This is a genomic window from Marinihelvus fidelis, assembly GCF_008725655.1.
Taxonomy (GTDB): Bacteria; Pseudomonadota; Gammaproteobacteria; order Xanthomonadales; family SZUA-36; genus Marinihelvus; species Marinihelvus fidelis.
This window is the reverse complement of sequence record NZ_VYXP01000013.1, coordinates 1-54082: the sequence shown is the minus strand read 5'-3', so window position 1 is coordinate 54082 and position 54082 is coordinate 1. Positions and strand designations below refer to the sequence as shown.

Sequence of the window (54082 nt, the reverse complement as noted above, 5' to 3'; positions counted from 1 at the left end):
CAGCCGCCGAAGATGGAAAAGGCCATCGCGTTGTCCAACCTGCAGGGCATGACCCGCGAGGGCACCCTGTTCGACAAGACGCTGCCGGAGTTGCTGGCGTCGTCGGGCCTGGTTAATGAACAGGCCGCGGCGATCACCGCCGACTGCGCGGCCGCGGTCGAGTCCATTAAGGGTTTCGCCAACTGGCTGGAGACCACCGTGGTGCCGCGCGAGGACGGCGAGTGGCGCCTGGGCAAGGAACTGTACGACCGCAAGTACGACCTGCAGCTGGACTACCCGCTGAACCCCGATGAACTGCTGGCCGCCGCCGAGGCATGGATGGCCGAGCGCAGCGCCGAGCTGGTCAGCGTCGGCCGCAAAATCCACGACGACTACCTGGCCGATGAGCTCAAAGCCGGCACCGTGCAGCCGGCTGCCGATACCGACGACCAGCAGGTGGTGCGCAACATCTTCACCAAGCTGTCCGAAGACCGCTCCACCGTCGACACGCTCATCGCCGACAGCTACGCGCTGGCCGACAGCATCATCGGCTTCGTCGAGGAGGAGCAGCTGATGGACCTGCCGCCGGCGTCCAAGCTGCGCATCGAGGACATCCCGCCGCACCTGTCAGGCGTGGCCGTGGCCATGATCTCCACCGCGCCACCGTTCGAGCCGGAGCTGGAGTCGGTGTGGTTCTGGGACCTGCCGCTGCTGGCCGGCGCCGAGGATTTCCTGAAGGAATACAACCGCCCCGCCCTGGCCGTGGTTTACATCCACGAGGGCGTGCCCGGACATTTCGTCCAGCTGGAGTACTCCAACCGCGCCGAGCGCACCATCCCCAAGGTATTCTGGAACGGCGCCATGGTCGAGGGCTGGGCCTCGTTCATCACCAGCCAGATGATCGAGCAGGGCTACACCGTCTACCCAGACGAGCCCTGGGGCCACGACATCCAGCTGATGGTCGACGACAAGATGCAGCTGCGCTCGGTGATGAACGCCATCATCGACATCAGGCTGCAGCGCAGCGACTGGCCGGAGGAAGAGGCGCTGGCCCTGATGGTCGAGAAGGGCTTCCAGGAGCAGGCCGAGGCCGCCGGGAAAATCACCCGCGCCAAGGTCAGCTCGGTACAGCTGACCAGCTACTTCGCCGGCCAGTACGCCATCGAGCAGATCCTGGCCGAGTACAAGGAAAAGCTGGGCCCGGCGTTCAACTACAAGGACTTCAACGAGCGCCTGGTGGGCGCCGGCTCGCCGCCGTTCTTCGCTATTCGCGAGTTCATGCTGGGTGACGCGGCCGATGATTAAGCTGAACTTCAAACGCCGCGCCTGGACGGCAGCCTCGTATATCGCCTTTGCCATCGCGGGGTGGTTTCTGGCCAATATCCTGGTGATGGGTGTTTACCAGCCGACCGAAGGGCTTGGCCATTCGCCAAAGGTGTGGCAGGTGCTGTGGGACCTGCGTGGCCTGGTCCTGTTGCCGGCACCGTTCATCCTGCTGGGCATCTGGTCACGCAGGAAGGCCGAAGCCATTATCCCGGTTTGATGTAACTGTTCGGCAGACTCCCAGGGGAATCACCATGAATAAACTACTCGTGGCGCTCGCCGCCCTCGCCAGCGCCGTGCCCGCGCATGCCGAAGCCATCGACCTGGGCGCATTCGGCCAGGCCTACTTCAACGCCTGGACCGCCACCCAGGCGCCCAATGCAACCGCGGCGGACCTGGAGAACTACCTGTCGCTGCTGACCGATGACGTCGGCCACCAGCACCTGCCTTACGACCCCGACAGTACCCGCCACCCCACCGGCAAGGCCGACATGCGCGAGGGCATGACCTACTACCTGGGCGCACACACGGCGTATTCGGCGGAATTGGGAATGGTGACCCCCGGTTATAACGTGGTGGTGATCACCTACTCCACCGCCAGCAGTGGCGTTCACCCGCAGACCGGCGAGACCATCGAGCAGTCATACGATACCCTGGAAGTGCTCGAAATCGAGGATGGCAAGGTGGCCGTGATCCGCAAGTACAGCGAGTAACGGTGGTTTGAGCGCCGTCCGGAGCTTCGCGCCCATCGCGGACCCTTCCGCGCGACTACTGGTACTGGGCAGCATGCCGGGTGTTGCCTCGCTACAGACCGGCCAGTACTACGCCCACCCGCGCAACGCGTTCTGGCCGATCATGGGACAGCTGTTCGGTTTTGATGCGGCTGCACCGTATCCAGTGCGGGTGGAATCGCTTAAAGCGGCCGGTGTCGCCGTGTGGGATGTGCTCCAGGCCTGCGTGCGGCCGGGTAGCCTGGACAGCGCCATCGAGACCGGGTCGCGGGTACCCAATGACTTTCCTGCCTTCTTCGCAGCCCACCCGGATATCGCTTGCGTGGCGTTCAATGGCGCGGAGGCGGAGAAATCGTTCAATCGCCTGGTTCTGCCGGGACTGGGGGCGCATGCATTCCGCCTGGTGCGGCTGCCCTCATCGAGTCCTGCGCATGCGGTAAGCTTGGCGGCCAAAACCGACGCCTGGGGTCGGATCATTCGGGGGCAGTGATGCAGGGCCGGATCATCAAGTGGAACGACGACCGGGGTTTCGGGTTCATCGAACCCGAATCTGCGGGCCAGCAGGTGTTCTTTCATATCAGTGATTTCGCCCGCGGACGGCGGCCCATGGTGGGGGAGTCGGTTCGATACCGCGTTTCGAAGGCATCGGACGGCAAGGTCCGCGCGACAGGCGTCAGGCGAACCGGTGCGACCGCCGTCGCAGGACAACTGGGTTCGAAGCGAGTGGCGCTCTCGGTCATCGCGCTCGGCACGTTCGTGGCGCTGTGGTGGCTGGTCCAGCAACGCGGATACCCGCACTGGCTGCCCTGGGCCTATGGCGCAGTGAGCGCTATCACGTTTGTGTTTTACGGCCTGGACAAGTGGGCCGCCAAGCGAGGCGCGCAGCGGACACCCGAATCCACCTTGCAGGGGCTGGCACTGGCCGGCGGCTGGCCTGGCGCGCTGCTGGCGCAACAGGTGTTCCGGCACAAATCCAGCAAGCCATCGTTTCAAATAACGTTCTGGTTCGTGGTGGGGCTGAACTGCATCGCGCTACTGTGGGCGCCCGAATGGCTGCCCGGGCAACTTGGCCTTGCCGACGGTTTCAATGGGCGCTGACAGGAGCCAGCGAATGAAAGCACTCGTCACCGGCAGCGCCGGCCACCTGGGCGAAGCGATGATGCTGGGCGTCGCCGAACACGGCTGGGACGTTGCTGGCCTGGACGTCAAGCCTTCGCCGCATACCGATTTCACTGGCTCCATCACCGACCGGGCCTTCGTGCGTGACTGCCTGGCCGGTGTCGACGTCATCTTCCATACCGCGACCCTGCACAAGCCGCATGTCGGCACCCATAGCCGGCAGGATTTCGTCGACACCAATGTCACCGGCACGCTGAATCTGCTGGAAGAAGCGGTCGCGCAGGGTTGCAAGGCGTTCATCTTCACCAGCACCACCAGCACGTTTGGTGACGCGCTGCGGCCGGCGCCGGGTGAGCCCGCGGTGTGGGTGACCGAGGACCTGCGGCCGCGGCCGAAGAACATCTACGGCGTGACCAAGTGCGCGGCCGAGGACCTGTGCGCGCTGTTCCACCGCAACACCGGGTTGCCATGCCTGGTGCTGAAAACTTCGAGGTTCTTTCCCGAAGATGACGACGACAAGGGCAAGCGCGACGCCTTCGACAGTGACAACCTGAAGGTCAACGAACTGCTGAACCGGCGCGCGGACATCGCCGACCTGGTCTCGGCGCACCTGCTGGCGGCGGAAAAGGCCGGCGCCATCGGCTTCGACAAGCTGATCCTTTCGGCACCGTCGCCGTTCCGGCGTAGCGATGCCGCTGCACTAGCCACCGATGCGCCCTCGGTTCTGGCCGGATATGTGCCGAAATACGCATCGACCTACGAGCAACTCGGCTGGACCCTGCCGGACGCGTTTGACCGCGTGTACGACAGCACCCGCGCCCAACGTGTGCTGGGCTGGGTGCCGCGGTACACCTTCCAGGCCGCGCTGGAGCACCTGCGCGCCGGGGAAGACTATCGAAGCGAACTGGCCCGACGGGTCGGCTCGAAGGGCTACCACTCGGATCAGTTTGAGGACGAGCCGTTTCCTGTAGGTGGCTTCTGAACGAGTTTTAATTGGCTCGGGGTGGGGTCAGGGTGGGGTCAGGGCGGACTCAGAGTAGACTCTGAGTCCGCCCTGCAAACGTTACGCCTACAGCCGCGGCAGCCACAGCCCCATCGCGGCAGCGAAGATGCCCACACACATGTACGCCGTCAGCACGCCCAGTGTGACCACGTAGAGCCATTGACCACGCGCCGAGGGCCGGGCCTGGCAGCGGAAATACCACTCCAGCATGGCCAGCGGCAGCAGGTACTGGGCAAAGCCCAGCACGGTCAGGAACGGGCCGGTGAACGTCTCGAAATCGACGCCGGCGCCGCCGGTCAGCATGACCCAACCCATCAGGCCGACGCGGAAGAACCACACCGCGCTGGCAGCCATGAACAGGCGCAGCGCCCAGCGGCGATGCTCGCGAATACGCCGGGCGAGTGCGTAGCGCAGCGCGAACGCGGCGAAGACGAGAATCAGCACCCCATCCAGCGTGATCCCCAGGTGGCCTACCAGCCCCCCGACGGTGCCGCGGGTCCAGACCATGTACAGGCCCGCCAGGGCGCTGAGCACCGCGGCGACCAGGTAGCTGCGGCCCAGCCAACGGTGAAAGGCCGGGAAGCGCGACCGGATCGCGGGCACCAGCTGCAGCGGCCCGCCGCCGATGATGATCGCCGCAAGCAACACGTGGCTGGCGGCGGCCAGGTTGCCCAGGAACTCACCTTCGCGGAAGCCGGCCGGCAGGTGCATGCCACGCAGGCCATCGAGCCCCTCGGTCGCAATCGGCGGGAAGAACACCGCTAGGATGTAGACCAGGAACACGCCATGGCCGAGCGCGGCGGCCACGAACCACGCTCGTGTCACCAGGTTCACGGCCCGCTTCGCCCCTCCGGCCCTGGCCAACCGGGTATCCATTGCCAAATCGCTCATCCGTCATCTCCAAGTCGGTTTTCGCGATCCATTGTGCAAACCGCCTGCCACGCGCACATCGGCCGCGGGACGGAGACCGCCCTCCCCCATTTGGCGGATGACAGCATCAACCGCACTGGACTAACCTGTGCCGATGAACGGCTCCGTCCATGCTGACCGGGTCTGGCAACCCCTGCGCGGCCCTTTCCAACGCTGGCCACACGGTGCCGACCTGGTCATCGCCGCCGCGTCCTTCGCACTGACCCTGATGTTGTGGTCCAGCGGCGGCGAGGACGACGGCGTCCGCATTGAAACGCTGACCGACGTGGCCACGTTCGCCTGCGTGTTCGTCGGCAACTTTGCCCTGCTCTGGCGCCGCAGCCACCCGGTAACGGTGCATGGCGTGGTGTTGGCCGCGTCCATCCTGGCCTACCTGGGTTCGATGACCAGCGGCGTGTTCGCACTGGTGTTTTCGCTCTACGCGCTGGGCCGCTACACCGCCGACGACCGGCAGAGCCTGCTGGGCATGCTGGCGGCACTGGCCTGGGTAGCGACCGACCTGATGGTACTGGGCACGCCCAGCGTGGGCAGCGTCATCGCGGCCGGGCTGGTGATGCTGTTGTGGTACATCGGCCGCCGGGTCCGGTTCCGTGGCGAATATCTGCGGGTACTCGAAGAACGCGCGGCCGCCCTGGAACGGGAGAAAACCGCTGGCGCCGAGCGCGCCGTGGCCGAAGAACGCACGCGTATCGCGCGCGAATTGCATGACGTGGTGGCCCACCAGCTCAGCCTGATGACGGTGCAGGCCGGTGCGGCGCAGACCGTGGCCCGCACAGACCCCGACGCCGCGGCCGAGGCCATGACCGCCGTGCAGCGGGCGGGCCGCCAGGCGCTGGCGGAAATGCGTCATCTGCTGGGCGTACTACGCCCGGCCGCTGATGGCGATAAACTCGGGCCACAACCCGGCGCCGCCGACCTGCCGCGACTCGTCGAGCGGGTCAACGAGGCCGGTCCCACCGTAACCCTGCAGATGCCCAAAGACCTGCCCGGCCTGCCCGCCCGGCTCGACCTGGCCATCTACAGGATTATCCAGGAGGCCCTGACCAACGTCATCAAGCACGCCGGGGCGGGTGCGAGCGCCACGGCACGGGTGGATCAACGTGAAGCGCAAATCGAGATCAGCGTCGTAAATTCGGGCGGCGGCGTTCCCGCGCAGAACGCCGACCTGCCCGCACACCAGCGCCAGGGCCACGGCCTGGTCGGCATGCGGGAACGGGTCGAAATGCTGGGCGGAACCGTGGCCGCCGGTCCCGCTGAAGACGGGGGTTTTGAAGTCCGCGCCACCTTGCCCTTGGCGGGGGACGAACCGTGAGCCTTCGGGTGCTCGTCGTTGATGACCAGGCCCTGGTACGCCGGGGTTTCGCCATGATGCTGGACCACGAACCGGACATCCAGGTCGCCGGTGAGGCCGCCGATGGCCTGCAGGCCATCGAGGCCGCACAACGGCTCAAACCCGATGTCATCCTGATGGATATCCGCATGCCCGGGCTCGATGGTTTGGAAGCCACGGCGCAAATCCTTTCGCAGGCGGGCAGCCGTGACGCGCCTGCGCCCCGCGTGGTCATCCTCACCACCTTCGACCCGGACGAGTATGTCTACCGCGCCCTGCGTGCCGGCGCCAGCGGCTTCGTGCTGAAGGACATCCCGCCGGAAGAACTGGTCAACGCGGTGCGCGTGGTCGCCGAGGGCGGCGCGCTGCTGTCGCCGGACATCACCCGGCGGTTGATCGCACGATTCGCCGAAGGCCCGACGCTGTCAAACAACCTGGACGACCGCCTGGAAAGACTCACCGATCGTGAGCGCGAAGTACTGGCCGCCATCGCCGGCGGGATGAACAACCTGGAAATCGCAACCGCGTTGTCCATTGGCGCCGCTACCGTGAAGACCCACGTCTCCAGCATCCTGTCGAAACTGGGGCTGCGCGACCGGGCCCAGGCCGTGGTGTTCGCCTACGAGTCCGGGCTGGCACGCGCTGGCGCCACGGACATCGGTTACTGAGCCGATGACCGCATCGGCCAAAAACTGGCTACCGCGCCTTGCCGCACTCGGCGCGGCCCTGCTGGGCGTGTTCCTGCTGCTGGGTGCCTGGGGCCACCTGCAGGCCGTCGCCCAGGCCGTGTGGAGCGACGGGATCGAGCCCACTCCGCGCCGATGGACGCTGATCCTTCCCGCCGCCATCCTGGCCACCGCCGGCCTGGTCAACCTGGCGGCCAGCAAGCCGCTCTGGTCCGGCTCCGGCCCCAGCCTTTATGCGGCCCTGGCGGGCAACGGCCTGACGCTGGCCTACCTCCTCTTCCTGCTGGTCACCGGCGTGCCGGGCCACCCGGTGGGGCTGTTCACGTCGCTGGTCGTGTGCGAATTCCTGGTGCTGGTGGCCGTGCGCGCGGGGCTGCGCTGGCCGGCACAGCAATCACCGGCCTGAACCGCGTGTTTTGGGATTCGGCATTGGGCTGGCTTAAAGTAAGCCCATGAACCTGCAGGCCACCGAACTTTGCTCTTTCGTGCCGTCACAGGATTTTGAACTGTCGAAGGCGTTCTACGCGGCGCTCGGCTGCGAACTGACCTGGGCGGATGACAACCTGGCGCTGTTCGCGCTCGCGGGGTCGAAGTTTTATGTCCAGCGTTACTACGTCAAGGACTGGGCGGAGAACTGCATGTTGCACATCAGCGTGAAGGACGCCGCAGCGTGCCACGTGGCCATCACCGAGGTGCTGGCCACCGGGCGCTTTCCCACGGCACGGGTGTCCGCGCCCAAGGCCGAGCCCTACGGCGCGCTGGTCACCTATGTCTGGGACCCCTGCGGCGTGCTGCTGCACCTGGCCCAGTGGGATGCAGAATGATGCCGGACTGAAAACTCCGCACGCGACCAATGACCTTTCACATCAAACGAGGCCCGTTAATGAAACCCGTCACCAAGACCTGCTCTTTGATGTTCATGGCCGCCATGCTGGCTGGCTGTGACACGACGACGACATCGACACCGGAGACCGAGATGACCCAGGAGACCACGTCCACCGTGTCCGGCACGGCGCTCTATCGCGAGCGCATCGCGCTACCACCGGGCGCCGCGTTCGAGGCCACGCTCGAGGACGTGTCGCTGGCCGATGCGCCGGCAAAGGTGCTTGGCCGGGTCGGCTTCGAGGCGCCTTCCGGGCCGCCCATCGCGTTTGAGATTTCCTATGACGCCGCCGACATCGAACCACGCCACCGCTACGCGGTCCGCGCGCGCATCGAACACGAAGGGCGGTTGATGTTCACCACTGACACGCACTACCCCGTTTTGACCCAGGGCGCGCCGGACACCGTCGAGATGCTGCTCGTACGCGTGGCCACGCCGCCGCCATCGAACGCATCGCTCGAAAATACCTACTGGAAGGTCATGTCGATCCGCGGCGAGCCCGTCACCGTGGCGGAACGCCAGCGCGAACCGCACCTGATCCTGCATCCGGATGACCAGCGCGTCAGTGGCCACGGTGGCTGCAATTCGATGATGGGCGGCTACGAGGTGAACGGAGACCAACTCACCTTCAAGCAAATGGCCGGCACCATGATGGCCTGCCCCGAGGGCATGGAGCAGGAGCAGGCGCTCCACCAGGCGCTGGGTGAGGTAATTCTATGGCAGGTCGCTGGTGAGCAACTCCAGCTGCGCGACGGCGACGATGTCGTCGTCCTGGAACTCGAATCCCGTTACATGGAGTAAGAAAACCATGAGCATACGCATACTCAAAATCATCCTGGTCGTTTTCGTCGGCCTTCAGGGCTGGCTGTACGTCGCCGGCAACCTGGCCAACTGGGACACCGCCATCGGCGCGATCGGCTACGTCTTGGGCCAGACCGGACATGAGGTTTATAGCAACCACATTTTTCCACCGATCACTTCACCGGCGCTGGTCACGCTGGCGCTGCTGACCATCGTGACCTTCGAGTTCCTGGTTGGCGCGCTGTCGCTTAAAGGCGCCTGGGACCTGTGGAAGGCACGCAAGGCCGACGCCTCGACGTTTAACGGCGCCAAGACGTTCGCGATCCTGGGGGCTGGGACGGCAATGGTGACCTGGTTCGGCGGCTTCGTGGTGGTCGGCGGCGCGCTGTTCCAGATGTGGCAGACGCCGGTGGGTACCGGCTCGTTCGAAGGCGCGTTTATCTACGGTGCCGTTAGCGCGCTGGTGCTGCTGTTCGTCAACAGTCCGGACCGTTAGCGAGCATGGGGTCAGAGTGGGGTCAGAGTCGACTCTGACCCCACTCTGACCCCGTCGTTTCCGTCATTTCTTCCAGCACCCTGATCAGCGCCTGGCACCTGGCCGGGTCGAGCGCGTCCGGATGCGGGTCGCCGTACTCGCCGGCACCCTTGTCGCTGTCGAAATAGCCGCCGCGCCGCAAGGGCTCGGGGCCGACCGCCAGCATCGACAGGCCGCGGACGCCAATGCCGACGTCACGGCCATCCCGGTCGAAGGCCTCTTTGACCATCTTGGTCGCCAGCAGCGAGCCCGGATTCATCGCCACGATAGCCGGCTTGGGGGAAGACCAGCGGCGCCCCAGTTCCATCGACCACATGGTCAGCGCCAGCTTGCTCTGCGCGTAGGCGGTGTAGTCCTCGTCAAACTGCCGCTCGCCGCGAAAGGCCGCCAGGTCGACCGGCTGCTGGCCGGCCGAGGCCACGTTGACCACCCGCGCGTCCGGCGCCAGCACCGGCAACAGTCCATGCAGCAGGATCCAGGGCGCAACCGTGTTGACCATCAGCCGGGCATCAACCCCACTGGACGTCGCGGGGTTGGACATGGCCAGCACACCGGCATTGTTCACCAGCGCATCAATTACCTGCCCTTCTGCCACAAGCCGCGCGGCCAATTCGCGCACCTGCACCGGCTCAGACAGGTCGGCGATCTCGCCGCGCACATCGCCGTCGCGTAGCGAAGCCAGCACGCGCTCGAGCTTGTCCGGGCTGCGCCCGTGGAGAATCAACCGATGGCCTTCAGATGCCAGGTGGCGCGCGGTTTCCAGGCCAATGCCATCGGTTGCGCCGGTGATCAACAGGGTCTTTTTCATCTCATAACACTCCGTTGCCAGGCAGGTCATTCTGCACTGGCTCGCCAAGGACCAGGTCACAGCCCAGGACCCGTACCACCTCGCGGGCCAGCCGGGTGCAGTCAGCAATCTGGTCGGGACGCGCGAACAGCACCTGCGGATTCAGGTTGCAAAGCGCAACACCATGCGTGTCATACAGGGTCATGTCGTAGTAGTTCCGCGACGAATTCCCACCGCTGTCCGCGCCGACCTGGCCACTGTGCAATTCACCGCTGGCGCTGACTTCAAGACGCCGAACCCGCTCCGCCGGTATGACCCGGCGGCGTGTCCAGAACAACCATCGTGTCCGGATCGTCACGCCAAGCGCGCTGATATCGACTCGCCGGTGCAGCATGACCAGGAACAGGCCCAGCAAGAACACCACGGAAAACTGCACCAGGTTGATGGCGGATGGGCGGACATCGCCCTGGGCCATTAACCAGAGCACCCACGCGCCCGCGAGCAACGCGGGAATACCGATCACCCGGCAGACAAATGCGCCGCGCCATCGGTTCAATGCAATGGGTTCCTGGGTGTCACTATCCCGCACGATCACGCACTCCTTGTGCCTAGGGTTCCGAGTTCGAGCGGAATTCAACCAGATCATGAAGCCCGATGCCACTTCATGAACATTTTTCCCTGTAAGCGTATGATCAAGCGGCAACGGGTCCAACGCAAAGGCCACCTGGCAACGACGAGTTAACACGCAACCTGTTACTTAATATGACACGACCCGACAAACCCACCCGCTTCAAAACCACCCTCCAGGTACCCGCAGACCCCGGTGAAGACCCACCATGGTTCTTCCTGGTGCTGCCAAAACCAGCCAGCGACCAGTTGCCCCGGCGAGGTCGCACCACGGCCAGGGGTCTGCTGAACGGCGCACCATTCGAGACCCTGCTGGAACCAGATGGTAGAAAGAGCCACTGGATGCGCGTAGTCCCCTCGCTGGCCGAAGCCGCCAACGCCAGGCCCGGCGACCGCGTTTCCATCACGATTGAGCCGGTTGAAAACGAACCTGACCCGGCCATCCCGGAAGATTTCCGCGAGGCACTGGAGACCCGCCCGGACGCCGCCGCCACCTGGGCCGAAACCACGAATATCGCCCGGGTCGACTGGGTTCACTGGATCACTTCCGCGAAACAGGCCCGGACGCAGACAAAACGGATCCACGACGCCTGCGACATGCTGGCCGAAGGCAAGCGCCGGGTCTGCTGCTTCGATCCATCGGGTTTTTACAGCAAGGCCCTGTCAGCACCGCGGGCAGCAGAACCCGCCACACGGGAGAACAAACCATGAACACCACCGTACGCAACATCCTCGCCGTGGTCGCTGGCCTGCTGGTCGGCAGCGCGGTCAACATGGGCCTGGTCACGCTCAGCGGCAATATCATCCCGCCGCCGGCCGGCGCAGATGTCACTACTGTCGATGGCTTGAAGGCCTCGATGCACCTGTTCGAGCCGCGCCACTTTGTCTTTCCGTTCCTGGCCCATGCCCTGGGCACCTTCGTCGGAGCCCTGGTCGCGGTCCTGATCGCCGAAACGCGCCGTTACCTGGTGGCGATGATCATCGGCGTGTTCTTCCTGCTCGGCGGCATCACCAATGCGATGATGTTGCCCGCGCCGCCGTGGTTCATGACGCTGGACCTGGTGGTCGCCTACCTGCCGATGGCGTGGCTTGCGGCACGACTGGTGGCCGGTAATAGAAGGCACGTTGCCGCACTGTGATCAGGGCGGAACAACCGGGCGATGAGGACGCGATCCGCTCGATCACAGACCAGGCCTTCGCCACCGCGGTGCACAGTTCGGGTACGGAATCCAAAATCGTTGACGCCCTGCGCCAGGCCGGTGCGCTGACGGTCTCCCTGGTTGCCGTGGCCGATCACGCGTCAGAATCGCAGCTCTTTGGCCACATCGCCCTGTCACCCGTCAGCCTGTCCGACGGCACTGACGGCTGGTATGGACTCGGACCCGTGTCGGTGCTGCCCGCGCAACAACGAAACGGCGTGGGTAGCGCACTGGTCAGGGCGGCGCTTCAAAACCTGCGTGAAACCGGTGCCGCCGGGTGCGTGCTGCTGGGCGATCCGGATTACTACGGGCGGTTTGGGTTCCGCCCCATCGACAGCCTGGTCCTGCCCGGTGTACCCGCTGAATACTTCCAAGCGATCAGATTCTCGGCCACGGTCCCGACGGCCACGGTCAGTTATCACGTCGCGTTCGATATGTAACCTTGACGTTACACTCATGGCTCGACATAATGTAACCCGTAAGTTACATAACGGAGCACTACTATGAGTAATGACGTCGAACGACAATCCCGGCGCCGCCGGGTCCTGTTAATGATTATGGCTTCCAGCTTCCTGGTCTGGCAGATACCGTCCATGGACCTGTTCGCGCGCCTGGCCGATGGCGCCAGCCCGGTCGCACGGGCGGTGTCACTGGCCGGCCTGCTGGTCTGGGCCGCCGGGCTGGTATTCCTGCTGTCGAAAAGCCGCTACCTGGTGCGCAGGGCCTCGGCGCAGGACCGCGCCGCGCTGGAAGACGAACTGGTCCAGGCCAACCGCGCCCGGGCCTTCAGCGCCGGCTACTGGGCCATGCTGGTGGCCGCCGGTGCCCTGTTCGCGGCCAACCTGTACTGGCCGCTCAGCGGCGGCGATATCGCCCAGCTGGTACTGATGGCCGGCGTGGCCGTCCCGCTCTATGCCTTCGCCATCCTGGAGCGGGTCAATGCCTGAGCACCCCGAACTGGATAACACACTGAAAGCACTGCGCTCTGCCGCGGGCATGACCCAGGCAGAGCTGGCAGAGGCCATCGGCGTCAGCCGCAAGACCATTAACACCGTGGAAAACGGCGTCTTCGTTCCCTCCACCATCCTGGCCCTGAAACTGGCGCGGGCCCTCGACACCCGCGTCGAGGACATCTTCTGCCTGCGCTGAACAAGGCGATACATTTCCCGACAGCTGTGGCAATGTGGGCCGTTCCAACGCTGATAGGCTGAACACCGATGTTCCACCCAAGGGCCATTGAAAGCGCACCGGGCTGGTGTGACGAAGACGGCATCAAGCTGTACACCATTTCCGCCAGCGGCGCCGCGGTGGACCCCGCGCCCTACCGGGAACGGCTGTCAGAGATCAAGGCGGCGCGTGACATCGACTGGCCGGCCACGGCGGCCTTTGCCATCTTCCACGAAGGGGCGTCCTGCGCGTACCTGGTGCTGGCCTGGTGGGGCAACGACAACGAACTGTTCACCTCGGTGTCGGTGCAAACGCCGAACGGCTGGATTGAAGATCCCTCAAGATTTTCCTTCTGCCTGTGGGACCTTGAGGTATTCTGGTTTGAGCGCAATGGCTACATTGAGCACTTGTACTGCGAGCAGCCGGACCTGCGCGCCTGGCGCGCGGACCGCCTGTCGAAAACGTCAACGCCAACGTAGAACGGACACCCAACTGGAGGCGACATGGCCTGGGGAATTCTCTTTCTTGCCGGATTGCTGGAAGTGGGCTGGGCCATCGGCCTGAAGTACACCGAGGGCTTTACCCGTCTGTGGCCGAGCATCGGCACCGCGGCCTCCATGGCCGCCAGCGTGTGGCTGCTCGCGGTGGCCATGAAATCACTGCCGGTTGGCACGGCCTATAGTGTCTGGGTGGGTGTCGGCGCGGTCGGCACCGTGATCCTGGGCATCGTGTTGTTCAAGGAGCCGGCTACCGTGGCACGCATGGCCAGCGTCATGCTGATCATTGCCGGCATCGTCGGCCTGAAACTGTCGACGCCGTCATGATGCTCGCGACACGTACCGGCCTGCTGGCACTCTTCGTGCTGGGCGTCGCCTCACCGGCCATCGCGCGCGACGAGGCCCCCAAGGCGGTGACGGTTAAGGAACTGGCCAGGACAACCACCAGCTGGGACGGTGTCGACCTGCCGCGCTATCCCCAGGGCACGCCGGAAATCACCATTCTCAAGTACACCATCCCCGGCAACACCATCCTGCCCTGGCACCGGCACCCGGTGATCAACGCCGGCTACATGCTCAGCGGGCGACTCAAGGTGGTCACGCGCACGGGTGAAACCCTGCAGCTGTCGGCCGGCGAGACCATTACCGAGACCGTGCACACCTGGCACCAGGGCATCAATGAGCACCCCGAGCCGGTCGAGATCCTGGTGTTCTATGCTGGCGCCGTGGGTGAGGAACTGGTGGAGAAGGAGGAATAGACCTGGTGCTGACCCGGCAAAGCCCCGGCCATCGCATTGGCCTGTTCTTCCGGGCCATCGTGTGTCTTTCAGTCACTTTGTCGGCCGATGTCCTGGCCTGCATGTGTGCACCCGTCGACGCGCAGGACCTCTGGAACGGCGCCGATGTGATCATTCAGGCCACGGTATCCCGGTCCGAATGGCAGGAGATGGATTGCAAGACCGGAACGAGCGGCTATCAGTGCAAGAAAGCCCAGCGTATCGAAGTGACGACCGCCCACGTTGTAAAAGGCGAGTGGCCGACCGGCACACCGATGTTTACAGGCGGCTCGGCCTACGGATGTGGCGCCGCGGTTGAAGAGGGCAAAACCTACCTGTTTTTTCCCGGTCAAGAGGCGTCACGCTTCTGGTTGAGCGCATGTGACCACCCCGCCATCGAGATCGGCTCGATGCGCGAATACGAGTTCAGGCAATCCTTAAGACCCGAACCCCCGCCATCCCAGCCGCTTTTCCCGGATAAGGAAACCGACTAGCCACTTTCTCGCAGTTTTCGCCACACCTGGCGGTGAACAGCACAGCACACCCATGTTTTCCATGTATATTTCAATGACTTAATTATTGGCCCGGCTTTTGCATCACCTTTTGGAATCGTTCACCGCAAAGGAGCAACCACCGTGGCAGGAGACAACAACGCACGCCCCAGGCTGAAGTCCGTGGATGGGCACGAAGAACTCGATCCATCGACGCAGTCAGCGCCGTTCGACCTGCCGGCCGAACAGCTGGAACAGATTGTCGCGCGCGCCAGTGCGCTGCAGTACGCGGCGGGCGAATCCAGTGGCCGCAAAATGAGCGAAGACGAGATCGTCTCGATCGCGGGTGAGGTCGGGCTCGACGCCCGGCATGTGCGGCGTGCCATTGCCGAAGTCCGCGCGGAGGCGCTGACGCCCAGGTCACGCGACCTCATGCCGTGGCTTTCAAAACTCATCGGTCCGCCATGGGTGCGGGTCAAGCGCGTGATTGATGGCGACCCGCTGCGGCTGAAAGAACGTGTCGAGGCCCGCTTGCGCGACCAGGAGCAGCTCCGGCCCATCCGCAAGGGCAAGTCCTACGCGGTGTGGACGGCGGACAAGAGCTGGTTACGCCGGCTGGAACGGTCGCTGGACATGAGCGGGCACGGTCACGAGCTGGCGAAGTTCGGTCACCTGGAACTGGTCGCGGCACCGGTCGGGCCCGGATCCTCACTGCTCACCCTGACACTGGACATCAGCGAGGTCCGCAATGGCCATGCGATGGGCTGGGGCATGGGTCTGGGCATGCCGGCGCTGGTGCTGGGCTATGGCCTGGCTGGATGGCTGGCGATACCCGCCGCGCTGGTTGCGCTGGGCGCGGCGACCATTCTGTGCCGTGCGACCCTGGCATACCAGCGCCAGCGTATCGCCCTTGAGCTCGAAGGGCTGCTCGATCACGTGCAGGTGACCGGCAGCTGACCACCGTGCTTCCGGCGGGTGACCTGATATCATCGGGTCACCACACAACGGGAGCGCCGCCATGTCACTGAAACGCAACGCAGCCACCGGCCTTGCCGCCATGCTGCTGACCCTGGTGCTGGCCACCATGCCGGCCTTCGCCCACCACGGCTGGTCCGGCAACACTGCCGGTGATATCGAGGTCACGGGCACCGTGGTCACCGGGGTCAAACTCGCGGGCGCCCACGGCACCATGCAGATTCGCGACGCCGAAGGCCAAGTATGGGATATCACCCTGGCGCCGGGGCCGCGCACCCACCGCGCCGGCCTGCGCGAGGACATCATCCCGGAAGGCGCCACCGTCACCGTTTACGGCGAACGCAACGAAGACCCCGACCTGTTCGAGGCCAAGGTCCGGCGCGTGGTCTGGGACGACCAGGTGTTCGACGTCTACCCACCGGAGTAAGCCGAAGCCATGTACGAGTGGATGGCCTGGCTGGAAGGCTCCGCGCTGGCGCAGGTGCTGCGCGGCATGGGCATCTGGACGTACGGACTTCTGAACCTGGCCCATATCCTGGGGATCGCGACCCTGTTCGGGTCGGTGCTGATCCTGGACCTGCGGTTGATGGGCGCCTGGCGCTCGATCGGCACCGCCCCGCTGGTGCGCGCGACCGTGCCGCTGGCCGTCATCGGTTTCGTGCTGGCTGCCATCAGCGGCGTGATGATGCTGTCGTTCAACACCACTGAGTACCACGGCAACCCGTTCCTCTACACCAAGTTCCCGCTGATCGGCGTGGCGCTGGTGAATGTGCTGGTGGTGCAGCGCCTGGGCGCTTGGCAACGCGCAAAAACCGGCCAGGCCGCGGCGTCTGGTGATGTCGCCGTGCTGCGCGTCAGCGGCGCGGTGTCGCTGCTGACCTGGCTGGGCGTGGTGACCTGCGGGCGGCTAATCGGCTACTGGTGAGCCGCGCCCGGTGAGCCGGGCTCGCGCACGCACAGGGCGCGGCCGTCATCGAAGATATCCACGGCGTAGTAGTGCAGTTTGCCGTCAAACATCAGCCCCCACTGGTAGCGGTCCGGGCTGCCGCCGATTTCATCGCCATCCTCGGCCGGCCGGTCGACCAGTGACTCGTTGCTCCACAGGCAACAGCCGCCGATAGCGAAGGGGCTGCGAATGCTCTCCCCACCGCGCGCGTCGGCCTGGTGCAGGGTTTCCAGCTCGGCCAGGGAGGGCAGTCGCCAGTCGTCGTGACCGGCGAGCTCCAGGTCGGCACAGTAGTCCACGGCTTCGCGCCACTTGATGTCTTCACCATTGGTGGCGGCGGCCCAGACCAGTTGCTGTGACGGGTCGGCAACGGTCTCGGCGCCCCACGGCGGTGGCGGCGTGGCCACGGGTTCAGACAGGTCAAACTCGACCTGGAACAGCCGGCCGCTGGGCCGTGACAGTTCATACATGAAGCGCTGGCCGGGCTCGATTTCCATGGCCCAGACATTGTTCACCGAGGCCACCAGCCCCTCGCGCTCGAACATGGCGACCGATTCGGCATCGACCGGAAAGGCCTGGCGCGTGGCCGTGCCGGACTCGGTCGCGGTGCCGCCATACCAGGTCACCGCGTCCTCGCTGCCGTCCTCGTGGCGGTGGTCGTGCTTCAGGCGCAGCCCATCCGGTGTCTGCGTCAGCACCCAGGTTCGGCTGCGATCGTCGCCGACGAAGAACGGGATGCGAATCTCCTGCTCACCGCATTCGGCGACATGCATGACCAGCGTGCTGGTGGTGAACGCGTTGTCGCCTTCTGACGGCTCATCCACCACGACCCGGCCCTCGTAGGCCTGGCCGCAGTGCGGCTCGAACGCCGCCATGAACGCATCGGCGGGCGACGCGGAATCACCCGCCGTGGCCGGGATCGAACAGGCCAGTATCAACAGGCCGGACAGGCTTTGGGTGATTCGCATGGTGTTCTCCTTTATCCGTTGGCTGCCGCGAGCGCCTGGTCCAGGTCGGCCAGCAGGTCGTCGAGATCCTCGACGCCCACGGACAGGCGTACCAGGTCGTCGGTCACCCCCAGCGCCTCGCGATGCTCGCGCGGCACCGAGGCATGGGTCATCACCGCCGGGTGATTGACCAGGCTTTCGACCCCGCCCAGCGATTCGGCCAGGGTAAACAGCTTCACATTCTCCATGAATCGGCGCGCGGCATCGGCGCCCCCACGGGGCACGATACTGACGATGCCACCGCCCTGCCCGCCCATCTGCGCGTCGACCAGGTGGCCGTTGGCATGACCGGCAAGCGTCGGGTAGATGACGCGCTCGACACGGTCATCTCCGGCAAGGGTCTCGGCGATGGCGCGGGCATTGGCGCAGTGTGCGGCCATGCGCAGGTGCAGCGTCTTCAGGCCGCGCAGGGCCAGGAAGCTGTCGAACGGGCCCTGGATCGCGCCGGTGGCGTTCTGCAAATACCACAGGCGGTCGCCCAGCTCCGCGCTGGCCGTGATCGCCAGGCCGCCGACCATGTCGGAATGGCCGTTCAGGTACTTGGTGGCGGAATGCACGACGATATCGGCGCCCAGTTCCAGCGGCCGCTGCAGGCACGGCGTGGCGAAGGTGTTGTCGACCACCAGCAACGCGCCGTTCTCGTGCGCGATATCGGCCACCCGGGCGATATCCACCAGCTTCAGCATCGGGTTGGTGGGGGTTTCCACCCAGACCAGCTTCGTTTCCGGGCGCATGGCCTGGCGCAACCGGTCAGGGTCCTCGATGGCGGCAAAGGTGAACGACAGGCCGGCGCTGCGCTCGCGCACGCCGCGGAAGACGCGGAACGTGCCGCCGTAGAGGTCATCCATGGCAACGACATGGTCGCCGGTATCCAGTAACTCCAGCACCGTGGACGTGGCCGCCATGCCCGACGCGAACGCCAGGCCACGCTGGCCGCTTTCCAAGTCGGCCACGCAGTCCTCGTAGGCCTTGCGGGTGGGGTTGTGCGAGCGCGAGTACTCCCAGCCCTGGTGGTCACCCGGGCTGCGTTGGGCGTAGGTCGAGGTGGCGTAGATCGGCGTCATCACGGCGCCGGTCGACGGGTCGGGCGCCTGGCCGGCGTGAATGGCGCGGGTGCCGATGCCCCTTGATTTCTTGTCACTCATGGCGTGTCCTTGATCCGGTTGACGGTCAGTCGTCCGCGCGGCGGCGCAGGTGGTGCAGCAGGTCGACCCGGGTGATCAGGCCGATGAACTTATCACCGTCCTTGACGATGGCCACGTAGTCCTGGGCGAAAATCGGCAGCAGGAAGCCCACCTCGTCCTTGACGTCGACAAACTTCAGATCGGTGACCATGGCCTCGCGAACGGGCTGGTCGAAGTCGTCACCCAGAACCGCCATCAGCAGGTCGGATTCGTCAATGATGCCGACGATGTCGTCATCCTCCACCACGGGCAGCTGCGATACGTCGTACAGCTTCATGCGCTGGTAGGCATTGGCCAGCGGTTCGTCCGGGCCGACGGTGACGGTATCGTGGCTGGCGAACGGCCGTGCCACCAGGTCGCGCAGGTCGCCATGGGTTTCGCGCTCGTCGAAGCCCTGGTCACGCATCCAGAAATCGCTGTACAGCTTGGAGAGATAACGGTTGCCGGTATCGCAGGCGAAAGTCAGCACCGTCTTCTTCTCGGTCTGCTCGCGGCAGTAGCGCAGTGCCGCGGCCATCAGCGTGCCGGTGGATGACCCGGCCAGGATGCCCTCGCGGCGCAGCAGTTCGCGCCCGGTCTCCATGCTCTCCCGGTCGGTGATGGCATAGGCGCGGGAAATGCGGCTGAAGTCGCTGATCGTCGGCAGGAAGTCCTCGCCGATGCCTTCCACCAGCCAGCTGCCGCTTTTCTCGTTCAGGCGGCCTTCGTTGATGTACTCGGCCAGGATGGAGCCTACCGGGTCGGCCAGTACCAGCTCGACTTCCGGTGCCTCGCGGGCGAAATACTTCGACAGGCCGGTCGCCGTGCCGCTGGAGCCGACACCCAGCACCAGGGCGTCGAGCTGGCCGCCCATCTGCCGCCAGATCTCGGGGCCGGTGACCTCCTCGTGGGCGGCCGGGTTGGACGGGTTGCCGAACTGGTTGACGAAGAACGCGCCGTCGATGTCCTCGGACAGCTTCTTCGCCAGGTCCTGGTAGTAGGCCGGGTGACCCTTGGCGACATCGGAGCGGGTGAGCACCACCTCGGCGCCCATGGCGCGCAGGTTGGAGATCTTCTCCCGGCTCATCTTGTCGGGGATCACCAGGATCAGGCGGTAGCCCTTCTGCGCCGCGACCAGGGCCAGGCCCAGGCCGGTATTGCCGGCCGTGCCCTCCACCAGCGTCGCGCCGGGCTTTAGCCGACCATCACGCTCGGCGTCCTCGATCATTTTCAGGCCGATGCGGTCCTTGATGGAGCCACCAGGGTTTTGGGATTCAAGCTTGATGTAGAGGTCGCAGGGACCGGTATCGAAGTGGTTGACCCGGACGATGGGCGTATCGCCGATCAGGTCCAGGACGCTGTCGTGAACATTCATGACGGATCACCAAGAAGGCGTAAAGTGCGCGCATTATACCGCCCGCCCAAAAGAAAAACGGCCGGGTCGCCCCGGCCGTTTTCCGTGGCTTCCCCCCTCCTCTAGTGCACTTGCTGCGACAGCATCCGGTCGAGCCGGTCTTTGCAACGCAGTTTTTCCTTTTTCAGCTGGTTCAGCGCCAGGTCTTCCATCGGTGCCGAACCCAGTTCGGCCGCCGTCACGCGCTTGTCGAGCGTCTGGTGATGGTTGTAAAGACGGCGAAAATCCTCGTTTTCCTTCAGCATTCTCTGCATTTCAGGCTGGCGATGTTCAAACATTGGCGTCCTCCATTTGGCATGCAGGCGCGCACGCGCGGGCAACACCCGACGCGCGCGCCGTGAGTCGATAGACAAGGTAGGAAAAATTTGGATTCGCGGAACCCGCTTCCGGCCAGTGTGCAGCAGACAATGCTGCTGGCCTCATTCGCGAACCCCGGTATTGAAGTGGATGGAATCCATGATTACGACTCACACGTTATCGTAATCTCGATGATCCCGCAAGCGGCGGCTCCTTAAGCCGCTTCACGCGTCACGCGTAACGCGTCACTCATCCAGCAGGATGACGTCCACGCGGCGATTCACCGCCCGGCCCTCTTCGGTTTCGTTGCTGTCGAGGGGGTAATCCTCGCCCATGCCGATGGCGTTCATGCGGGTGACGTCGACACCGAGTTCGACCAGGGCGTCGCGGACGGCCTCGGCGCGGCGCTGTGACACGTTAAGGTTGGCCTGGGCGCTGCCGGTGCTGTCCGTGTGGCCCTCGATGCGGATGGCCTTCTCGGGCTCGGTCTGCAGCAGGTCGACGACTTCGACCAGGCTGCCGCGCGCGCTTTCCTTCAGCGCTGTTTCATTGCTCTCGAACAGCACATCGCCCAGCGTGACGACCACACCGCTCTCGGTCTCGCGCAGCTGCAGGTTTTCCAGCTGGCGCTTGAGCGTACCCATCTGCGCGACGGCCAGGTCGGCCTCGCGGCGGGCCAATTCGGCTTCAGACGCGTGCGACTCGGCCAGGCGGCGGGCCTGCTCGGCCTCGGCCTGGGCCTCCTGGGCGCGGCGGGCGGCCTCGGCCTCCTGCTCCAGCGCGGCCTGGTTCTGCTGGCGCAGGCGTTCGGCATCTTCACTGGACGCGGCGAACAGCAGGCGGGCCTGCTCGGCTTCCTGGCGGGCGCGTTCCGTTTCCAGCTGGCTGGCTTTCAGCAGCATGCGGCCACGCTCGGCGTCCTGGGCGGTGTACTCCTGGCGGAACTGCTCGCGCTGGGCCATGGCGCGGGCGATCTGGATGCGGCGCTCGGCCATGTAGACCAGGTGCTGGCGCTCAACGTCGCCGGTGGCCTGCTCGGCGGCCCGCAGGGCGCGCTCGGCCTCGCCAACGGCCAGCGGAGCGAGCCCGGCCAGGTTCTCGTCCGACTCCAGCTGGTTCAGCTGGTTACGTACACGCTCCAGGGCCAGGTCCTTCTTGGGCGCGGACTGGCAGCCGGCCAGCAGGGCCGCGGCCAGGGCGACGGTCAGCAGACGCGGGGTATTCATTCGAAGTCCTCCCCGTAAATGCCGGTCAGTTCCTGCTGCAGTTCTTCGTTGGAGCGGCGCAGTTCATTCAGCCGCCGGCGCTCGCGCGCCGTGCGTGACTGCTCGATGGCGAGTTCGGAGTTGATCTCGGACTGCTCGATCGCGAACAGCGCGGCATCGTACTTGCGGTTCTCAACGGCGGTTCTCGCCAGCTGCAAGCGCTCGCGGGCGAAACGCAGTTCAACGGGCGAAAGCTCTTCGGCCCCCGCCTGCTCGGCGGCGGCAATGGCGCGCTCTGCGGATTCGAAGATTTCCGGGCCGGGCGGCTGCGCCGCGCAACCCACGAGCAGGGCAAACGAGAGAAGGACGATGAATCGGGCCATGTGACTGCCGGGTTACGAAACTCACCCGGATTATGAACGATGCGGGGACCGGGGTGAACCGTTCAGTCGTTGGCGGGGGCGTCGGGCTGGGCTTCGGGTACGGCATCGGCGAACGCGGGCAGCGCCCCGCACGCACGCACAACGCGCTCGACCCGGGGGTATGGCTGCAGCGAAAAGCCGAAACGGTCGGCGTTGTAGGCCTGGCCAACGATAAAGATATCGGCCACACCCGGCGCTCCGCCCAGGCAGGTGTCACCACCGCGACCCCAGGCTTCCAGGCGGGTTTCTATGGCGCCGAATCCCGCGGCCATCCAGTGGTGCATCCATTCCCGCGCGGCGGCGTCATCGGCATTGAGCCGGCCTTTCAGGTATTGCTGCACACGCAGGTTGTTCAGCGGATGGATTTCGCAGGCGACATCCAGGGCGATGGTCCGCGCCAGCACGCGCTCGCTGGCCAGGTGAGGCAGCAGCGGCGGCTCCGGCCGGGTCTCCTCCAGGTACTCGCAGATCGCCAGCGACTGGGTCAGGACATGGCCGTCGATCTCGAGCGCCGGCACCAGCCCGGCGGGATTCAGCGCGCGAAACGCATCGGTGTGCTGTACGCCGCCATCACGCACCAGGTCCACCGGCACGTTTTCATACCTGACTTTCTTCAGGTTGAGCGCGATACGGATACGGTACGCGGCCGTGCTGCGCCAGTAGCCGTGAAGTCGAGGCCGCTCAGTGCTCATACTTTTCGATGACCTGCTCGATGGCGCCGAAGATGCTGTCACCATCGTCATCGAGCATCTCGATGCGGATGCTGTCGCCGAAACGCATGAACGGCGTGACCGGTTTGCCGTCGGCGATGATCTCCAGCATGCGCTTCTCCGCCAGGCAGGACGCGCCAACGCCGGTGTCCTGGTTGGCAATGGTGCCGGAGCCGACCAGGGTGCCGGCGGCCAGCGGCCGGGTCCTGGCCGCGTGCTCGACCAGGCGCGCGAAATTGAACTGCATGTCGGTGCCGGCATCAGGATGGCCAAACGCCTCGCCGTTCAGTGTCGACAGCAGCGGCCGGTGCAGCACCGTGTCGCGCCAGTACCCGCCCAGTTCATCCGGCGTCACGAACACCGGCGACAGCGCGGAGCGCGGCTTGGACTGCAGGAAGCCGAAGCCCTTGGCCAGCTCGCCCGGGATCAGGTTACGCAGGCTGACATCGTTGACCAGGCCGACCAGGCGAATCGCCGCTGCGGCCTCGTCCACGGTGGCACCCATGGGCACATCACCGGTCACGACAACCACCTCGGACTCGAAATCGATACCGTAGCTCTCATCGGCCACCGGCACCGCGTCGCGCGGGCCCATGAAACCCGACGCCGTGGCCTGGTACATCAGCGGGTCGTCATAGAACGACTCGGGCACCGTCGCGCCACGGGCGGCGCGCACGCGCTCGACGTGCGGCAGGTAGGCGCTGCCGTCCAGGAATTCCCAGGTCCGCGGCAGCGGCGCGGCGGCGTTCGCCGGGTTGAACTCCATGACGCCATCGGCGCGGTCGTGTTCCAGGTCGTCCGCCAGGGCACGCAGCAGCGGCTCAGTGCGACGCCAGTCCTCCAGGGCAATGAGCAGGCTGGGGGCGATGCCGGTGGCTTCCACGCAGCGGGCCAGGTCGCGGCTGACCACGACGAGACGGCCGTCGCGGCCGTGTTTGAGCGATCCGAGTTTCATGAATGCAGTCCTAGCTTTTTGGTTTCCAGGAGTCGACGTAGCCGCCCCACTCCACTGAGCCCGCGCCTTCGTCCACGTCCAGCGCGTCGCGGGTGTCGATCATCACCGCCACTTCCTCGGTGCCCGCGGCCTTCTGCTCGAAGGCGTTCTTCAGCGCCTTCGGGTGCGGGCCGTGGGTGAAACCGCAGGGGTGCAGCGACATCATTCCCGGGTGAATATTATCGCGGCTGAAAAAGTCACCCGCGTGATAGAAGATCACTTCGTCGAAGTCATCGTTGTTGTGGAAAAACGGCACTTTCAGCGCACCCGGGTCGGTCTCGAACGGCCGCGGCACGAAGGTGCAGATGACGAAGCGGTTGGCAACAAATGTGGTGTGCGCCGACGGCGGCAAGTGGTAGCGATGGCTCATCAGCGGCCGGATATCGCGCCAGTTCAGGCGCACCGGCACCAGGTCGCCATGCCAGCCCACCGCGTCCAGCGGGTTGAACGGGTAGGTGATGCGGCTGAACGCCTCGCGGCGCTTGATGCGCACTTCCCACTCGTTCTCGTCCTGCTGGTCCAGGAAGGCCTGGTCGATTTCGGGCATGCCCAGTGCGGCCGTGTCGAAGATGGCGTTGGGGCCCAGCAGGCCGCGATCCGGCAGCATGTAACTGGCGTTGGTGGCCTCGATCATCAGCACCCGCGCCGGTTCGCTGATCGCCAGCCGCCACATCGTGCCGCGCGGCAGGACGATGTAATCGCCCTCGCTGAACGACATCCGCCCGTAGTCACAGAACAGTTCGCCGGCGCCGGAATGGATGAACAGCAGCTCGTCGCCATCACCGTTGCGGACCAGGTGGTCCATCGACTGCCGCGCTTCCCAGATGCGGATGCGGCAGTGCGCGTTCGACATCAGCGGCCGCGCGGACCACGGCGAATCGCCGAACTGGTCGAGCTTCGTGGTATCGAAAGCGCGCGGCTTCAGCGCGCCCTCGAAATTCGTCCAGCCCGTGGGCGGGTGGCGGTGATGCATGTGGGTGGCGGGCCCGAAAAAGCCCTCCTTGCCCAGCTCGCGTTCGAACGTGCCTTCCGGCAGGTCGGCATGCGCCTGCTTCGAGGCCTTACCCTCGCTGCGCGGCGTGGTGATCCACTTCTTACCCATGGCCGTTCGCCCTCCCCGATCCAGCGGAATACCTTACAGCACGCCCCGGCGCTGCTGGTCCAGTTCGATGGACTCGAACAGCGCAGTAAAGTTGCCTTCGCCGAAACCCTGGTTGCCCTTGCGCTGGATGATCTCGAAGAAGATCGGCCCGACGTTGGTCTGGGTGAAGATCTGCAGCAGCTGCTTGGAGCTGTCCTGCTGGTCGGCGTCGATGAGGATGCGGTTACGCTTCATGCGCGCCACGTCTTCGTCGTGCTCGGGTACGCGGCGGTCGATGATCTCGTAGTACGTGTCCGGTGTGCTCAGGAACTCGACACCCTTTTCACGCAGCGCCTCGACGGTCTCGTAGATATCGTTGGTGAACAGCGCAATGTGCTGTACGCCTTCGCCCTTGTACAGGTCCAGGTACTCGTTGATCTGGCTCTTCGGGTCTTCGCTCTCGTTGATCGGGATGCTGATGTTGCCGTTGGGCGCGGTCATGGCACGCGACTTCAGGCCGGTCTGCTGGCCCTTGATGTCGAAGTAACGAACCTCGTAGAAGCCGAACAGGCGGGTGTAGAAATCGGCCCATTCGTCCATGTTGCCGAAGAACACGTTGTGCGTCAGGTGGTCGATAAAGGTCAGCCCGAAGCCCTTGTGGTTCGGATCCGCGCCCTCGATCAGTTCGTACTCCTTCGCCAGCGCGCTGCCGTCCTGGCGATCCACCAGGTACAGCATGGAGCCGCCGATACCGCGGATGCGCGGGCCGTCGATGGCGGCGCCCGGGATGTCACTCATGGATTCAGCGCCCTTGGTGAGCACCGAGGAATAGGCGTGTGCGGCATCGGCCACGCGCAGGGCGAAGCCGGTGCAGCACGGGCCGTGCTCCGTAGCGAAGCGAGTGGCGAAACTGTCAGGCTGCTCGTTGACCAGGAAATTGATGTCGCCCTGCCGGTACAGGGTGATGGCGCGGCTACGGTGGCGCGCGATGGGTGCAAAGCCCAGCTGTTTGAACAGGTCATGCAGCAGCTGCGGTTCGGGTGCGGCGAATTCGATGAATTCGAAACCCTCCACGCCCAGTGGATTGTCACGGTGTTCGGTCATTGTGGCCTCCGGTCGACAGCGGGGGCCGCTGCCGGGATAGAATTCGTGATGACGCGCGAATGCGCGCGTCCTTTTGGATATAATAGTTTCACTTGTAACTATATGCAAGGTGAGCCCTGCCCGTGAGCGACAAAAACCCGAACACTGACGAGCATTCCGCCGACGCGTTCGCGCTGGAAAACTTCCTGCCCTACCGCCTGTCACTGCTGTCGAACACGATCAGCGGCGGCATTTCCAACGCCTACCGGAAAGTCTATGACCTGAGTGTGACGGAATGGCGGGTGCTGGCCATCCTGGGCCGCTACCCCGGCCTGACCGCCACCGAGGTGACCGAGCGCGGCGCCATGGACAAGGTGGCCGTCAGCCGCGCGGTCAATCGCTTGGAGCTGCGCAGCCTGGTCGAGCGCGGCGAACACGGCTCCGACCGCCGACGTGTACCACTGGTGTTGTCAGAGGGCCCCGGCAAGGCGCTGTTCAACGACGTGATGCCGCGGGCGCTGGCCTATGAGAAGGCCTTGCTGGCTTCGCTTACAGATGAGGAGCGCGCCACGCTGGAGCGCCTGGTGGGCACCTTGCAGGCGGCTGCGGAGCAGCTGGGAGAGCTGGGGTCAGAGTAAGGGGTCAGAGTCCTGACTCTGACCCCTTACTCTGACCCCGGCGTTCGTCAGACCCCAATCTCCGTCCGAACGTCCAGCAGCTCCGGAAAAAACGTCAAATCCAGCGCCTTCTTCAGGAATGCCACGCCGGATGAGCCACCCGTGCCGGTCTTGAAGCCAATGATGCGCTCGACGGTCTTCATGTGACGGAAACGCCACAGCTGGAAGCTTTGCTCCATGTCGACCAGCTTTTCGCATAGTTCGTACTCCACCCAGCGGTTGTCCGGCTCTTCGTAGATGGACTTGAAGATCGGCACCAGCGCCGGGTCGCGCTCATGCGGCTCGGACCAGTCGCGATCCAGGTGCTGCGGGGGCACGGCGTGACCGCGGCGCGAGAGAAACCGCAGGAACTCGTCGTAGATGCTGGGTGAGTCCAGCACTTCGCGCAGTTCGGCCTGCTGAGCCGGGTTATGCGCGAACACCTTCAGCATGGCGGCGTTCTTGTTGCCCATCAGGAATTCGACCATGCGGTACTGCAGCGACTGGAAGCCGCTGGCAGAGTTCAGCACCCCACGAAACTGCGCATACTCGCTGGGCGTCAGGGTTTCCAGCACGGCCCACTGCTCAAACATCTGTCGCTGGATCTGCTTGAATCGCGACAGCACCTTGCTCACCGGCCACGGGTCGTCCTCGGCCAGGTGGCGAATGGCGGCCTTCAGCTCGTGGATGATCAGCTTCAGCCACAGTTCGGTCACCTGGTGCTGGACGATGAACAGCATCTCGTCGTGATGCGGCGGATCGCTCAGCGGCGACTGCGCGGTCAGCAGCCGGTCCAGGCCCAGGTAGGCGTCGTAGGTCAGTCGTTCACCGAGATCGGTCTCGATGCCGTCTTCCAGATCACGTTGATTTTTCGGGAGTTCGGTCATGGCTGACCCTCCGCGCGGGGATGATGACGATTCACGGCTTGGTTCTGTGGGGAAAAGAGGACGTATAATAGCGGACTTTTCCGGTGCCGCGGCTCAGCGGGACTGTCCGAACGGTTAACAAAGGAAGCCCTACATGCCGGCGACCATCGCTTCGTTCAAGATCGATTATTACCAGCATTTATCACCCGACGGCCGCCTGATGGGCGACGACGCGCCTGCCCTTGCCACCGACTTTGAAGAACTGCGCCGCCTGTACGCGCTGATGGTGAAAACCCGCGTCTTCGACAAGAAGGCCGTGGCACTGCAGCGCACCGGCAAGCTGGGTACCTATGCAAGCTGCCTGGGCCACGAAGCCGTGCATCTCGCCATTGGCAGCGCCATGCGCGAGGAAGACTGCTTCGCGCCCATGTACCGCGAGTACGGTGCCCAGTTCTGCCGCGGCGTAAAAATGTCCGAGGTCCTGCTCTACTGGGGCGGCGACGAGCGCGGCAACAATTTTTCCGGTCCGAAGCACGATTTCGCCTGGTGCGTGCCCATCGCCACCCAGTGCCTGCACGCCACCGGCGCCGCGCTGGCCTACAAGCTGCGCGACGAGAAACGCGTGGCCGTGACCGTCGTGGGCGACGGCGGTTCGTCGAAAGGCGACTTCCTGGAGGCCATGAACGCCGCCAGTGCCTACAAGCTGCCGGTGGTCTTCATCATCTGCAACAACCAGTGGGCCATCTCGGTGCCACGCAGCAAGCAGAACAGCGCCAAGACGCTGGCGCAGAAGGGCGTGGCCGCCGGCCTGCCCTCGATCCAGGTCGACGGCAACGACATCATCGCCGCACGCTGGGCCATGGATGAAGCCATCGCCCAGGCCCGCGACGGCGGCGGCGCGACTGTCATCGAGATGATCACCTACCGCCTGTCCGACCACACCACCGCCGACGACGCCACGCGCTACCGCGCCAGCGAAGAGGTCGACGAGGCCTGGAAACGCGAACCGCTGGTGCGCCTGAAGGCCTATCTCACCGACCAGGGCGAGTGGGATGATGCCCGCGAACAGGCGCTTCAGGACGAAGCCGCCGCCGCCGTGGACGAGGCCGTCGAAGAGTACCTGGCCGCCGGCAAACCACCGCTGGAGTCCATGTTCGACTACATGTACGCCGAGCTGCCGCACGACCTGGCCGCACAGCGCGAGAAAGCCCTGGAGGAACTGTCCTGATGGCCCGCGTCGCAATGGTTGAAGCGGTGACCATGGCCCTGGCCTGGGAGCTGGAACACGACAACTCGGTGGTTGTACTGGGCGAAGACGTCGGCATCAACGGCGGCGTGTTCCGCGCCACCGCGGGCCTGGCCCAGCGCTTCGGCGATGAGCGCGTGCTCGACACGCCGCTGGCCGAGACCATGATCGCCGGCCTGTCCGTCGGCATGGCCACGCAGGGCATGAAGCCGGTGGCCGAGGCCCAGTTCATGGGCTTCATCCTGCCGATGGTGGACCACATGATGTGCCACGCGGGCCGCATGCGGCACCGCACGCGCGGCCGGCTGACCTGCCCGATGGTGCTGCGCGCGCCTTACGGCGGCGGCATCCACGCGCCGGAGCATCATTCGGAAAGCACCGAGGCGCTGTTCGCGCACATGCCGGGCATCCGCGTGGTGATCCCGTCGTCCCCGTCACGCGCCTACGGCCTGCTGCTGGCCGCCATCCGCGACCCGGACCCGGTGGTGTTCCTGGAACCCAAGCGCATCTATCGCCTGAACAAGGAAGAGGTCGAGGACAACGGCGAGGACCTGCCGCTGGATGTTTGCTACGTGCTGCGTGACGGCACCGACCTGACCCTGGTCACCTGGGGCGCGATGGTGAAAGAAACGCTGGAAGCCGCCGACAAGCTGGCGGAGAAAGGCATCAGCGCCGAGGTCATTGATGTCGCCACCATCAGCCCGCTCGACATGGACACGATCATCGAGTCGGTGCAGAAAACCGGCCGCTGCGTGATCGTCCACGAGGCCGTGCGCATGTGCGGCGTGGGCGCCGAGATCGCCGCGGGCCTGGCCGACGCCGGCCTTTACCACCTCTACGCCCCCGTCAAGCGCGTGACCGGTTACGATTCGGTCATGCCGCTGTACAAGATGGAAATGAAATACATGCCGAGCGTCCAGCGCATCCTGAACGCCGTCGACGAAGTCCTGGAGGTTTCATGAAAGTCTTCAACCTGCCCGACCTGGGCGAAGGCCTGCCCGACGCCGAGATCGTCGAATGGCTGGTCGCCGAGGGCGACGAGGTCAAGACCGACCAACCCATGGTCAACATGGAAACGGCCAAGGCCGTGGTCGAAGTGCCATCCCCGTTCACCGGCAAGATCGCCAAACTGCACGGCGCCGCCGGTGATGTGATTGATACGGGTGCGCCGTTGGTGAGCTTCCTTGTTGAGGGGGAGGAGGAAGGAGAGAGGAGTGAGGGGGTTGAGGCTGGTGATGATGTCTCGACAGCCGATGCGGCTGCGGAGCCGGCTGCGGATGAGGCGGCGGCTGAAGAGCCCCGCGCGGATTCGGGCACCGTGGTGGGGGCCATGGAGTCCTCCGATGCGGTGGTCACCGACGCCTACTCCGATGTCGGCGGCATCAAGGTCACGCCGGCCGTGCGCGCCCTGGCCCGCAAGCTGAAAGTCGACCTCGCCACCGTCACCCCCACCGGCAAAGACGGCGTCGTCACCCGCAAAGACATCGAAGATGCCTCCAGGAACCCGCAGGCTTCCGCTTCGCAACCGTCACGCGTCACCCGTCACCCGTCACCACCCCCCCAGCGCCCGGCGACCCCACCCGCCCCCCGCCCGGAAGCCACCGGCGAATGGGAACCCATCCGCGGCACCCGCCGCACGATGGCCCGGGTGATGTCCGAATCGCATGCCAAGGTGGTCGCCACCACGCTGATGGACGACGCCGACATCCACGCCTGGGCCTGGGGCCAGGACACCTCGGTCCGCCTGCTGCGCAGCCTGTGGGCCGGCGCCCAGGCCGAGCCCGGCCTGAACGCCTGGTACGACGGTGAGCAGGGCATGCGCATGATCCACAAGGGCATGGACGTCGGCATGGCCGTCGACACCCCGGACGGCCTGTTCGCCGCCGCGCTGCGCAACATCCACTCGTCCACCGCCGGCGAAGTCCGCGAGTCGCTGAACCGGCTGAAGGACAACGTGCAGAACCGCGCCATCCCGCCCGAAGACCTGAAGGACTACACCATCATGTTGTCCAACTTCGGTGTCTTCGCCGGCCGCTACGCCACGCCGATCATCAACCCGCCGTGCGTGTGCATCGTCGCCGCAGGCAAATCCCGCCACGAGGTGGTACCGGTACTGGGTGGCGTCGAGGCGCACAAGATCATCCCGCTGTCGCTGACGTTTGATCACCGCGCGGTGACCGGCGGCGAGGCGGCGCGTTTCCTGAAAGCCATGATCGAGGACTTGCAAAAGCCGGAGTAACGGCGTGGCCCTCGACCCGGCCGGGGGTAGGTAGCGCGTTCACGGGGACGCTCGAGCCGTCCATGGTCGCTTCATCGCCGGCCATCCCTGGCCGGCGAGACCCCGTGATCACGCTACCCACCCCCAGCCTCGCCAAGTCACTCGTCACCCGTCACCTGTCACCCGTTACGCGTCACGCGTCACGCGTCACGCGTCACGCGTCACCGAGCTTGCCCGAACGCAGCGCCTGCTGTAGAATTCGCCGGCTCCCAAAACCGCAATGAGCGGCTGGGAAGAATCAGGTGCGGCACGATTCGCATCAATACGCACACTTGACCGCAACGGTCCGGATGGGTGCCCGACATAAAAACGGGTTTCCGGACAGGGCAAGTGGAGGATTAACCCGGGATACAAGACACCGAAGCCAAGCGGTTTGAGCCGCCGGCCGGTGCGCTGTCCCTTTATGCAAGGTATTAAGATCATGGCAGATATCACCATGCGCCAGATGCTCGAAGCTGGCGTGCACTTCGGTCACCAGACCCGTTACTGGAACCCCAAGATGGCGCCGTACATTTTCGGCGCGCGCGGCAAGATCCACATCATCAACCTGGAGAAGTCGCTGCCGCTGCTGATCGACGCGCTGAACTACACCAGTTCACTGGCGGCCCGTCGCGGCAACATCATTTTCGTCGGCACCAAGCGCGCGGCCAGCGCGTCCATCCGTGAGGAAGCCCAGCGCTGTGGCATGCCTTACGTGTCGCACCGCTGGCTGGGCGGCATGCTGACCAACTTCCGCACCATCAAGCAGTCCATCAAGCGCCTGAAGCACCTGGAACAGGCCGAGGAAGACGGCGGCCTGGGTCACCTGGGCAAGAAGGAAGTGCTGACCCTGATGCGCGAGAAGCAAAAGCTCGACCAGAGCCTGGGCGGCATCAAGGACATGAAGGGCCTGCCGGACGCCATGTTCGTGGTCGACGTTGACCATGAAGACATCGCCATCAAGGAAGCCCGCAAGCTGGGCATCCCGGTCATCGCCGTGGTGGACACCAACTGCTCACCGGAAGGCATCGACTACGTCATCCCGGGCAACGACGACGCCATCCGCTCGATCCGCCTGTACACGCAGCTGATCGCCGACGCCGTGCTGGAAGGCCGCGCATCCGCGCCGGTACCGGAAGACACGCGCAATGACGAGTTCGTCGAACTGGACGAGCACGGCAACCCGGTGAAGCGCGAGAAGCCGGCCAAGAAGGCCGCGCCGAAGAAGAAGGCCGCGACCCGCAAGAAGGTGGCCAGCAAGGCCGCACCCAAGGCCGACGACGCTGAAGACGTGAAGGCCGAAGCCAAAGCCGACGCCAAGACTGAAGCCAAGACTGAAGCGAAAGCCGAAGAAAAGGCCGAGGAAGCGACCGAAGAGAAGGCCGCGCCGAAGACCACCAAGAAGGCGGCTGCCAAGAAGACCGCGAAGAAGGTGGCCAAGAAGGCCGCAGCCAAGAAGGCTGACGATGCCGAAGCCAAGGCTGACGACAAGGCGGAAGCCAAGTCCGAAGACGGCGAAGCCGACAAGTCCTGAGTAATCCCGGCCCGCCCCCGCGGCGGGCCCTGTAATTGAATTGAGAGGAAAAGACCCATGGCAGTGACCGCCTCATTGGTGAAGGAACTCCGCGAGCGTACCGGCGCGGGAATGATGGAATGCAAGAACGCCCTGGTGGAAACCAACGGTGACCTGGAAGCCGCAGTCGAGAACCTGCGCAAGTCCGGCCTGGCCAAAGCAGACAAGAAGGCCGGCCGCGTGGCTGCCGAAGGCAAGATCGTGATTGCCGAAGACGGCGCCGCCGCGGTGCTGGTCGAAGTCAACTGCGAAACCGACTTCGTGGCCAAGGACGACAACTTCCTGGGCTTCGCTGACCTGGTGGCCGCCGAGGCGCTGGCCCTGGGCAGCACCGACGTCGCCGCCCTGATGGCCCGCGAAGTTGACGGCGAGTCACTGGAATCACGCCGCCAGGCGCTGGTTTCCAAGATCGGTGAGAACGTCCAGGTGCGTCGTATCGAACGCCTGGAGAACGCCGGCGGCGTGGGCAGCTACGTCCACGGCGGTCGCATCGGCGTGCTGGTCGCGGTTGACGGTGGTGACGAAGAACTGGCGAAAGACATCGCCATGCACGTCGCCGCGCTGAACCCGCAGTTCGCCAACGTCGAAGACGTGCCGGCCGAAGTCCTTGCCAAGGAAAAGGAAATCCTGGTCGCCCAGGCCGCCGATTCCGGCAAGCCGGCTGACATCATCGAGAAGATGGTCGAAGGCCGCCTGCGCAAGCACCTGGCCGAAATCACCCTGGTGGGCCAGCCGTTCGTCAAGGACGGTGACGTCACCGTTGGCAAACTGCTTGAACAGAAGGGTGCTTCCGTGAAAGGATTCACTCGTCTCGCCGTGGGCGAAGGGATCGAGAAGAAGGAAGAGAACTTTGCCGAAGAAGTTATGCAGCAGGTGGCCGGCAGCTAATCACTGGCCCGAGGGGGAACAGTGACGAAGCCCGTCTATAAGCGCATCCTTCTGAAGCTCAGCGGTGAAGCGCTGCTGGGCAAGGAAGACTACGGTATTGACCCGGTGATCCTCAGCCGGATCGCCGGCGAAATCGCCGACGTGGTCAATGCAGGTACCGAGGTTGCCGTCGTCATCGGCGGCGGCAACATCTTCCGCGGTGCCGGGCTCGCCGAGTCCGGCATCGACCGGGTCACCGGCGACCACATGGGCATGCTGGCCACGGTGCTGAACGCACTGGCGCTACAGGACTCGCTGGAGTCGGTCAACATCGACGCCAGGGTCATGTCCGCGGTGTCCATTCACGATGTCTGTGAGGACTATATCCGCCGCCGCGCCATGCGGCACCTGCAGAAGGGCCGCGTGGTCATCTGCGCCGCCGGTACCGGCAACCCGTTCTTCACCACCGACACCGCCGCCGCGTTGCGCGCCATCGAGATCGGCGCCGACATCCTGCTGAAGGCGACCAAGGTGGACGGTGTCTACACGGCCGACCCCAAGATCGAGAAGGACGCCGACCGCTACGATTCGCTCAGCTACGACGAAGTGATCGAAGGCAAACTGCGGGTGATGGACACCAACGCCATCGTGCTGTGCCGCGACCAGGACATGCCCATCCGCGTGTTCAACGTGTTCGAAGAGGGCAACCTGCAGCGGCTGGTGAACGGCCACCCGGTCGGTTCCATCGTCCACTGAAAACCGGCCACGGCCGGCTCGCAGAACACCAGGAGTTGAACCATGCTCGAAGATATCAAGAAAGACGCCCGGGTCCGCATGCACAAGTCGATCGACTCGCTGCGCACGGAACTGGCCAAGATTCGCACCGGCCGCGCCCACCCCAGCCTGCTTGAGCACGTGCACGTGGAGTACTACGGCACCGAGGTGCCCATCAGCCAGTCCGCGAACGTCACGGTGGAGGACGCGCGCACGCTGGCGGTCACGCCGTTCGACAAGAACATGGTCGGCACCATCGAAAAAGCGATCATGCAGTCCGACCTGGGCCTGAATCCGTCTACCGCCGGCACCGTGATCCGTATCCCGCTGCCGCCGTTGACCGAGGAGCGTCGCCGCGACCTGGGCAAGGTGGTGCACAGCGAGGGCGAGAACGCCAAGATCGCCATTCGCAACATCCGTCGCGACGCCAACAACCACTGCCAGCAGCTGCTGAAAGACAAGGATATCTCCGAGGACGACGCCCGTCGCGCCGAGACCGAGATCCAGAAAATCACCGACGATCACATCGGCCAGGTCGACAGCATCGTCGAGGAGAAAGAGCAGGAACTGCTGGAAATCTGATGCCGGAAGCGCACATGCCGGAACACGTTGCCATCGTGATGGATGGCAACGGGCGCTGGGCAGAACAACGCCGGCGCTCCCGCAGCTGGGGGCACCAGGCAGGCCTGAAGGCGCTGCGGCGAACGGCCAGGCACGGCACCGAGATCGGCATCCGCATCCTGACCGTTTTCGCGTTCTCGTCGGAAAACTGGAACCGCCCTGCCCTCGAAGTCTCGCGGCTGATGGACCTGTTCATGAGCGCACTGGAGAAAGAGGTCAAGGGCCTGCATGAAAACGGCGTCAAGGTACGCTTCATCGGCGACCTCTCCGGCTTCAAGCCGGAACTGCGCGAGCGCATGCTCGCGGCGCAGGAACTCACCGCTGCCAACACCCGCTCACAGCTCAACGTGGCCGCCAACTACGGCGGACGCTGGGATATCGTCAACGCCGCCAGGACGATGGCCGAGCAGGCTCGTGACGGCCAGCTTGACCCGGCATCAATCGACGAGGGCCTGTTCGGCTCCAGGCTGGCCCTGGCCGATACCCCCGACCCCGACCTGTTCATCCGCACCGGTGGCGAGATGCGCATCAGCAACTTTTTACTGTGGCAGTGCGCCTACACCGAGTTCTATTTCAGCGACGTGCTGTGGCCTGATTTCGGCAAGGACGAACTGGATCGTGCCATTGCGGCCTACCAGCAGCGCGAGCGGCGTTTTGGCAAGACCGGCAAGCAGGTCCGCGACCACGCCCATGCTTAGGACCCGGATCATCACCGCCCTGGTCCTGCTGCCCGCGGCCTTTTTCCTGCTGTTCGGCATGTCGGCCATGGCGTTTGGCTATGTCGCCGCTGGCCTGGTCATGGTGGGCTGCTGGGAGTTTCGCCAGCTGGCGGGCCTGGGCAACGGCCCCGCCACCTGGGTCATGCTGCTCATCCAGGCCGCCCTGCTCTACGCACTGGCGCGCTACTGGAGCAGCTGGACGGCCGATCCGATGGCGGTTTTCCTGATGGCCTGCCTGGCCTGGGGGGTCATGTTCGTGCAGATCTGGTCATGGACGCCCGACCGCCGGGTCGACGCCAGCTGGCGCGCCCGTGGTTTCCTGACTGCGATCGGCGTCATGACCCTGGGCTGGATGTCGCTGGCCTGGCTGCGCATGGAGCCCAATGGTGAGTGGTGGGTTTTGCTACTGTTGCTGACCATCTGGGCGGCCGACGTCGGCGCCTATTTCAGCGGTCGCGCCATCGGCGGCGCAAAGCTGGCGCCGCGCATCAGCCCGGGCAAGACACGGGCCGGGCTCTATGGCGGCCTGCTGACTGCCGCGGTGGTCGCGCCACTGGCGGCCTGGCTGATCCCCGCCCTGCCCTTCGCGCCGCTGGCCCTGGTGCCGCTGGCGCTGGTCACGGCGCTGGTCTCCGTGGGCGGTGACCTGTTCATCAGCCTGCACAAGCGCACCGTCGGCCTGAAGGATACCGGGCGAATCTTCCCCGGTCACGGCGGCGTGCTCGACCGGCTCGACAGCCTGCTGGCCGGCGCCCCGTTCTTCGTGCTCGGAAAACTCCTGGCGGGCCTGTGAACACGCCACGAGGGCTGGTCGTACTCGGCGCCACCGGTTCGGTGGGGCGCAGCACGCTGGATGTCGCCGCGCGTCACCCGGAACGCTTCCGTGTTGTGGCGTTGACCGCCCATCACGATGTCCAGGGGCTGGCCGCGCTGTGCGCCCAACACGATGCTGCCCACGCCGTCATCGCCAACGCCGAATGCTTCGATGACCTGGCCCTGGCGCTGCGCGAACACGGCAGTGGCGCCACACCCCACGCCGGGCCGCAGGCCCTGCGCGACATCGTGTCGCTGGACGGCACCCACATCGTCATGGCCGCGATTGTCGGCGCTGCAGGCCTGGAGCCGACCCTTCGCGCCGTCGAACTGGGCCATCACGTGGCGCTGGCCAACAAGGAATCCATGGTCATCGCCGGCGACTTGTTCGAAAAGGCGCGGCAGGCCTCGGGCGCGCGCCTGGTGCCGGTGGACTCCGAGCACAACGCCCTGTTCCAGAGCCTGCCAGTCGACTTTGCGGAACGCGGCCTGGCCGCATCGGGCGTCGAAAAACTGATCCTGACCGCTTCGGGCGGGCCGTTCCGCGAAACGCCGTCGGCCGAGCTGGCCGCGGTCACCCCGGAGCAGGCCTGCGCGCACCCCAACTGGGACATGGGCCGCAAAATTTCCGTGGACTCGGCCACGCTGATGAACAAGGGCCTGGAAGTGATCGAGGCGCACGGCCTTTTCGGCGCGCCGGCGGACATGATCGACGTGGTCGTGCACCCGCAGAGCATCGTTCATTCGCTGGTCGCCTACCGCGACGGCTCGGTACTGGCCCAGCTGGGCATGCCGGACATGCGCACCCCCATCGCCCACGCGCTGGCCTGGCCCGAGCGCATCGAGGCCGGCGTCGCCCGGCTGGACCTGGCGACCGCGGGGCGACTGGACTTCCATGCCCCGGACCTGGATCGCTTCCCCTGCCTGCGGCTGGCCTTCGACGCGCTGCGGGCCGGTGGCAAAGCGCCCGCGGTATTGAACGCCGCCAACGAAATTGCTGTCCAAGCCTTTCTCGACGCGGAAATCGGCTTTACCCGAATTCCGGTCATTATTGAATCCACGCTCGAGGCCACACCCGCGGGCGCGGTCGCGTCGATCGACGATGTGCTGGCGGCGGACCAGGCCGCCCGCGCGCTGGCCCGGGAGACCATTCGCAAGATGTCTGAACATGCTTGAAATCCTCGGTTCCATCTGGTGGCTAATCGTTGCGCTGGGCCTGCTGGTCACGTTCCACGAGTTCGGCCACTACTGGGTCGCCCGTCGCTGTGGCGTCAAGGTGCTGCGCTTCTCCGTCGGTTTCGGCAAGGCGCTGTGGAAGCGGACCGCGAAGGACGGCACCGAGTGGCAGGTGGCCGCGCTGCCGCTGGGCGGCTACGTAAAAATGCTGGACGAGCGCGAAGGGCCGGTCGCCGCGGACGAGCTGGACCAGGCCTTCAACCGCAAGCCCGTGGGCCAGCGCTTCGCCATTGTCGTCGCGGGACCCGTGTTCAACCTGGTGTTTGCGGTGTTCGCGTTCTGGCTCATGTTCGCCGTAGGCATACCCGAATCCCGCCCCATCGTCGGCGAAGTGACCGGTATCGCCGCCGAAGCCGGCATCCAGCCGGAAGACGAGATCATTGCGCTGGACGGCGACCGCACGCGCAGCTGGTCGCACGCCATCCTGGGCCTGGTCACCCACGCGCTGGACCGCGACCAGGTGAACGTAGAGCTCGAAGACCTCGATGGCGAGCGCCGCCAGGTGACGCTGGACCTGGGCGGCCTGGGCGATGACTTCGAGGAAGAACAGACACTGGAAGCCATCGGCATCGCGCCATGGCGGCCGGTGATCCCCGCCATCATCGGCGAGGTCACGCCAGACAGCCCGGCGCAGGCTGCCGGCCTGCGCGCCGGGGACCGCATCACGGCCATCGGTGGTGAGCCGGTGGAGGACTGGAGTTGGGTGCCGTTCCGCATCACCGAGCACGCGGAGCGCGAGGGCCCCATCGCCATCACCGTCGATCGCAGTGGCATCGAACGCATCTTCGAGGTCACGCCGCAGCCCCAGCGCAGCGGCCTGTTCGGCTCACGCCCCGTGATCGGCATCGTCAACCAGGGCCCGGATGACGCCACCCGGGCGAAAATGGAACGCGCCTACCTGCTGATGCGCCACGGCCCGGTCGACGGTTTTGGCGCCGCGGTCGCGGAGACCTGGCGCCTGACCGGCGCGACACTGGGGCTTCTGGGCCGGATGATCACCGGCTCGGCCTCGGTCAGCAACATTTCCGGGCCCATCGGCATCGCCCAGTTCGCCAATTCGTCGGCCAATGCCGGCCTGTCCAACTTCCTGTTTTTCCTGGGCCTGATCAGCCTGAGCCTGGGCATCCTGAACCTCTTGCCCATTCCGGTGCTCGACGGCGGCCACCTGTTGTATTACCTGATAGAATGGGTCAAAGGAAGCCCGGTTTCCGACCAGGCGCAGATCGCGGGCCAGTATATTGGCCTGGTCGCGCTGTTCGGCCTGATGAGCCTGGGCATCATTAACGACATTTTACGGCTGGTTAGCTAGAATCCCGCTCGGTTACCGCCTGCCTCTTGGACCTGCACGAATGAGAAAAATCCTGGCGATCATCCTGGGCCTGATGCTGTCCGGCCCGGCCCTCGCCCTTGAGCCCTTCACCATCTCCGATATCCGCGTCGAAGGCCTGCAACGCGTATCGGAGGGAACGGTGTTCAATTACCTGCCACTGGACGCGGGGGATACCCTGAACACGTCCGGTATGCAGTCCGCCATTCGTGAGCTGTACCGCACCGGCTTCTTCGACTCGATCGACTTCCTGCGCGAGGGTGACATCCTGGTCATCCGCATCCAGGAACGGCCGTCGATCGCCAATATTTCGCTGGAAGGCAACAAGGCCATCAAGGAAGACGACCTGCGCCGCGTACTGGCCGATATCGGCCTGGCGGAAGGCGAGGTGTTCGACCCGCAGGCGCTGGACCGGATCCAGCAGGAACTCGTCGCGCAGTACTACAGCCAGGGCCGCTACGCGGTCAGCGTGGACACCCGCACGACCAACCTGGACCGCAACCGTATACGCATCGCCATCGTCGTCGACGAGGGCAAGACTGCCAAGATCCGCCACATCAACGTGACCGGCAACACGCTGTTCACGGATGAGGAAATCCGCACCGAGTTCGAATCCGGCATCCCGCCGTTCTGGAAGTTCTGGGCCAAGGACGACGACTACACCCGCGAGAAACTCTCCGGCGACCTGGAGAAGGTCCGTTCCTACTACCAGGATCGCGGCTACATCGACGCCAACGTCGAATCGACCCAGGTTTCCATCAGTCCGGACAAGCGGAACATCTACATCACCGCCAACGTCACCGAGGGCGAACTGTTCCACATCAACGAGATCCAGGTCACTGGCGACCTGGTGGTCGACGAGGCGACACTGCGCCGGCTGATCGTCACCGAGGAAGGCGCCGTGTTCTCGCGCAAGAACATGGAACAGAGCGTCGACAACATCACGGCGCTGCTGTCGAACATCGGTTACGCCTTCGCCAACGTCAACCCGATCCCGCAGATCGACCGCGACAACCTGACCGTCGACATCAATTACTACGTCGACCCGGGCAAGCGCGTTTACATCCGCCGCATCGTGTTCGAGGGCAATGTCGGCACCAAGGACGAGGTCCTGCGCCGTGAAATGCGCCAGATGGAAGGCGCGTGGTTCTCACAGGCCGCCATCGACCGCTCGAAGGTGCGTCTGCAGCGGCTGAGCTATTTCGACACCGTCGAACTGGAAACCCCACCGGTGCCCGGCACCGACGACCAGGTCGACGTGGTGGTATCAGTGGTTGAGCGACCGGCCGGCAGCTTCTCGGTCGGCCTGGGCTATTCCGAGATCCAGGGCCTGATCTACTCGCTGTCGATCCAGCAGGACAACTTCCTGGGTAGTGGTAACCGCGTGGGTGCGGCGGTGTCGTCCAGCGACATCATCAGCAGCTTCAACTTTACCTACGAGAACCCGTACTGGACCGACGAGGGCGTGAGCCGCGGCTTTTACGTACGCTATTCGGAGTACGACCGTGGCGCGGCCAACATTTCGACCTACACCAGCAGCGAGGCCGCGGCCGGCATGAACTTCGGCGCGCCGCTGACGGAAATCGATTATGTCCGTGCCGGCGTAGGCGTGCGCTCGACCGACATCAATATCGGCCGGTTCGTGTTCGACTCGGAGATTCCTGATCCTGAGGATCCGGATGACACCATCTGTTTTCCCGACCTGAATGAAAACGACATCTGTTTCGAGTCGTACTACGTGCCGATCGACGGCGACCCGCTGTCGAACTCGCTGGACCATAACGGTGATGGCGTGCTGTCCGCGGATGAGCGTGAATTCGATGTCTACGACCTGACCCTGTCCTGGTCGCGTGACTCGCGTAACCACTTCCTCAACCCGACCATGGGTTCGGTCCAGCGCCTGAGCCTGGAGGCCTCCGGCCCCGGCAGCAGCCGCGAGTACTACAAGCTGTTCTACCGCTACGCCAAGTACATCCCGCTCACCCGTAACGGCCTGACGTTCTCTTTCCACGGCGATGTCGGCTATGGCGACGCCTACGACGATTATGACAACACCTCGCTGGCGACCGTGCAGGACACCGAGTTGCCGGACGGCGCCCAGTGCCTGCAGGAAGAGGTCATCGGCCTGGATACCGGCCTGCCCTTCTTCGAGCATTTCTACGGCGGTGGTGTGCGCGACATCCGCGGCTTCGATGACAACACCCTGGGTCCGAAAGACCCGTTCTGTCGCGCCGTGGGCGGCGACTTCAAGGTATCCGGTGGTGTCGAACTGGCCGTGCCCACGCCATTCACGCAGGGCTCGGGCTCGCGCATCGCATTGTTCATCGATGTCGGTAACGTGTACGAAAATGTCGACGCCTTCGACGCCGACCTGCTGCGCGCCTCCGCCGGCCTGTCGGTCACCTGGCAGGCGCCGGTGGGCCCGATCATCATGAACTTCGCGGTGCCGCTGATCGAAAAGGACGGCGACCGCACCGAATCGATCCAGTTCTCCTTCGGCTCGACCTTCTGATCTTGCCCGGGGCCACGGCCCCGGCAAGCCCAAAATACACCGGCCAGTTGCCCCTTCTTGGGAGCGACAGACAAGTGTATAATTACTCTTGTGAAATTGCGTGTATTGACATGGCTGGCCATTGGGCTGGGGGTTGTCCTTGCGACGACCGCCCACGCTCAGTCTGTGCGCATCGGCTACGTCAACATGAAGGAAGTGCTGGATAACGCCCCGCAGGTCATCGCCGGGCGCGAGAAACTCGACCAGGAATTCCGCCCACGCAACGATGCCATTGAGCTGGAAGAAGCCCGTGTCGACCTGCTGGAACAGCGCCTGGCGCGCGGCGACCTGACTCCGGGCGACCAGGCCGGGCTGGAACGCGAGATTCGCGAGGCCCGCCGCAGCATCAACCGCCAGCGCGAAGACCTTCGCGACGAACTGTCGTTCCGCCGCACCGAAGAGGTCCAGTCGCTGGAAGACCAGATCAATATCGCGGTGCAGGAAATCGCCCAGCGCTACGGTTACGACCTGGTGCTCTCAAGCCCCGTGGTCTACGCCAGTCCGACACTGGACATCACCGACCTGATCCTCGATCAGCTGCAGGTGGAATTCGACGCCGACGAGCTCGAACGGGCCCTGCCCTGAGGCCGTTCCACGCCGGTTGCATGCAAGCCCCGCCCGCGCGCCACACCCTGGAAGCCCTCGCCAAGCGATTCGACCTCGAGTTGCGCGGTGACGCCGGTCACGTGGTCAGCGGTGTCTCGACGCTGGACCAGGCCGACGCCACGCAGGTGAGCTTCCTGTCCAACCCGGCCTATCGATCAAAGCTGCCTGGCAGCCGCGCCGGCGTGGTCATCATCAAGCCGGAGGATGTCGGCGAGTATGCCGGCAACTGCCTGCTCAGTACGAATCCCTACGCGGCCTACGCCCGGGTCGCCGAACTGTTCGATCATCGCCCGAAGAACACGCCCGGCGTTCACCCGTCGGCGCGGCTGGGCCAGGACGTTGTGCTGGGCAATGCGGTGCATATCGGCGCCAACGCCGTCATCGGCGATGGCTGCCAGCTGGGTGACGGCTGTGATATCGGGCCCAATTGCGTGCTCGCCCCGGGCACCGTGCTGGGCGACGGTTGCCGGCTGGTCGCCAACATCACGCTGGCGGACGACGTCAGGCTTGGCCGGCGCGTGCTGGTTCACCCGGGGGCCGTGATTGGTGCGGACGGGTTCGGCATCGCCAGGGACGCGAAGGGCTGGGTCAAGGTGCCGCAACTGGGCGGCGTGCGCATTGGCGACGATTGCGAGGTCGGCGCCAACAGCTGCATTGATCGCGGCGCAATCGGCGACACGGTCCTGGAAGACGACGTCCGCATCGATAACCTGGTGCAGATCGGCCACAATTGCCACGTGGGCGCGCACACGGCCATGGCGGCCTACGTGGGCCTGGCCGGCAGCACCACCGTCGGCAGGAACTGCCTGCTGGGCGCGCGCTCGGGCGCGACCGGGCACCTGGAAATCGCCGATGGCGTGACGGTGACCGCGCTCACCATGATCAGCAAATCCATCACCGAATCCGGCAGTACCTGGGCCGGCGCCATACCCGGCCGCCCGATCAAGGAATGGCAACGCGCACTGGCGCGGCTGTTCCGGCTGGACAAGACCCTCAAGCGCCTGGAACGGCGTGACAACAACACGGAGTAACAACACCCGGCATGACTGACTCAAGCACCGAAATTACGCTGCCCGGGCAGGTAATCGATATCGAACAGATCCAGACGCTGATCCCGCACCGCTACCCGTTCCTGCTGGTTGACCGCGTGCTGTCGTGGCAGCTGGAACCGGATAAACGCCTGCGCGCCATCAAGAACGTCACCCAGAATGAGCCGCATTTTACCGGCCATTTCCCCACCCACCCGGTGATGCCCGGCGTGCTGATCGTCGAGGCCATGGCCCAGGCGGCCGGCGTGTTGGGGGCCATCGCGCAGGCCGCGGAAAACAAGGAAACGCCGCTGTTCTACCTGGTCAAGGTGGACAACGCGCGCTTCAGCCAGCCGGTCGTTCCCGGTGACCAGCTGGTCATGGATGTGCTGGAAAAACGCCGCATGCGCAACATGGGCCAGTACTACTGCGAAGCCGCTGTCGACGGCAAGAAGGTCGCCAGCTGCGAACTGCTCTGCGCGGGTAAATAGCCATGGCCATTCACGAACGAGCGATTGTCGATCCGGCGGCGCAGATCGCCGACGACGTGGAGATCGGCCCCTGGTCGGTGATCGGCCCGAAAGTGACTGTCGGCGCCGGCACCACCATCGGCCCCAATGTCATCATTGCCGGCCGTACCACCATCGGCCGGAACAACCACATCTTCCAGTTCAACTCCATTGGCGACGCGCCGCAGGACAAGAAATACGCGGGCGAAGACACCGAGCTGGTCATCGGTGACGGCAATACCATCCGCGAGTTCTGCACCATCAACCGCGGCACCGTGCAGGATACCGGGGTCACGAAGATCGGCGATGACAACTGGATCATGGCCTATGTGCATATCGCCCACGACTGCCAGCTGGGCGATCACATCATCATGGCCAATAACGCCAGCCTGGCCGGGCACGTGACCATCGGCAACTACGCGATTCTTAGCGGCTTCACGCAGATTCACCAGTTCTGTGACATCGGCGAGCATGCCTTCATCTCGTTCTCCAGCCTGGTCAATCGCAGTGTGCCGCCCTACGTGACGGTCTCGCCGGAGAAGTCACACCCGCGCGGCATGAACACCGAGGGCCTGCGCCGTCGCGGGTTCTCGGCCGAACAGATCCAGAATGTCCGCCGTGCCTACCGGATCCTGTACCGCTCCGGCCTGCCGCTGGACAAGGCGCGCGAAGAACTGCTGGCGCTGGACGAGGAAGACGGCGAAATCCGGCGGCTCGTCGATTTTATCGACCATGCCGACCGCTCCATCATCCGCTAGCCCGCGCATCGCGCTGATCGCCGGGGAGGCCTCCGGCGACCAGCTGGGCGGCGCCCTGATCCGGGCGCTGCGCCAGCGCTATCCCGACGCCGAAATCTTCGGCATCGGCGGTGACCACATGCGCGCCGCCGGCTTCGACACCTGGTGGGACCGCCGCGAGCTGTCGGTCATGGGCCTGGCCGAAGTCCTGCGCCACCTGCCGCGATTGCTCAAGCTCCGGGGCGAGCTGCTCAGGCGGCTGGACGACGCGCGTCCAGACATCCTGGTGGGCATCGATGCCCCCGACTTTAACCTGGGTGTCGAGCGGCGCGCCCGCGAGGCCGGCATGACCACAGTGCAGTACGTCAGCCCCACCGTCTGGGCCTGGCGCCAGGGGCGCGTAAAAGGTATTGCCAGGGCCGTCGACCGGGTGCTGTGCCTGTTCCCGTTCGAGCCGGCGTTCTACGAGCGCCACGGCGTCACCGCGCGCTACACCGGCCACCCGATGGCCGATGCCATTCCGCTGCACAACGACCCGGTCGCTGCCCGGCAGTCCCTGGGCCTGGAAACGGAAGGGGAAATCGTCGCGCTGCTACCCGGCAGCCGTGCTTCGGAAGTCAGCCGCCTGGCCGGGCCGTATATCGAGGCCGCCGTCGAGCTGGCGTCGCGCCGCCCGGGCATCCGCTTCGTGGCGCCGATGGCCGACGAAGGCGCACGGGCGTGCTTCGAATCCGTGCGCGAGACCATGAACTCGGCCGCCAAAGCGGTCGATATCCAGTTGGTCGACGGCCGCGCGCTGGAGGTCATGGCCGCCGCCGACGTCGTCCTGGTCGCCTCCGGGACCGCGGCGCTGGAGTGCATGCTGGTGAACCGGCCCATGGTGGTGTCGTACCGGCTGGCGCCGGCCACCTACCGCATCCTCCGGCACTTCCGCCTGATGAAGACCGCGCATGTCTCGCTGCCCAACATCCTGGCGGGCGAAGCCCTGGTCCCGGAACTGTTCCAGCACGACGTGACCGGCCCGGCGCTGGCCGACGCCGCGGAAGCCTGGCTCGACGGGCCCGACCGGCGCGCAGCACTCACCGCACGTTTCGATGCCCTGCACCGCGAGCTGCGCATTGACGCCGCGGCCAGCGCGGCCGCCGCCATCGCCGAACTGCTGGACCAGCCGGCCGCCGCATGATCACCCCGGTGAGCATAACCGCCGGCGTGGATGAAGCCGGGCGCGGGCCGCTGGCGGGCCCGGTGGTGGTGGCGGCCGTGGTGCTCGACCCCTGCCCGTCCGCGCGTATTGATGGCCTGGACGACTCCAAGCGATTGACCGCGAAACGCCGGGAAGCCCTGTTCGGCCAGGTCATCGAACGGGCGCGGGACTACTGCATCATCGAAATGCACGCGGACGACATCGACCGGATGAATATCCTGGCGGCGACCATGGAGGGCATGCGCCGCAGCGTGCTGGGCCTGGCCAGCCTGCCGGAAATGGTGCTGGTGGATGGCAACCGCTGCCCGGAATTGCCCTGTGAGACCCACGCGTTGGTGGGCGGTGACGGCCTGGAGCCCGCCATCTCGGCGGCCTCGATCCTGGCCAAGGTACATCGCGACCGGCTGATGCTGGACTATCACCAGCAGTACCCCGGCTACGGCTTTGACCGTCACAAGGGTTACCCCACCGCGGCCCACATGGCGCAGTTACGGACGCTGGGTCCCTGCCCCATCCACCGCCGCAGCTTCGCGCCGGTCAGGGCGCTGCTCTAGCCCCCGGAGCCGGCTCCATCCGGTGAACGTTGCGACCCTGACCGGGACTCCGCTGCGCGGCCCAGGATCGTCGCCACGGGAATCTCCAGGTCCAGCGGCGTGGTGTTGACCACATCCGTGAACACCCGGTCCAGCGGTGTCGCGTTGGGAATGGGCAGGTCCTTGCCAATCGGCAGGTGATAGTCGCCGGCGCGATACAACTCACCCAGCGAGTAGCGTGACAGGTCGCGCAACAGCACCCAGTTTTCTTCCTGGTCGGACGTCAGCAGCTTCTCGTCCACCAGGTCGGTCATGATGTCCAGCGCCCTGGCGCTGGCCAGGCCGGGCTCCAGCTCCAGCAGTTCAGATGTGCCAAGCGCGGTGCCTTTCTCCTGGGCGCGGTAGAAATGTCCCAGCACCCGGATCACCAGCAGCAACTCCCAGGCCCGCGGCCATTCCCAGTCGCCATGGCGGTTACGGAAGCTGGTCAGCGAGGCCGACAGCGACGCGCCCAGCAGGATCACCGTCCACACCAGGTAGAGCCATAGCAGGAAGATGGGCACGCTGGCCATCGCGCCGTAGATGATGCGGTAGTTGGCGCGACTCACCCAGGCCACGAACACCACCTTGGCAATCGTGAACAGCACCGTCGACAGCAGCGAGCCCACGGCGCCGTACGCGAACGGCACGCGGCAGTTTGGCACCAGGATGAACATCATGCAGAACGCCAGCCAGGTGAGCATGAACACGCCCAGCCCGCGCATGAAGTTGGCGTCCACCAGGGCCTCACCGCCGAGGAAATCGAACAATGGCTGCGCGCTCAGTGCGGTGGCCGCGCCCAGTGCCAGCGGGCCCAGGGTCAGCACCGCCCAGTACATGGTCACGCGGTTGACGATGCCGCGTGACACCGGCACCCGCCAGACGCGGTTGAAGCTGCGCTCGATACGCATCATCAACAGCAATGCCGTGACTACAAGGAACAGGGTCCCCGGCAGCGTCAGCTGTGCGACCGAGCTGATGAACTGGTCCAGCTGCGCGCCCAGCTGCGCGCCGGCATCGGGCACCAGGTTGGCATAGATCACCGACCGCAACTGGGTCGACCAGCGGTCAAACACCGGAAAGGCCGAAGCCACACCAAACATCACCGCCAGCAAGGGCACCAGCGACAACAGGCTGGTGTAACTCAATGACGCCGCCTCGTCGAAACAGCGGTCCTCCTTGAAGTGCCGCCAGACATGACGCGCGATCCGCCGCGCGTGACGCGGTTCGGTGATCAGCTGGCGAATGGTCTTGCGTGTTTTCCGGGACATGCGGCTATCGGTGGCGCGGCGTCGGCAGGCCATTGAAGTTTACCCGACCGCCGGCGCTATCTAAAATGGCCCCGAATTCGTATCGCCCGCAACCGGGCCCGGACCACCATGACCGTGACCATCTACCACAACCCGCGCTGCTCCAAGTCGCGCGCGACCCTGGCGTTGCTCGAAGACCGGGGCATCGAACCCGACATCGTCCGCTACCTGGACACCCCGCCGGACGCGGCCACGCTGAAGCAGCTGGTTGCGATGCTGGGCATTTCACCGCGCGAGCTGCTGCGTCGCGGCGAGCAGGAATACAGGGACCTGGGCCTGGCCAGCGCGGAACTCGACGACGATGCCATCATCGCCGCCATGGCGTCCCACCCGCGCCTGATCGAGCGCCCCATCGTCACCCATGACGGCAAGGCGGCGATCGGCCGGCCGCCGGAATCGGTGCTGGACATCCTCTGACACGTGGACATCCTGGTCCTCTACTACAGCCACAGCGGCCATACGCTGGCGATGGCCCGGCAGGTGGCCCGGGGCATTGAGAGCGTTCCGGGCTGCCAGGCGCGCCTGCGGACCGTGCCCGCCGTACATGACGAGCGCCGCGACAGCGCCGCCAGGCAGCCCGAGTCCGGCCCGCCCTGGGTGGAGAACGACGACCTGGCCGAATGCGCCGGCCTGGTCATGGGCAGCCCCACCCGCTTCGGTAACATGGCCGCGGCGCTGAAGTATTTTCTCGACGGCACGGGCAGCGAGTGGTTTTCCGGCACGCTGGCCGGCAAACCCGCCGGCGTGTTCACATCCACGTCGACGCTGCACGGCGGCCAGGAATCGACCCTGCTGAGCATGATGATCCCGCTGCTGCATCACGGCATGCTGATGGTCGGCATCCCGTTCACGGAGCCCGAACTGAACCTGACCCGCAGCGGCGGCACGCCCTATGGCGCCAGCCACCTGGCCGGTCATGATGGCAGCCGCGAGCTGGATGAAGACGAGGCCCGGCTGTGCCGGGTCCTGGGCCGCCGGGTCGCGGAAACCGCCCGCAGGCTGGCCGGCTGACCATCCACACCGCGATGAACGATCAACAGCACCACCCACGCCGCAAGGCCGCGTTGCAGGCCGCCCGCGTGCTGTACGTGATGTTGCTGGCCTGGCAACCGCTGTGGCTGGCCGTCATTCCCGCGCCCGCCGGCAAACAGGCCTGGCCACTGGCTTTACTCGCCACCGTTCCCCTGTTGCTGCCACTTCCCGGCGTGCTGGCCCGGCGCCCAAGGGCGCTGGTCTGGGCCGGCTACCTGGCGTTGCTGTACTTCATGTTCGGGGTCATGGAATGGTGGAGCGCGGCCAACCAGCAATGGACCGCTGGCGTGGAAACACTCCTGGCCAGCACGTTCCTGGTGGCCCTGGCGGTCGCCACCCGAAAGCAACGCCGCAAACGCCAGAGCTGAACGTTATCCGGTGACCAGGCCCGGCAGGGCCAGGTACGCACCGGCACCCAGCACGGCGCTGACGCCGATCACCGGCAACATCCCTGCCCTGAACCGCGCCATCGCCAGGAACGCGCCTGCGGCCAGTACCAGCGCCAGCCACTGGACGCTCGCGGGTTCCGGCACGACCAGCTGCAGCGGCCCGAATGAGCGCGTGTCGACGTGCGCGAACAGCACGTGCACCGAGAACCAGGCCGCCAGGTTCAACATCACGCCCACCACGGCCGCCGTGACCGCCGCCAGCGCCGCCTGCAGCGTCCGGTTGCCGCGCAGGGTCTCGATGTACGGCGCACCCATAAAAATCCACAGGAAGCTGGGCACGAAGGTCACCCAGGTCACCAGCACCGACGCCAGCACGCCACCCAGCATGGGCGACAGGTCGCCGGCATCGCGGTAGCCACCCATGAAGCCGACAAACTGGACCACCTGGATCAGCGGGCCCGGCGTGGTCTCGGCCATACCCAGGCCGTCGAGCATTTCCCCGGGGGACAACCAGCCATGGGTCTGGACCGCTTCCTGGGCCACGTAAGCCAGCACCGAGTAAGCGCCGCCGAAACTGACCACGGCCATCTTGCTGAAAAACAACCCCAGCCGGGTAAAGACATCCTCTGGCCCCAGCGCCACCCACAGCGCCAGCACCGGCGCCATCCACAACGCCAGCCCAACAGACAGCACCCGCGCCGTTCGCCACCCGGAAACACGGTCCGCCGGTCGCCCCTGGCCGGATTGCACCGCCGCCCCGGCGTCCGGTGTGAAGGATCGCGCCATCCACACCCCGGCGATTGCCGCACCCAGGATGACCCAGGGAAACGGCACCGCGAAGAAAAACAGCGCGATAAACGCGGCAGCGGCCAGGATGACCTGCGGGCCGGTTCGCAGGGCCTTGCGACCGAGCCTGAAAATGGCCTGCGCGATCACCGCCAGCACCGCCGCCTTGATGCCGAAAAACAGGGCCTGCACCGCGGGCGCTTCGTGGAAGCCGGCATACAGCACGCTGAGCAACAGGATGCTGACAAACCCGGGAAGAATGAAGAGCCCGCCGGCGACCAGCCCGCCACGCCAGCCGTGCAGCAACCAGCCCAGGTAGGTGGCCAGCTGCTGCGCCTCGGGCCCGGGCAGGACCATGCAGTAGTTGAGGGCATGCATGAAGCGGCTGTCGCTGACCCAGCCCTTTTCCTCGACGATGACCCGGTGCATGACCGCGATCTGCCCCGCGGGGCCGCCAAAACTGAGCGCCGCGACACGGGCCCAGGCGCGGGTGGCCTCGCCAGGGCTGACCGGTTTCAGTTCATCGTTCACGCCGATGCCCGAATGTGCCGGCTCAGTCCGGGCCGGCGTCTTCCGTCGGGGCCGCGGCCGGGGCCGGCTGCTCGGTACCCGCCGCCGGCGGCCGTGACGTCGGCGCGAAGAACTGCGCGGCGACCGCGTCCAGGCGAACCATCGCGTGCGACACGCTGTCGGCGATCGAGCCGTTGCGGCGTACCGCCTCGGGCAGCTGCGCCCATTCCTGCTCAAACTGGTCCAGGCGCCGCAGGCTGGCCTCGACCACCTGGTCCAGCGGCCGGTTGTCCTTGCGGTAGCGGGCCAGCACCTCGACATCCAACAGGCCGTTTTCGCCCGCCAGCGCCGCGCGCAGGCGGTCGGATTCGCTCAGCACGTGCGGATAGAACAGCATCATCTGCATGCGGATCAGTGACTTGGCCGTCTCCAGCCGCCGCAATTGCTCGCGCACCGGCGTCGAGAACTGTGGATTAGCCCCGGTCGGGCGCTCCAGCAGGCTGCCGTAGATCGCCGCCTGCTCGCGCTGGCGCAACTGCTGCAGGCGCTGAGACAGGGCCGGCGACGGATCCGGCGGGATGTCGACGTCAAGCGCGGCGACGCCCAGGCCGGTCACGAACCAGTCACGCCACTCTTCGCCCCGGTCCCAGTTCGCTGACAGCAACCGCGACGGCAGCGTGCGCGGCGCGGACAGGTAGGTCAGGCGATTGGGCACCAGGCCGCGCTTGCCGGACGGCAACTCGGTAACGATGCGCGAACCCACCCACTCGACCGGGCAGGCATCGTTGAGCACCTCGTCATTGGCCGCGGAAAACAGGTAGTGGTACTCACCGGGCGACACGAAACGATAGGCGAACAGCTCATGACTGTCCTCCTCGCCGATAAAGCGCCCACGCAGCGTGAAGGCGAGCCGGCCATGGTAGTTGGCGACGTTGGTGTCGCCCTCGCGCACCGGCTGCGAGCGCCGCTGCTCCCAACCCATGTCGTCGTAGCAGATCTCGACCTCGCCCAGGCCCACCTGGTCGGCCAGCAGCCAGGTATCCGGGAACAGGCCGGCCAGGGCGCGGGTGGAACCCAGCGCAGCGGTCATCTCGCAGGCGTTTTCGATGTTGCAGGGGCCGATGACCAGGTCGTCGGGGCGGTAAGCCGTGCTCTGGCGCGCGTCACCCGCCAGGTTCACATCCGCGCCCGGTGCCAGGAAGCGGTCCCTGAACTCCATCTCGGCGCTCTGCAACGCACGCCCCAGGGCGATCAGCTCTTCGCGGTAATCCGCGGTGACCCGGCTGACCGGGTCCGCGAGCCGCGTACCCATGCCGGTGACACAGTCGACCTGCTCGGCCAGCACCTGCTTCAATTCGGTGCCGATGGCGCGCATGCGTGTCAGCCGCGCCTCGTTCTCCGGGGTCTGGAAAAACACCGGCGACTGCTCCGCCAGCCACGACATGAAGGTCGCCAGGTAGGACCACTCAAGCGGGTTCGGTAGCGGTCGTGACGGCAACTCGCAGCCGGTCTGGTAACGCTGGTGCAGGTAGCCGATACCGTAGTTGATACGCTGCCCGGCGGTCAGCCCCAGCTCGCGTCGCAGCTGGGCCTCGCCAAACGGGCCGTTGGCGTCACCCGCTAACTGTGGCTCGCGGGCTTCACCATCGGCCTGCGCCACCAGCGACTGCTGGCAGTCGTCAAACACATCGCGTGTCAGCGCCGGGCTGCCATCGGGATCACGCACCGCGACAATGCCGGTACAGGCGTCGACCGCGCCGGCCACCGCGTCGCGCACGGGCAGGTCAAAGTAGTACCCCATGTCCGGCACCAGCAGCGCCAGCCGGGCGACTGCGTCGGCGATGGCCTGGCGCACGCCTCTTCCATCCGCCATCGGTTCCGTGCGCGCCAGCGTCCCGGCCACGTCATAGGTGGCGGCGACAGCGGAGTTCAGCCGCGGGTCGACGGCGGCCAGGTCACGGGCATAGGTGCGCGACAGCACCGGCAGCACGGCGTTCATCCAGCCGGCCACTTCGCGCACGGCCTCGGGGTAGACGTCCACGTACAGCTCCAGCTGCGCCATGATCGCCAGCAGTCCCTCGGCAAAGTGGAAGTAGCGCTGCTCCTGCAGGCCGTCGACCAGCCCGGCCATGTGCAACAGGCTGCCTGCCTGCACCCGCTGCGGGTCATCCAGGGCGGGCATGACGGCCAGCAGGCCGGCCACGTCGCGACGCAACGATGCCGCGTCGGGCGGGCCCGTGCCAACCAGCTGGGAGACATAATTCGACAGCGCCGCCTCTGCAGCGGCCAGTTGCCCCGCCGGCTCCGGTGCCTGCTGCGCGCCGGCCTGTTTATCCGCCGTTTCAACGACCCAGCCGTCCAGCAAGGTCGCGGCGTCACGACCCAGAGCCGTTCTCAATGCCGCGTTGTCTTCCAGCGCCGCCAGCGCGGTCGTCCAGGATTGCGTAGCGCTGGCCTCCAGGTACCACAGCAGTTCGGGCAGCGCGGATGCCGCCAAAGCGGCGTTATCGCGATTCAGCGCCTGCTCCAGCGTGACCTCCAGGCCGGGCCCCAGCGGCGAGGATACGTAACTGGGTAGCAGCCCATACTGGTCCAGCTGCAACTGCACCCGCCAGGCCGCCGGGTCCAGGATCGGGCTTCTCGACACCTCGATACCGAAACGGCGCGCCAGCCCCGCCAGCCAGTCACGATCGGCCAACACCTGGCGCGCCACGGCGTCCATGTCCGTACCCGTGGCGCCACGCAGGTGGGCAGGCATACGGGCCAGCGCCGAGACGGTCAGCAAGGATTCCAGTCGACGCTCCGGGTCCGCAATGGCGGCGGCCAGTTCGTCTCGATCCGGCCACTCGACGTCCACGACGACCGGCTCCGCGACAGCCAGCTCGGCCGGGGTGTCTTCGACAGGCGCCACCTCGCCTTCGCCGTCCTGCGCCCACACGGGCGCGGCCTGCGCCAGCAGGGCGGCGAGTGTGATGGTCAGCATCTCCCTGGTCAGGAGCGAATCCCGGTGCATGCGCGTATCCAATTCGACAGTCTGGCCGATCGGCCCTCGGCTATACTACCGAACCCCCGGGCACGGACAAAACGCCATGAGCGAAATGGACCGGCTGCTGGTCATCACTACCGGCGGCACCATCGACAAAATCTACTTCGACGACAAGAGCGATTACCAGGTGGGCGACCCGCAAATCAGTGAGACGCTGAACGCCATGAACGTCGCTTTCGACTTCGACGTCATCCCGCTGATGCGCAAGGACAGCCTGCATATCGACGGCGAGGATCGCGCCCTGATTGCCGAAACCATCGCCGACAGCGACGCCACGCACATCCTGATCACGCACGGCACCGACTCGATGGTCGACACGGCTCTGTCACTGGAAGGCCTGCGTGGTCGCCGCATCGTCCTGACCGGTGCATTACACCCGGCCCGGTTCCGCGACTCCGACGCGGTCTTCAACATTGGCTGCGCACTGGGCGCCGTCCAGTGTGTCGAGCCCGGGGTCTGGGTGGCCATGAATGGGCGCATCTGGAATCCGCGGCGGGTGACCAAAAACGTGGACGCCAATCGCTTCGAGGCCCAGGACGACTAGTACCCGCCTGGGATGGGCCGCCGTGGGGGCTAGTCGCAGGTCGCGGTGGTGGTGGGGTCCCTGCAGGACTCGCTCGAGTACATCCTGTATCGCTCGGACGCGGCCATCCATGGCCGCGTACGGTCCTGCAGGGACCCCACCA

Annotated in this window: 63 protein-coding genes and 1 pseudogene (1 of these 64 cut by a window edge); 47 read left to right on the top strand and 17 right to left on the bottom strand. The window is 65.5% G+C overall.

What is annotated here, in order from left to right; all coding sequences use genetic code 11:
* The 6 genes in view from F3N42_RS14920 to F3N42_RS14895 are tightly spaced (at most 34 nt apart) and all read left to right on the top strand, a layout consistent with a single transcriptional unit that may run on beyond the window.
* A protein-coding gene (locus tag F3N42_RS14920) for a DUF885 domain-containing protein (protein ID WP_150865528.1) crosses the window boundary here: on the top strand, positions 1-1284 show its 3' portion. The gene continues 561 nt to the left of window position 1, outside the view; 1284 of the gene's 1845 nt are visible here — the last part of the coding sequence; its start codon lies beyond the left edge, outside the window; the stop codon is at positions 1282-1284.
* Positions 1277-1522, top strand: a complete 246-nt coding sequence (locus tag F3N42_RS14915) for a hypothetical protein (protein ID WP_150865525.1) — start codon at positions 1277-1279, stop codon at positions 1520-1522. The genes F3N42_RS14920 and F3N42_RS14915 overlap by 8 nt, the downstream gene beginning before the upstream one ends.
* 34 nt (positions 1523-1556) lie before the next feature.
* Positions 1557-2015 carry a nuclear transport factor 2 family protein gene (locus F3N42_RS14910; RefSeq protein ID WP_150865522.1) on the top strand — a complete coding sequence of 153 codons (459 nt, stop codon included), beginning with the start codon at positions 1557-1559 and terminating at the stop codon, positions 2013-2015.
* Positions 2016-2022: 7 nt separating this feature from the next.
* Positions 2023-2523: a DNA-deoxyinosine glycosylase gene (locus F3N42_RS14905; RefSeq protein ID WP_150865519.1), complete on the top strand. Its 501-nt coding sequence runs from the start codon at positions 2023-2025 to the stop codon at positions 2521-2523.
* Positions 2523-3131 carry a DUF1294 domain-containing protein gene (locus tag F3N42_RS14900; RefSeq protein WP_191621463.1) on the top strand — a complete coding sequence of 203 codons (609 nt, stop codon included), beginning with the start codon at positions 2523-2525 and terminating at the stop codon, positions 3129-3131. Before F3N42_RS14905 ends, F3N42_RS14900 begins: the two co-directional genes overlap by 1 nt.
* A gap of 13 nt (positions 3132-3144) precedes the next feature.
* A complete protein-coding gene (locus tag F3N42_RS14895; protein WP_150865513.1) occupies positions 3145-4134 on the top strand; it encodes an NAD-dependent epimerase/dehydratase family protein in 990 nt (329 codons plus the stop codon).
* A gap of 87 nt (positions 4135-4221) precedes the next feature.
* On the opposite strand, the gene F3N42_RS14890 is transcribed toward F3N42_RS14895, so the two are convergent.
* Positions 4222-5046 carry a DUF2306 domain-containing protein gene (locus F3N42_RS14890; RefSeq protein ID WP_150865510.1) on the bottom strand — a complete coding sequence of 275 codons (825 nt, stop codon included), beginning with the start codon at positions 5044-5046 and terminating at the stop codon, positions 4222-4224.
* 133 nt (positions 5047-5179) lie between these two features.
* On the opposite strand from F3N42_RS14890, the gene F3N42_RS14885 reads away from it, so the two are divergent.
* Genes F3N42_RS14885 through F3N42_RS14860 form a run of 6 tightly spaced genes read left to right on the top strand, consistent with a single transcriptional unit; the run spans position 5180 to position 9281 of the window.
* Positions 5180-6397: a sensor histidine kinase gene (locus F3N42_RS14885; RefSeq protein ID WP_150865507.1), complete on the top strand. Its 1218-nt coding sequence runs from the start codon at positions 5180-5182 to the stop codon at positions 6395-6397.
* On the top strand, positions 6394-7083 hold the full coding sequence (locus F3N42_RS14880) for a response regulator (RefSeq protein ID WP_150865504.1): 690 nt from the start codon (positions 6394-6396) through the stop codon (positions 7081-7083). Before F3N42_RS14885 ends, F3N42_RS14880 begins: the two co-directional genes overlap by 4 nt.
* A 4-nt stretch (positions 7084-7087) precedes the next feature.
* Positions 7088-7507 carry a hypothetical protein gene (locus F3N42_RS14875; RefSeq protein ID WP_150865501.1) on the top strand — a complete coding sequence of 140 codons (420 nt, stop codon included), beginning with the start codon at positions 7088-7090 and terminating at the stop codon, positions 7505-7507.
* A gap of 46 nt (positions 7508-7553) precedes the next feature.
* Positions 7554-7925: a VOC family protein gene (locus tag F3N42_RS14870; RefSeq protein WP_150865498.1), complete on the top strand. Its 372-nt coding sequence runs from the start codon at positions 7554-7556 to the stop codon at positions 7923-7925.
* Between the two features lie 59 nt (positions 7926-7984).
* Positions 7985-8785 carry a YbaY family lipoprotein gene (locus tag F3N42_RS14865; RefSeq protein WP_191621462.1) on the top strand — a complete coding sequence of 267 codons (801 nt, stop codon included), beginning with the start codon at positions 7985-7987 and terminating at the stop codon, positions 8783-8785.
* Between the two features lie 7 nt (positions 8786-8792).
* The gene (locus F3N42_RS14860) at positions 8793-9281 is read left to right on the top strand and encodes a DUF2165 family protein (protein WP_191621461.1); all 489 of its coding nucleotides are present in this window, start codon (positions 8793-8795) and stop codon (positions 9279-9281) included.
* Positions 9282-9303: 22 nt separating this feature from the next.
* Here F3N42_RS14860 and F3N42_RS14855 read toward each other — a convergent pair whose 3' ends face one another.
* Both F3N42_RS14855 and F3N42_RS14850 read right to left on the bottom strand, forming a co-directional pair.
* Entirely contained in the window at positions 9304-10128 is an 825-nt protein-coding gene (locus F3N42_RS14855) for an SDR family NAD(P)-dependent oxidoreductase (protein WP_150865488.1), read from the bottom strand.
* Position 10129: 1 nt separating this feature from the next.
* A complete protein-coding gene (locus tag F3N42_RS14850; protein ID WP_150865485.1) occupies positions 10130-10663 on the bottom strand; it encodes a hypothetical protein in 534 nt (177 codons plus the stop codon).
* 206 nt (positions 10664-10869) lie between these two features.
* Here F3N42_RS14850 and F3N42_RS14845 point away from each other — a divergent pair, with 206 nt between their 5' ends.
* The 12 genes from F3N42_RS14845 to F3N42_RS14790 all read left to right on the top strand — a co-directional run bounded on the left by F3N42_RS14845 (position 10870) and on the right by F3N42_RS14790 (position 16764).
* Positions 10870-11445 carry a YdeI/OmpD-associated family protein gene (locus F3N42_RS14845; protein WP_150865482.1) on the top strand — a complete coding sequence of 192 codons (576 nt, stop codon included), beginning with the start codon at positions 10870-10872 and terminating at the stop codon, positions 11443-11445.
* Positions 11442-11873, top strand: a complete 432-nt coding sequence (locus tag F3N42_RS14840) for a hypothetical protein (protein WP_150865479.1) — start codon at positions 11442-11444, stop codon at positions 11871-11873. Before F3N42_RS14845 ends, F3N42_RS14840 begins: the two co-directional genes overlap by 4 nt.
* A complete protein-coding gene (locus F3N42_RS14835) occupies positions 11870-12373 on the top strand; it encodes a GNAT family N-acetyltransferase (RefSeq protein ID WP_150865476.1) in 504 nt (167 codons plus the stop codon). The genes F3N42_RS14840 and F3N42_RS14835 overlap by 4 nt, the downstream gene beginning before the upstream one ends.
* Before the next feature lie 111 nt (positions 12374-12484).
* A complete protein-coding gene (locus F3N42_RS14830) occupies positions 12485-12880 on the top strand; it encodes a hypothetical protein (protein WP_191621460.1) in 396 nt (131 codons plus the stop codon).
* A complete protein-coding gene (locus F3N42_RS14825) occupies positions 12873-13082 on the top strand; it encodes a helix-turn-helix transcriptional regulator (protein ID WP_150865470.1) in 210 nt (69 codons plus the stop codon). Before F3N42_RS14830 ends, F3N42_RS14825 begins: the two co-directional genes overlap by 8 nt.
* A 68-nt stretch (positions 13083-13150) precedes the next feature.
* Positions 13151-13579, top strand: a complete 429-nt coding sequence (locus tag F3N42_RS14820; RefSeq protein ID WP_150865467.1) for a hypothetical protein — start codon at positions 13151-13153, stop codon at positions 13577-13579.
* 24 nt (positions 13580-13603) lie between these two features.
* Positions 13604-13924: a quaternary ammonium compound efflux SMR transporter SugE gene (gene sugE, locus F3N42_RS14815; RefSeq protein WP_150865464.1), complete on the top strand. Its 321-nt coding sequence runs from the start codon at positions 13604-13606 to the stop codon at positions 13922-13924.
* Entirely contained in the window at positions 13921-14355 is a 435-nt protein-coding gene (locus F3N42_RS14810; RefSeq protein ID WP_150865461.1) for a cupin domain-containing protein, read from the top strand. Before sugE ends, F3N42_RS14810 begins: the two co-directional genes overlap by 4 nt.
* A 5-nt stretch (positions 14356-14360) precedes the next feature.
* Positions 14361-14867 (top strand): hypothetical protein, encoded by a 507-nt coding sequence (locus F3N42_RS14805; RefSeq protein ID WP_150865458.1) that lies wholly within the window; start codon positions 14361-14363, stop codon positions 14865-14867.
* Between the two features lie 141 nt (positions 14868-15008).
* Positions 15009-15821 (top strand): hypothetical protein, encoded by an 813-nt coding sequence (locus tag F3N42_RS14800; protein WP_150865456.1) that lies wholly within the window; start codon positions 15009-15011, stop codon positions 15819-15821.
* 61 nt (positions 15822-15882) lie between these two features.
* A complete protein-coding gene (locus tag F3N42_RS14795; protein WP_150865453.1) occupies positions 15883-16266 on the top strand; it encodes a hypothetical protein in 384 nt (127 codons plus the stop codon).
* Positions 16267-16275: 9 nt separating this feature from the next.
* Positions 16276-16764 (top strand): hypothetical protein, encoded by a 489-nt coding sequence (locus F3N42_RS14790; RefSeq protein WP_150865451.1) that lies wholly within the window; start codon positions 16276-16278, stop codon positions 16762-16764.
* Here the strand turns inward: F3N42_RS14790 and F3N42_RS14785 are convergent.
* The 10 genes from F3N42_RS14785 to hppD form a co-directional block, all read right to left on the bottom strand.
* Positions 16755-17753, bottom strand: coding sequence for an Lcl domain-containing protein (locus F3N42_RS14785; RefSeq protein ID WP_150865448.1), 999 nt, complete (start codon positions 17751-17753; stop codon positions 16755-16757). The two genes, F3N42_RS14790 and F3N42_RS14785, sit on opposite strands and share 10 nt — an antisense overlap.
* Before the next feature lie 11 nt (positions 17754-17764).
* Positions 17765-18937, bottom strand: coding sequence for a trans-sulfuration enzyme family protein (locus tag F3N42_RS14780; RefSeq protein ID WP_150865445.1), 1173 nt, complete (start codon positions 18935-18937; stop codon positions 17765-17767).
* Positions 18938-18962: 25 nt separating this feature from the next.
* A complete protein-coding gene (locus F3N42_RS14775) occupies positions 18963-20330 on the bottom strand; it encodes a pyridoxal-phosphate dependent enzyme (RefSeq protein WP_150865442.1) in 1368 nt (455 codons plus the stop codon).
* Positions 20331-20431: 101 nt separating this feature from the next.
* Complete coding sequence (locus F3N42_RS14770) at positions 20432-20647, bottom strand: YdcH family protein (RefSeq protein WP_150865439.1); 216 nt, start codon at positions 20645-20647, stop codon at positions 20432-20434.
* Positions 20648-20911: 264 nt separating this feature from the next.
* Complete coding sequence (locus F3N42_RS14765; RefSeq protein WP_150865436.1) at positions 20912-21892, bottom strand: OmpA family protein; 981 nt, start codon at positions 21890-21892, stop codon at positions 20912-20914.
* Positions 21889-22254 (bottom strand): DUF4398 domain-containing protein, encoded by a 366-nt coding sequence (locus tag F3N42_RS14760; protein WP_150865434.1) that lies wholly within the window; start codon positions 22252-22254, stop codon positions 21889-21891. The genes F3N42_RS14765 and F3N42_RS14760 overlap by 4 nt, the downstream gene beginning before the upstream one ends.
* Before the next feature lie 62 nt (positions 22255-22316).
* Entirely contained in the window at positions 22317-22985 is a 669-nt protein-coding gene (gene maiA, locus F3N42_RS14755; RefSeq protein WP_150865432.1) for a maleylacetoacetate isomerase, read from the bottom strand.
* Positions 22975-23958 carry a fumarylacetoacetate hydrolase family protein gene (locus tag F3N42_RS14750; protein ID WP_150865430.1) on the bottom strand — a complete coding sequence of 328 codons (984 nt, stop codon included), beginning with the start codon at positions 23956-23958 and terminating at the stop codon, positions 22975-22977. The genes maiA and F3N42_RS14750 overlap by 11 nt, the downstream gene beginning before the upstream one ends.
* A 10-nt stretch (positions 23959-23968) precedes the next feature.
* A complete protein-coding gene (locus F3N42_RS14745; RefSeq protein WP_150865428.1) occupies positions 23969-25099 on the bottom strand; it encodes a homogentisate 1,2-dioxygenase in 1131 nt (376 codons plus the stop codon).
* Between the two features lie 33 nt (positions 25100-25132).
* Positions 25133-26182 carry a 4-hydroxyphenylpyruvate dioxygenase gene (gene hppD / locus F3N42_RS14740; protein WP_150865426.1) on the bottom strand — a complete coding sequence of 350 codons (1050 nt, stop codon included), beginning with the start codon at positions 26180-26182 and terminating at the stop codon, positions 25133-25135.
* A gap of 122 nt (positions 26183-26304) precedes the next feature.
* Here hppD and F3N42_RS14735 point away from each other — a divergent pair, with 122 nt between their 5' ends.
* The gene (locus F3N42_RS14735) at positions 26305-26799 is read left to right on the top strand and encodes a MarR family winged helix-turn-helix transcriptional regulator (protein ID WP_224784972.1); all 495 of its coding nucleotides are present in this window, start codon (positions 26305-26307) and stop codon (positions 26797-26799) included.
* A 47-nt stretch (positions 26800-26846) separates the two neighbouring features.
* Here the strand turns inward: F3N42_RS14735 and F3N42_RS14730 are convergent, their stop codons facing one another.
* Positions 26847-27704, bottom strand: coding sequence for a tryptophan 2,3-dioxygenase (locus F3N42_RS14730; RefSeq protein WP_150865422.1), 858 nt, complete (start codon positions 27702-27704; stop codon positions 26847-26849).
* A 133-nt stretch (positions 27705-27837) separates the two neighbouring features.
* Here F3N42_RS14730 and pdhA point away from each other — a divergent pair, with 133 nt between their 5' ends.
* From pdhA to F3N42_RS14640, 18 genes and pseudogenes are all read left to right on the top strand, one after another.
* Positions 27838-28911 carry a pyruvate dehydrogenase (acetyl-transferring) E1 component subunit alpha gene (pdhA, locus tag F3N42_RS14725; protein WP_150865420.1) on the top strand — a complete coding sequence of 358 codons (1074 nt, stop codon included), beginning with the start codon at positions 27838-27840 and terminating at the stop codon, positions 28909-28911.
* The gene (locus tag F3N42_RS14720) at positions 28911-29891 is read left to right on the top strand and encodes an alpha-ketoacid dehydrogenase subunit beta (RefSeq protein ID WP_150865418.1); all 981 of its coding nucleotides are present in this window, start codon (positions 28911-28913) and stop codon (positions 29889-29891) included. The genes pdhA and F3N42_RS14720 overlap by 1 nt, the downstream gene beginning before the upstream one ends.
* Entirely contained in the window at positions 29888-31168 is a 1281-nt protein-coding gene (locus F3N42_RS14715; RefSeq protein ID WP_150865416.1) for a dihydrolipoamide acetyltransferase family protein, read from the top strand. Before F3N42_RS14720 ends, F3N42_RS14715 begins: the two co-directional genes overlap by 4 nt.
* Positions 31169-31628: 460 nt before the next feature.
* Positions 31629-32441: pseudogene (rpsB, locus tag F3N42_RS14710) on the top strand (30S ribosomal protein S2); the annotation flags it as partial.
* Positions 32442-32777: 336 nt separating this feature from the next.
* Entirely contained in the window at positions 32778-33647 is an 870-nt protein-coding gene (tsf, locus tag F3N42_RS14705; RefSeq protein ID WP_150865412.1) for a translation elongation factor Ts, read from the top strand.
* Between the two features lie 21 nt (positions 33648-33668).
* Positions 33669-34382, top strand: coding sequence for a UMP kinase (gene pyrH / locus F3N42_RS14700; RefSeq protein ID WP_150865410.1), 714 nt, complete (start codon positions 33669-33671; stop codon positions 34380-34382).
* Positions 34383-34424: 42 nt separating this feature from the next.
* On the top strand, positions 34425-34982 hold the full coding sequence (gene frr, locus F3N42_RS14695; protein ID WP_150865409.1) for a ribosome recycling factor: 558 nt from the start codon (positions 34425-34427) through the stop codon (positions 34980-34982).
* The gene (uppS, locus tag F3N42_RS14690) at positions 34982-35719 is read left to right on the top strand and encodes a polyprenyl diphosphate synthase (RefSeq protein ID WP_150865407.1); all 738 of its coding nucleotides are present in this window, start codon (positions 34982-34984) and stop codon (positions 35717-35719) included. The genes frr and uppS overlap by 1 nt, the downstream gene beginning before the upstream one ends.
* Positions 35712-36533: a phosphatidate cytidylyltransferase gene (locus tag F3N42_RS14685; RefSeq protein WP_150865405.1), complete on the top strand. Its 822-nt coding sequence runs from the start codon at positions 35712-35714 to the stop codon at positions 36531-36533. Before uppS ends, F3N42_RS14685 begins: the two co-directional genes overlap by 8 nt.
* A complete protein-coding gene (locus F3N42_RS14680) occupies positions 36530-37729 on the top strand; it encodes a 1-deoxy-D-xylulose-5-phosphate reductoisomerase (RefSeq protein WP_150865403.1) in 1200 nt (399 codons plus the stop codon). Before F3N42_RS14685 ends, F3N42_RS14680 begins: the two co-directional genes overlap by 4 nt.
* The gene (gene rseP / locus F3N42_RS14675) at positions 37722-39098 is read left to right on the top strand and encodes an RIP metalloprotease RseP (RefSeq protein ID WP_150865401.1); all 1377 of its coding nucleotides are present in this window, start codon (positions 37722-37724) and stop codon (positions 39096-39098) included. Before F3N42_RS14680 ends, rseP begins: the two co-directional genes overlap by 8 nt.
* Before the next feature lie 40 nt (positions 39099-39138).
* On the top strand, positions 39139-41628 hold the full coding sequence (gene bamA, locus F3N42_RS14670; RefSeq protein WP_150865399.1) for an outer membrane protein assembly factor BamA: 2490 nt from the start codon (positions 39139-39141) through the stop codon (positions 41626-41628).
* Positions 41629-41793: 165 nt separating this feature from the next.
* A complete protein-coding gene (locus tag F3N42_RS14665; protein WP_191621459.1) occupies positions 41794-42252 on the top strand; it encodes an OmpH family outer membrane protein in 459 nt (152 codons plus the stop codon).
* Between the two features lie 20 nt (positions 42253-42272).
* Positions 42273-43304 carry a UDP-3-O-(3-hydroxymyristoyl)glucosamine N-acyltransferase gene (gene lpxD / locus F3N42_RS14660; protein ID WP_150865395.1) on the top strand — a complete coding sequence of 344 codons (1032 nt, stop codon included), beginning with the start codon at positions 42273-42275 and terminating at the stop codon, positions 43302-43304.
* An 11-nt stretch (positions 43305-43315) separates the two neighbouring features.
* The gene (gene fabZ / locus F3N42_RS14655) at positions 43316-43792 is read left to right on the top strand and encodes a 3-hydroxyacyl-ACP dehydratase FabZ (protein ID WP_150865393.1); all 477 of its coding nucleotides are present in this window, start codon (positions 43316-43318) and stop codon (positions 43790-43792) included.
* Positions 43793-43794: 2 nt separating this feature from the next.
* Positions 43795-44568, top strand: coding sequence for an acyl-ACP--UDP-N-acetylglucosamine O-acyltransferase (gene lpxA / locus F3N42_RS14650; protein ID WP_150865391.1), 774 nt, complete (start codon positions 43795-43797; stop codon positions 44566-44568).
* Positions 44543-45730, top strand: coding sequence for a lipid-A-disaccharide synthase (lpxB, locus tag F3N42_RS14645; protein ID WP_150865389.1), 1188 nt, complete (start codon positions 44543-44545; stop codon positions 45728-45730). Before lpxA ends, lpxB begins: the two co-directional genes overlap by 26 nt.
* Complete coding sequence (locus F3N42_RS14640) at positions 45727-46305, top strand: ribonuclease HII (protein WP_150865387.1); 579 nt, start codon at positions 45727-45729, stop codon at positions 46303-46305. The genes lpxB and F3N42_RS14640 overlap by 4 nt, the downstream gene beginning before the upstream one ends.
* Here the strand turns inward: F3N42_RS14640 and F3N42_RS14635 are convergent.
* Positions 46302-47594, bottom strand: coding sequence for a YihY family inner membrane protein (locus tag F3N42_RS14635; protein ID WP_191621458.1), 1293 nt, complete (start codon positions 47592-47594; stop codon positions 46302-46304). The genes F3N42_RS14640 and F3N42_RS14635 overlap by 4 nt on opposite strands.
* Positions 47595-47702: 108 nt before the next feature.
* Here F3N42_RS14635 and arsC point away from each other — a divergent pair, with 108 nt between their 5' ends.
* From arsC to F3N42_RS14620, 3 genes are read left to right on the top strand one after another with little or no spacing between them, the layout of a single operon-like run.
* Positions 47703-48050 (top strand): arsenate reductase (glutaredoxin), encoded by a 348-nt coding sequence (gene arsC, locus F3N42_RS14630; protein WP_150865383.1) that lies wholly within the window; start codon positions 47703-47705, stop codon positions 48048-48050.
* Between the two features lie 3 nt (positions 48051-48053).
* The gene (gene wrbA, locus F3N42_RS14625; RefSeq protein ID WP_224784971.1) at positions 48054-48644 is read left to right on the top strand and encodes an NAD(P)H:quinone oxidoreductase; all 591 of its coding nucleotides are present in this window, start codon (positions 48054-48056) and stop codon (positions 48642-48644) included.
* 14 nt (positions 48645-48658) lie between these two features.
* Positions 48659-49033 (top strand): DUF2069 domain-containing protein, encoded by a 375-nt coding sequence (locus F3N42_RS14620; RefSeq protein WP_150865381.1) that lies wholly within the window; start codon positions 48659-48661, stop codon positions 49031-49033.
* A 3-nt stretch (positions 49034-49036) separates the two neighbouring features.
* Here the strand turns inward: F3N42_RS14620 and chrA are convergent, their stop codons facing one another.
* Positions 49037-50371, bottom strand: coding sequence for a chromate efflux transporter (gene chrA / locus F3N42_RS14615; protein WP_224784970.1), 1335 nt, complete (start codon positions 50369-50371; stop codon positions 49037-49039).
* Between the two features lie 22 nt (positions 50372-50393).
* Positions 50394-53363 (bottom strand): hypothetical protein, encoded by a 2970-nt coding sequence (locus F3N42_RS15820; RefSeq protein ID WP_224784969.1) that lies wholly within the window; start codon positions 53361-53363, stop codon positions 50394-50396.
* Positions 53364-53439: 76 nt separating this feature from the next.
* Between F3N42_RS15820 and F3N42_RS14610 the strand changes: the two genes are divergently transcribed.
* Positions 53440-53940, top strand: a complete 501-nt coding sequence (locus tag F3N42_RS14610; RefSeq protein WP_224784967.1) for an asparaginase domain-containing protein — start codon at positions 53440-53442, stop codon at positions 53938-53940.
* Positions 53941-54082: the final 142 nt, after the last annotated feature.

Coding starts and splice junctions, on each gene's coding strand:
- F3N42_RS14915 (WP_150865525.1), top strand. CDS start 1,277: ATGATTAAGCTGAACTTCAAACGCCGCGCCTGGACGGCAGCCTCGTAT.
- F3N42_RS14910 (WP_150865522.1), top strand. CDS start 1,557: ATGAATAAACTACTCGTGGCGCTCGCCGCCCTCGCCAGCGCCGTGCCC.
- F3N42_RS14900 (WP_191621463.1), top strand. CDS start 2,523: ATGCAGGGCCGGATCATCAAGTGGAACGACGACCGGGGTTTCGGGTTC.
- F3N42_RS14895 (WP_150865513.1), top strand. CDS start 3,145: ATGAAAGCACTCGTCACCGGCAGCGCCGGCCACCTGGGCGAAGCGATG.
- F3N42_RS14890 (WP_150865510.1), bottom strand. CDS start 5,046: ATGAGCGATTTGGCAATGGATACCCGGTTGGCCAGGGCCGGAGGGGCG.
- F3N42_RS14885 (WP_150865507.1), top strand. CDS start 5,180: ATGAACGGCTCCGTCCATGCTGACCGGGTCTGGCAACCCCTGCGCGGC.
- F3N42_RS14875 (WP_150865501.1), top strand. CDS start 7,088: ATGACCGCATCGGCCAAAAACTGGCTACCGCGCCTTGCCGCACTCGGC.
- F3N42_RS14870 (WP_150865498.1), top strand. CDS start 7,554: ATGAACCTGCAGGCCACCGAACTTTGCTCTTTCGTGCCGTCACAGGAT.
- F3N42_RS14865 (WP_191621462.1), top strand. CDS start 7,985: ATGAAACCCGTCACCAAGACCTGCTCTTTGATGTTCATGGCCGCCATG.
- F3N42_RS14860 (WP_191621461.1), top strand. CDS start 8,793: ATGAGCATACGCATACTCAAAATCATCCTGGTCGTTTTCGTCGGCCTT.
- F3N42_RS14855 (WP_150865488.1), bottom strand. CDS start 10,128: ATGAAAAAGACCCTGTTGATCACCGGCGCAACCGATGGCATTGGCCTG.
- F3N42_RS14845 (WP_150865482.1), top strand. CDS start 10,870: ATGACACGACCCGACAAACCCACCCGCTTCAAAACCACCCTCCAGGTA.
- F3N42_RS14840 (WP_150865479.1), top strand. CDS start 11,442: ATGAACACCACCGTACGCAACATCCTCGCCGTGGTCGCTGGCCTGCTG.
- F3N42_RS14830 (WP_191621460.1), top strand. CDS start 12,485: ATGATTATGGCTTCCAGCTTCCTGGTCTGGCAGATACCGTCCATGGAC.
- F3N42_RS14825 (WP_150865470.1), top strand. CDS start 12,873: ATGCCTGAGCACCCCGAACTGGATAACACACTGAAAGCACTGCGCTCT.
- F3N42_RS14820 (WP_150865467.1), top strand. CDS start 13,151: ATGTTCCACCCAAGGGCCATTGAAAGCGCACCGGGCTGGTGTGACGAA.
- sugE (WP_150865464.1), top strand. CDS start 13,604: ATGGCCTGGGGAATTCTCTTTCTTGCCGGATTGCTGGAAGTGGGCTGG.
- F3N42_RS14810 (WP_150865461.1), top strand. CDS start 13,921: ATGATGCTCGCGACACGTACCGGCCTGCTGGCACTCTTCGTGCTGGGC.
- F3N42_RS14795 (WP_150865453.1), top strand. CDS start 15,883: ATGTCACTGAAACGCAACGCAGCCACCGGCCTTGCCGCCATGCTGCTG.
- F3N42_RS14790 (WP_150865451.1), top strand. CDS start 16,276: ATGTACGAGTGGATGGCCTGGCTGGAAGGCTCCGCGCTGGCGCAGGTG.
- F3N42_RS14785 (WP_150865448.1), bottom strand. CDS start 17,753: ATGCGAATCACCCAAAGCCTGTCCGGCCTGTTGATACTGGCCTGTTCG.
- F3N42_RS14780 (WP_150865445.1), bottom strand. CDS start 18,937: ATGAGTGACAAGAAATCAAGGGGCATCGGCACCCGCGCCATTCACGCC.
- F3N42_RS14775 (WP_150865442.1), bottom strand. CDS start 20,330: ATGAATGTTCACGACAGCGTCCTGGACCTGATCGGCGATACGCCCATC.
- F3N42_RS14770 (WP_150865439.1), bottom strand. CDS start 20,647: ATGTTTGAACATCGCCAGCCTGAAATGCAGAGAATGCTGAAGGAAAAC.
- F3N42_RS14765 (WP_150865436.1), bottom strand. CDS start 21,892: ATGAATACCCCGCGTCTGCTGACCGTCGCCCTGGCCGCGGCCCTGCTG.
- F3N42_RS14760 (WP_150865434.1), bottom strand. CDS start 22,254: ATGGCCCGATTCATCGTCCTTCTCTCGTTTGCCCTGCTCGTGGGTTGC.
- maiA (WP_150865432.1), bottom strand. CDS start 22,985: ATGAGCACTGAGCGGCCTCGACTTCACGGCTACTGGCGCAGCACGGCC.
- F3N42_RS14750 (WP_150865430.1), bottom strand. CDS start 23,958: ATGAAACTCGGATCGCTCAAACACGGCCGCGACGGCCGTCTCGTCGTG.
- F3N42_RS14745 (WP_150865428.1), bottom strand. CDS start 25,099: ATGGGTAAGAAGTGGATCACCACGCCGCGCAGCGAGGGTAAGGCCTCG.
- hppD (WP_150865426.1), bottom strand. CDS start 26,182: ATGACCGAACACCGTGACAATCCACTGGGCGTGGAGGGTTTCGAATTC.
- F3N42_RS14730 (WP_150865422.1), bottom strand. CDS start 27,704: ATGACCGAACTCCCGAAAAATCAACGTGATCTGGAAGACGGCATCGAG.
- pdhA (WP_150865420.1), top strand. CDS start 27,838: ATGCCGGCGACCATCGCTTCGTTCAAGATCGATTATTACCAGCATTTA.
- F3N42_RS14720 (WP_150865418.1), top strand. CDS start 28,911: ATGGCCCGCGTCGCAATGGTTGAAGCGGTGACCATGGCCCTGGCCTGG.
- F3N42_RS14715 (WP_150865416.1), top strand. CDS start 29,888: ATGAAAGTCTTCAACCTGCCCGACCTGGGCGAAGGCCTGCCCGACGCC.
- tsf (WP_150865412.1), top strand. CDS start 32,778: ATGGCAGTGACCGCCTCATTGGTGAAGGAACTCCGCGAGCGTACCGGC.
- frr (WP_150865409.1), top strand. CDS start 34,425: ATGCTCGAAGATATCAAGAAAGACGCCCGGGTCCGCATGCACAAGTCG.
- uppS (WP_150865407.1), top strand. CDS start 34,982: ATGCCGGAAGCGCACATGCCGGAACACGTTGCCATCGTGATGGATGGC.
- F3N42_RS14685 (WP_150865405.1), top strand. CDS start 35,712: ATGCTTAGGACCCGGATCATCACCGCCCTGGTCCTGCTGCCCGCGGCC.
- rseP (WP_150865401.1), top strand. CDS start 37,722: ATGCTTGAAATCCTCGGTTCCATCTGGTGGCTAATCGTTGCGCTGGGC.
- bamA (WP_150865399.1), top strand. CDS start 39,139: ATGAGAAAAATCCTGGCGATCATCCTGGGCCTGATGCTGTCCGGCCCG.
- lpxD (WP_150865395.1), top strand. CDS start 42,273: ATGCAAGCCCCGCCCGCGCGCCACACCCTGGAAGCCCTCGCCAAGCGA.
- fabZ (WP_150865393.1), top strand. CDS start 43,316: ATGACTGACTCAAGCACCGAAATTACGCTGCCCGGGCAGGTAATCGAT.
- lpxA (WP_150865391.1), top strand. CDS start 43,795: ATGGCCATTCACGAACGAGCGATTGTCGATCCGGCGGCGCAGATCGCC.
- lpxB (WP_150865389.1), top strand. CDS start 44,543: ATGCCGACCGCTCCATCATCCGCTAGCCCGCGCATCGCGCTGATCGCC.
- F3N42_RS14640 (WP_150865387.1), top strand. CDS start 45,727: ATGATCACCCCGGTGAGCATAACCGCCGGCGTGGATGAAGCCGGGCGC.
- F3N42_RS14635 (WP_191621458.1), bottom strand. CDS start 47,594: ATGTCCCGGAAAACACGCAAGACCATTCGCCAGCTGATCACCGAACCG.
- arsC (WP_150865383.1), top strand. CDS start 47,703: ATGACCGTGACCATCTACCACAACCCGCGCTGCTCCAAGTCGCGCGCG.
- F3N42_RS14620 (WP_150865381.1), top strand. CDS start 48,659: ATGAACGATCAACAGCACCACCCACGCCGCAAGGCCGCGTTGCAGGCC.
- F3N42_RS15820 (WP_224784969.1), bottom strand. CDS start 53,363: ATGCACCGGGATTCGCTCCTGACCAGGGAGATGCTGACCATCACACTC.
- F3N42_RS14610 (WP_224784967.1), top strand. CDS start 53,440: ATGAGCGAAATGGACCGGCTGCTGGTCATCACTACCGGCGGCACCATC.